The organism is Streptomyces solicavernae (assembly GCF_029968095.1).
Taxonomy (GTDB): Bacteria; Actinomycetota; Actinomycetes; order Streptomycetales; family Streptomycetaceae; genus Streptomyces; species Streptomyces solicavernae.
On record NZ_JASCIR010000005.1, the window covers coordinates 1 to 57,671 of the forward strand.

The 57,671-nt window shown below is 72.0% G+C and carries 42 protein-coding genes (1 of these 42 running past the window's edge); 19 read left to right on the plus strand and 23 right to left on the minus strand.

All coding sequences use genetic code 11. The features are described 5' to 3' along the window. The first annotated feature begins 296 nt into the window (after nucleotides 1–296). Nucleotides 297–4,220: a GH92 family glycosyl hydrolase gene (locus QIS99_RS08245; RefSeq protein WP_282512005.1), complete on the plus strand. Its 3,924-nt coding sequence runs from the start codon at nucleotides 297–299 to the stop codon at nucleotides 4,218–4,220. Between the two features lie 225 nt (nucleotides 4,221–4,445). After that, on the plus strand, nucleotides 4,446–5,024 hold the full coding sequence (locus QIS99_RS08250) for a hypothetical protein (RefSeq protein WP_282512007.1): 579 nt from the start codon (nucleotides 4,446–4,448) through the stop codon (nucleotides 5,022–5,024). A gap of 217 nt (nucleotides 5,025–5,241) precedes the next feature. Here the strand turns inward: QIS99_RS08250 and acnA are convergent, their stop codons facing one another. Then, nucleotides 5,242–7,959, minus strand: a complete 2,718-nt coding sequence (acnA, locus tag QIS99_RS08255) for an aconitate hydratase AcnA (protein ID WP_282512009.1) — start codon at nucleotides 7,957–7,959, stop codon at nucleotides 5,242–5,244. Between the two features lie 344 nt (nucleotides 7,960–8,303). Here acnA and QIS99_RS08260 point away from each other — a divergent pair, with 344 nt between their 5' ends. Further along, nucleotides 8,304–9,143 (plus strand): YqeB family protein, encoded by an 840-nt coding sequence (locus tag QIS99_RS08260; protein WP_282512011.1) that lies wholly within the window; start codon nucleotides 8,304–8,306, stop codon nucleotides 9,141–9,143. 105 nt (nucleotides 9,144–9,248) lie between these two features. Here QIS99_RS08260 and QIS99_RS08265 read toward each other — a convergent pair whose 3' ends face one another. Beyond that, a complete protein-coding gene (locus QIS99_RS08265; RefSeq protein ID WP_282512013.1) occupies nucleotides 9,249–9,773 on the minus strand; it encodes a DinB family protein in 525 nt (174 codons plus the stop codon). Between the two features lie 306 nt (nucleotides 9,774–10,079). Here QIS99_RS08265 and QIS99_RS08270 point away from each other — a divergent pair, with 306 nt between their 5' ends. Beyond that, nucleotides 10,080–11,606 carry a helix-turn-helix domain-containing protein gene (locus QIS99_RS08270; RefSeq protein WP_282512015.1) on the plus strand — a complete coding sequence of 509 codons (1,527 nt, stop codon included), beginning with the start codon at nucleotides 10,080–10,082 and terminating at the stop codon, nucleotides 11,604–11,606. A 124-nt stretch (nucleotides 11,607–11,730) separates the two neighbouring features. Here QIS99_RS08270 and QIS99_RS08275 read toward each other — a convergent pair whose 3' ends face one another. Next, nucleotides 11,731–12,174 carry an SUKH-3 domain-containing protein gene (locus tag QIS99_RS08275; protein WP_282512017.1) on the minus strand — a complete coding sequence of 148 codons (444 nt, stop codon included), beginning with the start codon at nucleotides 12,172–12,174 and terminating at the stop codon, nucleotides 11,731–11,733. 1 nt (nucleotide 12,175) lies between these two features. Next, nucleotides 12,176–16,798 (minus strand): DUF6531 domain-containing protein, encoded by a 4,623-nt coding sequence (locus tag QIS99_RS08280; RefSeq protein ID WP_282512019.1) that lies wholly within the window; start codon nucleotides 16,796–16,798, stop codon nucleotides 12,176–12,178. 928 nt (nucleotides 16,799–17,726) lie between these two features. Here QIS99_RS08280 and QIS99_RS08285 point away from each other — a divergent pair. Beyond that, nucleotides 17,727–18,707 (plus strand): LysR family transcriptional regulator, encoded by a 981-nt coding sequence (locus QIS99_RS08285; protein WP_282512021.1) that lies wholly within the window; start codon nucleotides 17,727–17,729, stop codon nucleotides 18,705–18,707. 134 nt (nucleotides 18,708–18,841) lie between these two features. Continuing rightward, nucleotides 18,842–20,197 (plus strand): alpha-lytic protease prodomain-containing protein, encoded by a 1,356-nt coding sequence (locus QIS99_RS08290; protein WP_282512321.1) that lies wholly within the window; start codon nucleotides 18,842–18,844, stop codon nucleotides 20,195–20,197. A gap of 132 nt (nucleotides 20,198–20,329) precedes the next feature. Here QIS99_RS08290 and QIS99_RS08295 read toward each other — a convergent pair whose 3' ends face one another. Together QIS99_RS08295 and QIS99_RS08300 are read right to left on the minus strand one after the other, a co-directional pair. Beyond that, on the minus strand, nucleotides 20,330–20,728 hold the full coding sequence (locus QIS99_RS08295) for a RidA family protein (protein ID WP_282512022.1): 399 nt from the start codon (nucleotides 20,726–20,728) through the stop codon (nucleotides 20,330–20,332). After that, a complete protein-coding gene (locus tag QIS99_RS08300) occupies nucleotides 20,725–21,945 on the minus strand; it encodes an acyl-CoA dehydrogenase family protein (RefSeq protein WP_282512023.1) in 1,221 nt (406 codons plus the stop codon). The genes QIS99_RS08295 and QIS99_RS08300 overlap by 4 nt, the downstream gene beginning before the upstream one ends. A gap of 111 nt (nucleotides 21,946–22,056) precedes the next feature. Here QIS99_RS08300 and QIS99_RS08305 point away from each other — a divergent pair, with 111 nt between their 5' ends. The 4 genes from QIS99_RS08305 to QIS99_RS08320 all read left to right on the plus strand — a co-directional run bounded on the left by QIS99_RS08305 (nucleotide 22,057) and on the right by QIS99_RS08320 (nucleotide 26,685). After that, nucleotides 22,057–23,667 carry an AMP-binding protein gene (locus tag QIS99_RS08305; protein WP_282512323.1) on the plus strand — a complete coding sequence of 537 codons (1,611 nt, stop codon included), beginning with the start codon at nucleotides 22,057–22,059 and terminating at the stop codon, nucleotides 23,665–23,667. Between the two features lie 34 nt (nucleotides 23,668–23,701). After that, entirely contained in the window at nucleotides 23,702–24,517 is an 816-nt protein-coding gene (locus tag QIS99_RS08310) for a PaaX family transcriptional regulator (protein ID WP_282512024.1), read from the plus strand. Between the two features lie 245 nt (nucleotides 24,518–24,762). Continuing rightward, on the plus strand, nucleotides 24,763–25,335 hold the full coding sequence (locus tag QIS99_RS08315; RefSeq protein ID WP_282512025.1) for a TetR/AcrR family transcriptional regulator: 573 nt from the start codon (nucleotides 24,763–24,765) through the stop codon (nucleotides 25,333–25,335). Between the two features lie 129 nt (nucleotides 25,336–25,464). Further along, a complete protein-coding gene (locus QIS99_RS08320) occupies nucleotides 25,465–26,685 on the plus strand; it encodes an FAD-dependent monooxygenase (protein WP_282512026.1) in 1,221 nt (406 codons plus the stop codon). Nucleotides 26,686–26,753: 68 nt separating this feature from the next. On the opposite strand, the gene QIS99_RS08325 is transcribed toward QIS99_RS08320, so the two are convergent. Continuing rightward, nucleotides 26,754–29,048 carry a bifunctional salicylyl-CoA 5-hydroxylase/oxidoreductase gene (locus QIS99_RS08325; RefSeq protein ID WP_282512027.1) on the minus strand — a complete coding sequence of 765 codons (2,295 nt, stop codon included), beginning with the start codon at nucleotides 29,046–29,048 and terminating at the stop codon, nucleotides 26,754–26,756. Between the two features lies 1 nt (nucleotide 29,049). Further along, nucleotides 29,050–29,880, minus strand: a complete 831-nt coding sequence (locus QIS99_RS08330; protein ID WP_282512028.1) for an enoyl-CoA hydratase family protein — start codon at nucleotides 29,878–29,880, stop codon at nucleotides 29,050–29,052. A gap of 288 nt (nucleotides 29,881–30,168) precedes the next feature. Here QIS99_RS08330 and QIS99_RS08335 point away from each other — a divergent pair, with 288 nt between their 5' ends. Continuing rightward, nucleotides 30,169–30,597 (plus strand): ATP-binding protein, encoded by a 429-nt coding sequence (locus tag QIS99_RS08335; RefSeq protein ID WP_282512029.1) that lies wholly within the window; start codon nucleotides 30,169–30,171, stop codon nucleotides 30,595–30,597. A gap of 26 nt (nucleotides 30,598–30,623) precedes the next feature. Here the strand turns inward: QIS99_RS08335 and argF are convergent, their stop codons facing one another. From argF to QIS99_RS08375, 8 genes are all read right to left on the minus strand, one after another. Beyond that, the gene (gene argF, locus QIS99_RS08340; RefSeq protein ID WP_282512030.1) at nucleotides 30,624–31,622 is read right to left on the minus strand and encodes an ornithine carbamoyltransferase; all 999 of its coding nucleotides are present in this window, start codon (nucleotides 31,620–31,622) and stop codon (nucleotides 30,624–30,626) included. An 88-nt stretch (nucleotides 31,623–31,710) separates the two neighbouring features. Further along, complete coding sequence (locus tag QIS99_RS08345; RefSeq protein WP_282512031.1) at nucleotides 31,711–32,943, minus strand: arginine deiminase; 1,233 nt, start codon at nucleotides 32,941–32,943, stop codon at nucleotides 31,711–31,713. A gap of 191 nt (nucleotides 32,944–33,134) precedes the next feature. Beyond that, nucleotides 33,135–33,485, minus strand: a complete 351-nt coding sequence (locus QIS99_RS08350; protein ID WP_282512032.1) for a hypothetical protein — start codon at nucleotides 33,483–33,485, stop codon at nucleotides 33,135–33,137. A gap of 118 nt (nucleotides 33,486–33,603) precedes the next feature. Further along, the gene (secD, locus tag QIS99_RS08355) at nucleotides 33,604–35,946 is read right to left on the minus strand and encodes a protein translocase subunit SecD (RefSeq protein WP_282512033.1); all 2,343 of its coding nucleotides are present in this window, start codon (nucleotides 35,944–35,946) and stop codon (nucleotides 33,604–33,606) included. 90 nt (nucleotides 35,947–36,036) lie between these two features. Then, a complete protein-coding gene (locus QIS99_RS08360; RefSeq protein ID WP_282512034.1) occupies nucleotides 36,037–36,489 on the minus strand; it encodes a hypothetical protein in 453 nt (150 codons plus the stop codon). 177 nt (nucleotides 36,490–36,666) lie between these two features. After that, a complete protein-coding gene (locus QIS99_RS08365) occupies nucleotides 36,667–39,219 on the minus strand; it encodes a polynucleotide kinase-phosphatase (RefSeq protein WP_408909507.1) in 2,553 nt (850 codons plus the stop codon). Beyond that, nucleotides 39,216–40,772: a 3' terminal RNA ribose 2'-O-methyltransferase Hen1 gene (locus QIS99_RS08370; RefSeq protein WP_282512035.1), complete on the minus strand. Its 1,557-nt coding sequence runs from the start codon at nucleotides 40,770–40,772 to the stop codon at nucleotides 39,216–39,218. Before QIS99_RS08370 ends, QIS99_RS08365 begins: the two co-directional genes overlap by 4 nt. Before the next feature lie 134 nt (nucleotides 40,773–40,906). Next, complete coding sequence (locus QIS99_RS08375) at nucleotides 40,907–41,524, minus strand: TetR/AcrR family transcriptional regulator (RefSeq protein WP_282512036.1); 618 nt, start codon at nucleotides 41,522–41,524, stop codon at nucleotides 40,907–40,909. 233 nt (nucleotides 41,525–41,757) lie between these two features. Between QIS99_RS08375 and QIS99_RS08380 the strand changes: the two genes are divergently transcribed. The 7 genes from QIS99_RS08380 (at nucleotide 41,758) to QIS99_RS08410 (ending at nucleotide 51,775) form a co-directional block, all read left to right on the plus strand. Further along, nucleotides 41,758–43,254 (plus strand): APC family permease, encoded by a 1,497-nt coding sequence (locus QIS99_RS08380; protein WP_282512037.1) that lies wholly within the window; start codon nucleotides 41,758–41,760, stop codon nucleotides 43,252–43,254. Nucleotides 43,255–43,339: 85 nt separating this feature from the next. Further along, complete coding sequence (locus QIS99_RS08385) at nucleotides 43,340–44,953, plus strand: amidohydrolase (RefSeq protein ID WP_282512327.1); 1,614 nt, start codon at nucleotides 43,340–43,342, stop codon at nucleotides 44,951–44,953. Nucleotides 44,954–45,041: 88 nt separating this feature from the next. Further along, nucleotides 45,042–45,695 carry a TetR/AcrR family transcriptional regulator gene (locus tag QIS99_RS08390; RefSeq protein WP_282512038.1) on the plus strand — a complete coding sequence of 218 codons (654 nt, stop codon included), beginning with the start codon at nucleotides 45,042–45,044 and terminating at the stop codon, nucleotides 45,693–45,695. A gap of 189 nt (nucleotides 45,696–45,884) precedes the next feature. Next, nucleotides 45,885–47,204: an MFS transporter gene (locus tag QIS99_RS08395; protein WP_282512039.1), complete on the plus strand. Its 1,320-nt coding sequence runs from the start codon at nucleotides 45,885–45,887 to the stop codon at nucleotides 47,202–47,204. A 27-nt stretch (nucleotides 47,205–47,231) separates the two neighbouring features. Next, entirely contained in the window at nucleotides 47,232–49,313 is a 2,082-nt protein-coding gene (locus QIS99_RS08400) for an acetate--CoA ligase family protein (RefSeq protein ID WP_282512040.1), read from the plus strand. Nucleotides 49,314–49,352: 39 nt separating this feature from the next. Further along, nucleotides 49,353–50,708 carry a DUF1254 domain-containing protein gene (locus tag QIS99_RS08405; RefSeq protein ID WP_282512041.1) on the plus strand — a complete coding sequence of 452 codons (1,356 nt, stop codon included), beginning with the start codon at nucleotides 49,353–49,355 and terminating at the stop codon, nucleotides 50,706–50,708. Between the two features lie 38 nt (nucleotides 50,709–50,746). Next, on the plus strand, nucleotides 50,747–51,775 hold the full coding sequence (locus QIS99_RS08410) for an alkyl sulfatase dimerization domain-containing protein (RefSeq protein WP_282512042.1): 1,029 nt from the start codon (nucleotides 50,747–50,749) through the stop codon (nucleotides 51,773–51,775). Here the strand turns inward: QIS99_RS08410 and QIS99_RS08415 are convergent. From QIS99_RS08415 to QIS99_RS08425, 3 genes are all read right to left on the minus strand, one after another. Next, nucleotides 51,726–54,020 (minus strand): DEAD/DEAH box helicase, encoded by a 2,295-nt coding sequence (locus tag QIS99_RS08415; protein ID WP_282512043.1) that lies wholly within the window; start codon nucleotides 54,018–54,020, stop codon nucleotides 51,726–51,728. The genes QIS99_RS08410 and QIS99_RS08415 overlap by 50 nt on opposite strands. A gap of 229 nt (nucleotides 54,021–54,249) precedes the next feature. Continuing rightward, nucleotides 54,250–54,786 (minus strand): DoxX family protein, encoded by a 537-nt coding sequence (locus tag QIS99_RS08420; protein WP_282512044.1) that lies wholly within the window; start codon nucleotides 54,784–54,786, stop codon nucleotides 54,250–54,252. A gap of 70 nt (nucleotides 54,787–54,856) precedes the next feature. Continuing rightward, nucleotides 54,857–55,270 carry a nuclear transport factor 2 family protein gene (locus tag QIS99_RS08425; protein WP_282512045.1) on the minus strand — a complete coding sequence of 138 codons (414 nt, stop codon included), beginning with the start codon at nucleotides 55,268–55,270 and terminating at the stop codon, nucleotides 54,857–54,859. Between the two features lie 27 nt (nucleotides 55,271–55,297). Here QIS99_RS08425 and QIS99_RS08430 point away from each other — a divergent pair, with 27 nt between their 5' ends. Continuing rightward, nucleotides 55,298–55,849 carry a PadR family transcriptional regulator gene (locus QIS99_RS08430; RefSeq protein ID WP_282512046.1) on the plus strand — a complete coding sequence of 184 codons (552 nt, stop codon included), beginning with the start codon at nucleotides 55,298–55,300 and terminating at the stop codon, nucleotides 55,847–55,849. A gap of 130 nt (nucleotides 55,850–55,979) precedes the next feature. On the opposite strand, the gene QIS99_RS08435 is transcribed toward QIS99_RS08430, so the two are convergent. The 4 genes from QIS99_RS08435 to QIS99_RS08450 all read right to left on the minus strand — a co-directional run. Further along, nucleotides 55,980–56,219, minus strand: coding sequence for a hypothetical protein (locus tag QIS99_RS08435; protein WP_282512047.1), 240 nt, complete (start codon nucleotides 56,217–56,219; stop codon nucleotides 55,980–55,982). A gap of 54 nt (nucleotides 56,220–56,273) precedes the next feature. Further along, nucleotides 56,274–56,441: a hypothetical protein gene (locus tag QIS99_RS08440; protein WP_282512048.1), complete on the minus strand. Its 168-nt coding sequence runs from the start codon at nucleotides 56,439–56,441 to the stop codon at nucleotides 56,274–56,276. Between the two features lie 69 nt (nucleotides 56,442–56,510). After that, entirely contained in the window at nucleotides 56,511–57,434 is a 924-nt protein-coding gene (locus tag QIS99_RS08445; protein ID WP_282512049.1) for an LLM class F420-dependent oxidoreductase, read from the minus strand. A 121-nt stretch (nucleotides 57,435–57,555) separates the two neighbouring features. After that, a protein-coding gene (locus tag QIS99_RS08450; protein ID WP_282512050.1) for a ribokinase crosses the window boundary here: on the minus strand, nucleotides 57,556–57,671 show its 3' end. 784 nt of this gene lie beyond the right edge of the window; the window shows 116 of its 900 coding nt (coding positions 785–900); its start codon lies off the right edge, out of view — the gene reads right to left on this strand; its stop codon occupies nucleotides 57,556–57,558.

The window sequence follows — 57,671 nt, forward strand, 5'->3', positions numbered from 1 at the left end:
GTATTTGGGTGATTCGGGCGTGCGGCGAGTGGGGGCACCCCCGGCCGGAGGCTGGGGGAGCGTGCCTGGGGGCACCCCCAGCGGTAGCTGGGGGAGCGTCGTGGACCCGCGAAGATCCGGCGGACAGGCCCTGGTGGCCTCAAGATCCCGTGCGTGGCAGCGGCGACGGACAAGGGGGCAGGCAAGTACCCCCGAAGCATCCCCAACACCCTTGACACCACCCCCCACTTGACGCCCTACTGGACCCTGCGCAGCGATCTGACAACGTTGTCCCCAGGCCGCCTGGAGGCCCCCGCATGCAGAGTCCCCGCCCCCTGCTGTCGCGCCGCAGAACGCGCGGCAGCGGCCCATGGCGCACCGGCCCATGGCGCAGCAGTCCCCGGCGCCGCAGCCCCTGGCGCAGCCCCCTCGCCACCGTCCCCGCAGCCGCGCTGCTCCTCGTCACCGCCGTCCAGGGTGCCGCGACCGCCGCTCCCCAACCGGCCCCGAAGGAAGCGGAGTTCAGCTCCTCCTTCGAAGAGGGCCAGCCCCGCCCCGACTGGACCAGCACCGTCGAGACCACCCCCGACGGCGAGAAGAAGGCCGCCGGGGTCAACGGCGCGTTCGGCAGCGGCATCCCGGGCAATGTCACCGACCGGGTCAGCGAGGTGCGCGCGAGCGACGAGAACGCCGGCTCGGGCGAGGTGAAGGAGAACCTCATCGACGGCGTGGCCGGCACCAAGTGGCTGGCGTTCGCCGCGAAGGCGTGGGTGGAGTACGACCTGGCGGAGCCCGTCAAGGTCCGCAAGTACGCCCTGACTTCGGCCAACGACCACGCCGAGCGCGACCCCAGGGACTGGACCCTCAAGGGCTCGGCCGACGGCAAGGAGTGGAAGACCCTCGACTCCCGCTCCGGGGAAACCTTCGGCAAGCGCTTCGAGACGAAGACGTACGACTTCGCCAACGACACGGCGTACGCGCACTATCGGCTCGACATCACCGCCAACAACGGCGCCGAGGACGCGACGCAGCTGGCCGGTCTGCAGATCTCCGACGGCAGTACGGGCGGGCCCGCGCCCGAGGACATGGTCTCCGCCGTGCACCGGGGGCCGAGCGGTTCGCCGACCGCGAAGGCCGGCGCCGGGTTCACCGGCAAGCGGGCGCTGCGCTACGCCGGTACGCACCAGGCGGACGGGCACGCGTACTCGTACAACAAGGTCTTCGACGTGGACGTGCCGATCGCCCGGCACACCGAGCTGTCCTACCGGGTCTTCCCCGCCATGCCCGAGCCCGCGCCCGATCTGAGCTACGCGGCGACGCACGTCTCGGTGGATCTGGCGTTCACGGACGGGACCTATCTGAGTGAGCTCAAGGCCACGGACCAGCACGGCGGGCTGCTCACCCCGCAAGGGCAGGCGGCGGCGAAGCGGTTGTACGTGAACCAGTGGAACCATGTGGCCGCCGGCCTCGGCCGGGTCGCCGCGGGCAAGACCGTCGACCGGATCCTGGTGGCGTACGACTCCCCGAAGGGCCCGTCGGAGTTCCAGGGCTGGGTCGACGACGTGGCGCTGAAGAGCGCCCCGCCGGCGAAGCCGAAGGCGCACCCCTCCGACTACGCCTCGACCGTCCGCGGCACCAACTCCAGCGGCGCCTTCTCGCGCGGCAACACCTTCCCGGCGACGGCCGTCCCGCACGGCTTCAACTTCTGGACGCCGGTGACCAACGCGGGCTCCCTGAGCTGGCTGTACGACTACGCGCGCGGCAACAACGCCGACAACCTGCCGACGCTGCAGGCGTTCAGCGCGAGCCATGAGCCGAGCCCGTGGATGGGTGAGCGGCAGACGTTCCAGGTGCTGCCTTCGGCCGCCGAGGGCACCCCTGACCTGGACCGCAAGAAGCGGGCGCTCGCCTTCCGGCACGAGAACGAGACGGCCCGGCCGCACTACTACGGCGTCGAGTTCGAGAACGGCATCGAGGCCGAGATGACGCCGACGGACCACGCGGCGATGATGCGCTTCACCTACCCCGGCGACAACACGAGCGTCCTGTTCGACAACGTATCCGACAAGGCGGGCCTGAGCCTCGACCAGGACAAGGGGATCGTCACCGGCTACTCGGACGTCAAGAGCGGCCTGTCGACGGGCGCGACGCGGATGTTCGTGTACGGGACCTTCGACAAGCCGGTCACCGAGGGCGCCGCAGAGGGCGTCGAGGGGCACCTGCGCTTCGACGCGGGCGAGGACCGCATCGTCACCCTGCGCCTCGCCACCTCCCTCATCTCCGTCGACCAGGCGAAGGCCAACCTGGACCGGGAGATCCCGGCGGGCACGCCCTTCGAGCGGGTGAAGTCCAAGGCGCAGGCGCAGTGGGACGCGCTGCTCGGCAAGGTGGAGGTCGAGGGCGCCACGGAGGACCAGCTGACGACGCTCTACTCCGGGCTCTACCGGCTGTACCTGTACCCCAACTCGGGCTTCGAGCGGGTGCGTACGGACAAGGGCGTCAAGTACCGGTACGCGTCCCCGTTCTCGAAGCAGACGGGGCCCGACACCCCGACGCACACCGGGGCGAAGATCGTCGACGGCAAGATGTACGTCAACAACGGCTTCTGGGACACGTACCGCACGACCTGGCCCGCCTACTCCCTCCTCACGCCGAAGAAGGCGGGCGAGCTGGTCGACGGGTTCGTGCAGCAGTACAAGGACGGCGGCTGGATCTCCCGCTGGTCCTCGCCGGGGTACGCCGACCTGATGACCGGCACCTCCTCCGACGTGGCCTTCGCCGACGCGTACGTGAAGGGCGTGGACTTCGACGCGAAGTCCGCGTACGACGCCGCCCTGAAGAACGCGACGGTGGTGCCGCCGAGTTCGGGCGTGGGCCGCAAGGGCATGGACACCTCGCCGTTCCTCGGCTATGCGTCCACGGAGACGCACGAGGGCCTGTCCTGGTCCCTTGAGGGCTACCTCAACGACTACGGCATCGCGCAGATGGGCCGGGCGCTGTACGAGAAGACGGGTGAGAAGCGGTACAAGGAGGAGTCGGACTACTTCCTCAACCGGGCCCGCAACTATGTGGAGCTGTTCGACCCCGAGGCGGGCTCGAAGCAGGGGAGTCCGGGGTTCTTCCAGGGCCGGGACCTGAAGGGCGACTGGCGCGTCGAGTCCTCGGAGTACGACCCGCGCGTGTGGGGTTACGACTACACGGAGACCAACGGCTGGGGCTACGCCTTCACCGCCCCGCAGGACTCGCGGGGCCTGGCGAACCTGTACGGCGGCCGGGCGGGCCTGGCCGAGAAGCTGGACACGTACTTCGCCACCCCGGAGACGGCGTCCCCCGAGTTCGCGGGCTCGTACGGCGGGGTCATCCACGAGATGACGGAGGCCCGTGACGTGCGGATGGGCATGTACGGGCACAGCAACCAGGTCGCGCACCACGCCACGTACATGTACAACGCGGCCGGGCAGCCGTGGAAGACGCAGGAGAAGGTCCGCGAGGTCCTGTCCCGGCTCTATACCGGCAGCGAGATCGGCCAGGGCTACCACGGCGACGAGGACAACGGCGAGCAGAGCGCCTGGTATCTGTTCTCCGCGCTCGGCTTCTACCCGCTGGTGATGGGCAGTGGGGAGTACACGATCGGCTCGCCGCTGTTCACCAAGGCGACGGTGCATCTGGGCGGCGGTCGCGAGCTGGTGGTCGAGGCGCCGAAGAACAGTGCGGAGAACATCTACGTCCAGGGCCTGCGGGTCAACGGCAAGAAGTGGACGTCGACGGCACTCCCCCACGAGGAGATCGCGCGCGGCGGCACGCTGGAGTTCGACATGGGCCCGGAGCCGTCCAAGTGGGGCACGGGGGAGGACGCGGCGCCGGTCTCGATCACGCAGGACGACGAGGTGCCCTCGCCCCGCAAGGACGCGACGAAGGGCGAGGGGCCGCTGTTCGACAACACGTCGAAGACGACCGCCGAGGTGGCCTCGGTGAACCTGCCGCTGGCCGGCTCCGGTGCGACGCGGGCCGTGCAGTACACGCTCACGTCGGCGGACCGCGCGAAGGCCCCGGACGGCTGGGTGTTGGAGGGCTCGGCGGACGGCGACACATGGAAGGTCCTGGACCGCAGGGACAAGCAGTCCTTCCGGTGGGACCACCAGACACGGGTGTTCTCGATCGCCGATCCCGGTACGTACCGCCACTATCGGCTCGTTCCGCAGGGAGCTGCGACACTTGCGGAGGTGGAGTTGATCTCGTGAGCGTGCGCTGACCGCTCAGGCGGGCTCTTCTCCCCGTGCCGGGTCCCGTGCGTGTCGGGCCCGGCACGGCCGTTCGGCGCGAACGGCGCGAACGGCGCCGACAGGAAGGGCAGTTGGAGAGCGATGAGCAGCAGTCCCGGGTCAGGATCAAAGGGCCCCGGGGGCGCGCCCCCGACCCTCATAGCCCCGCCGCGGCCGGCCCCTCCCCCGCCGCCGCGGCTGCCCGTGATCACGCGCACCGGGCGCGCGCTGCGCCGCGGCTGCGGGGCCGTGCTGCGCGCCGGCGAGTGGCTGCTCGGCCTGCGCGGCCGGCCGCTCGCCGGGGTCGTACTCCTCGCCGCCTGCGGGCAGATGGTGCTGATGGCGCTGCTGACCCGGGAGGTGCCGGAGGTCGCGGCGTCCTACCCGGACCTGCGCATCCCCGGCCTGTGGCTGCTGCTCACCACGCTGGTGCTGCTCCTCGGGCATCTGCTGCTCGGCGTGACGACGGTGGTCCTCGCCCGCGCGCTCGGCGGCCGCGGCGGCCTGCACCGCACCCCCTCCGTCCTTGCCGTACTGGCGCCGCTCTCCTCTCTGCCCCTGCTGCTCGGCGCGTTCGTGGCGCGGCCCGACAGCACGCTGGTACTGGTCCTGCAGATCGGCGGCCTGCTGGTCCTCGCCACGCAGCTCACCCGGCACGTCGCGCTGACGCAGAACATGCTGTGGGGCCGCGCTCTGCTGTCCGTGAGCCTGGCCCTCCTCGGCGAGTGGCAACTGGCGCATGCGTCGGTGGTGCAGGCGGGGGTGCGTGCGGGGATGCTGTGAGGCCTCACCGGACGGGCCCCGAGGCCCGTACCGCGCGTCCGCCTTACCCGCGGATCAGCTTCAGTACCGAAGCCGTACGCACCCGAGCCTAGTTGATGTCGATCCCCATCAACTAAGGCCTGTCCGGCGGATCTTCGCGGGTCCATGACGCCAGGAACGCGCGAGGACCGCACCCGCCACGCCGGGGGTGCGGTCCTCAACTGCCTGGTGCCGGGGCCTACTTGCGGATCAGGCTGCGCAGCACGTACTGCATGATGCCGCCGTTGCGGTAGTAGTCCGCCTCGCCGGGGGTGTCGATGCGGACGACCGCGTCGAACTCCAAGCCGGTGTCGGTGGTGACCTTGACCGTGGTGGGGATCGAGCCGTTGTTGAGCTCGGTCACGCCGGCGAAGGAGAAGGTCTCCTCACCGGTGAGGCCGAGGCCCTCCGCGGACTGGCCCTCCGGGAACTGCAGCGGCAGGACGCCCATGCCGATGAGGTTCGAGCGGTGGATGCGCTCGTACGACTCGGCGATGACGGCCTTGACGCCGAGGAGCGCGGTGCCCTTGGCGGCCCAGTCGCGGGACGAGCCGGAGCCGTACTCCTTGCCCGCGAGGACGACCAGCGGGATGCCCTGGTCGATGTAGTTGCGCGAGGCGTCGTAGATGAAGGAGACGGGGGCGTCGCCCTTCGTGAAGTCGCGGGTGAAGCCGCCCTCCGTGCCCGGCGCGATCTGGTTGCGCAGGCGGATGTTGGCGAACGTGCCGCGGATCATGACCTCGTGGTTGCCTCGGCGCGAGCCGTAGGAGTTGAAGTCACGACGCTCCACACCGTGCTCGGTGAGGTACTTGCCGGCCGGGGTGTCGGCCTTGATGGCACCGGCCGGGGAGATGTGGTCGGTGGTGACCGAGTCGCCCAGCTTGGCGAGCACACGCGCGCCGGTGATGTCCTCGACCGGGGCGGGCTCCATGCCCATGCCCTCGAAGTACGGGGGCTTGCGGACGTAGGTGGACTCGGTGTCCCACTCGAAGGTGTTGCCGGTCGGGACCGGCAGAGCCTGCCACTGGGCGTCGCCCGCGAAGACGTCGGAGTAGGACTTGTTGAACATGTCCTCGCCGATGGCGTTCGCGACCACGTCGTTGACCTCGGCCTCGGTCGGCCAGATGTCCGCGAGGTAGACCGGCTTGCCGTCCTGGTCGGTGCCCAGGGCGTCCTTGGTGATGTTCACCTTCATCGAACCGGCGAGGGCGTACGCGACGACCAGCGGCGGCGACGCCAGGTAGTTCATCTTGACGTCGGGGTTGATGCGGCCCTCGAAGTTCCGGTTGCCGGAGAGGACCGAGGTGACCGCGAGGTCGTGGTCGTTGACGGCCTTGGAGACCTCCTCCGGCAGCGGGCCGGAGTTGCCGATGCAGGTGGTGCAGCCGTAGCCGACGAGGTTGAAGCCGACCTTGTCGAGGTACGGGGTGAGGCCCGCCTTGTCGAAGTAGTCGGTGACGACCTTCGAACCCGGGGCGAGGGTGGTCTTGACCCACGGCTTGCGGGTCAGGCCCTTCTCGACGGCCTTCTTCGCGACGAGCGCCGCGGCGACCATCACGTACGGGTTCGAGGTGTTGGTGCAGGAGGTGATGGCCGCGACCGTCACCGCACCGTGGTCGATCTCGTACGTCGAGCCGTCGGGGGCGGTCACGGTGACCGGCTTCGACGGGCCGCCGTTGGGGTGGTTCACCGGGGCGTCGGAGGCCGGGAAGGACTCGATGCCGGCCTCGTCGGCGGTGTCGACGTAGTTCAGGACGTCCGCCTTGAACTGCTCGGCGGCGCCTGCGAGGACGATGCGGTCCTGCGGACGCTTCGGGCCGGCGATCGACGGGACGACCGTGGAGAGGTCGAGCTCCAGCTTCTCGGAGAAGTCGGGCTCGGCGGCCGGGTCCAGCCAGAGGCCCTGCTCCTTGGCGTACGCCTCGACGAGCGCGACCTGCTGCTCACTGCGGCCGGTCAGCTTGAGGTAGTTCAGCGTCTCTCCGTCGATCGGGAAGATCGCGGCGGTGGAGCCGAACTCCGGCGACATGTTGCCGATGGTGGCGCGGTTGGCGAGGCTCGTGGCCGCCACGCCCTCGCCGTAGAACTCGACGAACTTGCCGACGACGCCGTGCTTGCGCAGCATCTCGGTGATCGTGAGGACCAGGTCCGTGGCGGTGGTGCCCGGCTTCAGCTCGCCGGTCAGCTTGAAGCCGACGACGCGCGGGATGAGCATCGAGACCGGCTGGCCGAGCATCGCGGCCTCGGCCTCGATACCGCCGACGCCCCAGCCGAGAACGCCGAGGCCGTTGACCATCGTGGTGTGCGAGTCGGTGCCGACCAGGGTGTCGGGGTACGCCTGGCCGCCCCGGACCATGACCGTACGGGCCAGGTGCTCGATGTTGACCTGGTGGACGATGCCGGTGCCGGGCGGGACGACCTTGAACTCGTCGAACGCCGTCTGGCCCCAGCGCAGGAACTGGTAGCGCTCCTTGTTGCGGCCGTACTCCAGCTCGACGTTCTGGCCGAAGGCGTCCTTCGTGCCGAACTTGTCGGCGATGACGGAGTGGTCGATGACCAGCTCGGCGGGGGCGAGGGGGTTGATCTTCGCCGGGTCGCCGCCGAGCTCCTTCACGGCCTCACGCATCGTCGCGAGGTCCACGACACAGGGCACGCCCGTGAAGTCCTGCATGATCACGCGGGCCGGCGTGAACTGGATCTCCTGGGAGGGCTGGGCCTGCGAGTCCCAGGTGCCGAGGGCACGGATGTGGTCGGCGGTGATGTTCGCACCGTCCTCCGTGCGGAGCAGGTTCTCCAGAAGAACCTTGAGGCTGTAGGGAAGGCGAGCAGAGCCCTCGACCTTGTCCAGCCTGAAGATCTCGTACGACTCGTCGCCCACGCGCAGCGTGCTGCGGGCGTCGAAGCTGTTCGCCGACACGACAGTCTCCTTCATATATGTGCGCGTACCACCGCATCCTGCCGCCACGCCCCTGGACCGATCCGCTAAGGTAGGGCTAAGTTAGGTGACCCTTACCGGGGTGGGCGGCTGCGGTGCGCCTCGGCAGATATCTCGATGTCGAGATAACTCTAGTACATGCCGCGCCGTCGGTCATGCCCTGCCCCGGCCGACGGCGCCAACAGTCGGCGAAGCACACGTGAACTCCCCCGCACGCGCCACCGACTTTCGGCGGACTGGCCTGCGACTTTCGTCGCACCCGGCAGCGCCTGGCCGCTCCCGATGGCCGATGCGACTGCACGTACCCGTTTTCTACGGTGAATCCCATGACTCGCACGACGGGGAACGAGACACGCGTCACGCGAGCCGCCCGGCTCCGCAGACGCGACACGACGACCGACCTGCCCGGCGGGCGCGGCACGACAGCCGACCTGCCCGGCGGGCGCGGCACGACGACCGACCGGCTTCGCAAGCACGGCACGGCCACCGGGGACGTGACGCGGTTGCGGCAGCCGGGCTGGCTGCCGTTCGCCTTCGCCGCGTTCGGCACCGGTGCCGGGTTCGCCGCGACGCTGCTGGCGCGGTGGCTGGTGTCGCTGCCCCGCGCCCCCTTCAAGGGTCCGGCAGAACTGCTGACTTCGCTCCCCGAGCCGTGGCCGACGCTCGGCCCGCTCGTCGGCGGCGCCGTGCTCGGACTGCTCGCCGGTCTGGTCGTCCTGCACGACGAGCTGTCCGTGCGGGTCGACGCCGCGGAGGTCACACTCACCCGCGCCGGTGAGCCGAGCACGTTCGCGCGCGCACAGCTCGCCGCGGCCTTCCGGGACGGCAAGGACCTGGTGCTGCTCGCCCCGGACGGCGCCGAACTCGCGCGCGAGCGCTGCGACTTTCCCGAACGCCGGCTCGGTACGGCGTTCGCGCGGCACGGCCACCGCTGGACGGACCACGACCCGCACGCTGCCGACTTCCGCCTCTGGGTGCCGGACACCCCGGGCCTGCCGGCCGGTGCCGACGCCCTGCTCAAGGCCCGCGCGAAGGCCCTCACCCGCAGCGACTCGACCGCCGCCGAGGACCGCCGCGAACTCCGCGCGGAACTGGCCCGCCTGGGTGTGTACGTACGGGACGAGAAGCGGCGTCAGTACTGGCGCGGCCGGGCGGGCAGCGAGTGAGGGCGGGCCTCGGGTGAGGCCGGGCAGGCAGCGAGTGAGGGCGGGCCTCGGGTGAGGCCGGGCAGGCAGCGGATGCGGGCGGGCAGCGGGTGAGGGCGGGTCGCCTCAGCCCATGCTCTTCGCGCCGTCCAGGGACTCCCGGATGATGTCGGCGTGCCCGGCGTGCTGCGCGGTCTCGGCGCAGATGTGCATCAGGACCCGCCGCGCCGTCCAGCGCCCGCCCGGCTCGAACCACGGGGCCTTCGGCAGCGGACAGGAGGCGTCGAGGTCGGGCAGGGTCGCGACCAGCTCGTCGGTGCGGGCGGCGACCTTCTCGTACTCGGCGAGGATCCCTGCCAGGGTCTCGCCGGGGAGCATCCGGAAGCCCTGGGCAAACTCCTCCAGCTGGGCCTCGGTCGGCGCCTCGAAGTCCCCGACGGCGGACGGGCCGTTCAGGACGAAGCCCGTCCAATTGCGCTCGACCTCGGTGACGTGCTTGACCAGTCCGGCCAGGCACAGCTCGCTGGCCGTGGTGCGCTGCGCGGCCTGCTCGTCGGTCAGATCGCGGGTCGTGAAGCGCAGGAAGTGGCGGTGGTGGGCGAGCAGGTCCAGCCAATCGGCACGCTCGCCGGTGAGCTTGTTCTCGGTCATGGTCTTCACCTTCCGCTGATGCCGTCCCCTGTCGGCCGGTCAGGAGTGACAGTAGGAGCCATCGAGGCCGGATCGCGTCCTAATTGCGCGCGAACCTGCGGGAAACGCGATGCACCCCGGGAACTGCAGTGCACCCCGACAACTGCGATGCACCCCGGCAACTGCCGCTTTACCAGCCGCTACGTCCGGTCGCCCACGATCTCTGACCGGCCGTCAACGTCCCGGCTCCCGAGCCCGACACGCAACGTCACCCGGACGGACGCATTCCGTTTCTCTTTTATCTCACATCAGATATACGGTCACGCCATGGCAGACGACTACCTCGTACGCATCGGCAAGCTCATCCGTGACGCCCGTCAACACCGGGGCTGGACACAGTCCCAGCTCGCCGAAGCACTCGGTACCAGCCAGAGCGCTGTGAACCGCATCGAACGCGGCAATCAAAACATCAGTCTTGAGATGATCGCTCGAATCGGTGAAGCACTCGACAGCGAAATCGTCTCCCTGGGTTACGCCGGTCCGATGCATCTGCGCGTCGTCGGCGGCCGCCGGCTCTCCGGCTCCATCGACGTCAAGACGAGCAAGAACGCCTGCGTCGCACTGCTCTGCGCCTCGCTGCTCAACAAGGGCCGTACGGTGCTGCGCCGCGTCGCCCGGATCGAGGAGGTCTTCCGGATCCTCGAAGTCCTCGGCTCCATCGGCGTGCGCACCCGGTGGATCAACGACGGCGTCGACCTGGAGATCGTGCCGCCCGCCACGCTCGACCTCGACTCGATCGACGCGGATGCGGCCCGCCGTACCCGCTCGATCATCATGTTCCTCGGCCCGCTCCTGCACCGCATGGACCACTTCAGGCTGCCGTACGCGGGCGGTTGCGACCTCGGCACCCGGACCGTCGAGCCGCACATGATCGCGCTGCGCCGCTTCGGCCTCGAAGTCACCGCGACCGAAGGCGTGTACCACGCGGAGGTTCAGCGCACCTCGCCGTCCCGCCCGATCGTGCTGACCGAGCGCGGCGACACCGTGACGGAGAACGCCCTGCTCGCTGCGGCCCGCCACGACGGCGTCACCGTCATCCGCAACGCCTCCTCCAACTACATGGTCCAGGACCTGTGCTTCTTCCTGGAGGCGCTCGGCGTACGGGTCGAGGGCATCGGCACCACGACACTGACCGTGCACGGCGTGCCGACCATCGACGCCGACGTGGACTACTCGCCCTCCGAGGACCCGGTCGAGGCGATGAGCCTGCTCGCCGCTGCCGTCGTCACCGAGTCCGAACTCACCATCCGGCGCGTGCCGGTCGAGTTCATGGAGATCGAGCTGGCGGTCCTGGAGGAGATGGGCCTCGACACCGACCGCTCCGCGGAGTACGCCGCCGACAACGGCCGCACCCGCCTGGTCGACCTGACGGTGCGCCCCTCCAAGCTGGAGGCGCCGATCGACAAGATCCACCCGATGCCCTTCCCGGGCCTGAACATCGACAACGTCCCGTTCTTCGCGGCGATCGCGGCGGTGGCCCAGGGCAAGACCCTCATTCACGACTGGGTCTACGACAACCGCGCGATCTATCTCACCGACCTCAACCGCCTCGGCGGCCGCCTCCAACTCCTGGACCCGCACCGGGTGTTGGTCGAGGGCCCGACCCGCTGGCGCGCCTCCGAGATGATGTGCCCACCGGCCCTGCGCCCGGCGGTTGTCGTCCTCCTCGCGATGATGGCCGCCGAGGGCACCTCCGTACTCCGCAACGTGTACGTCATCAACCGCGGCTACGAGGAACTGGCGGAGCGGCTCAACTCGGTGGGGGCGCAGATCGAGACGTTCCGGGACATTTGATGAACGTATCTTTCCCTCCGTGACGTCTCTGCGGCGCAAGGTCAAGCAGCATGCACGCCGCAACGTGGGACAGCCGCGTCCTCCCGGGGTTCTGCGCGACAAGCATCGCGCCTTGGCAAATGGGTCAGGTGGAGATTTCTTCCGGCGCCACACCCCGGACCAGTGCGTCGATGGCCTCGGGCCATGGGCCGAAACGAGCGATCCAGTCGGCCACCAGGTACACCGCCCCTCGTTCATCCATTCCGAGGAAGAAACGACCCTCGTCCAGTTCCCCGATCGGGAACAATTGAACTCCCAGCTCTTCGCCCCATTCAGAGAACCTATCTTCCTCTCCCAGGCAGAGAAGCGGGTCGAGTTCGAATGGTTCGCGTGCGCAGTTAATCCCTGGGCCCGAGACCTTAATATTGAGACCGCCGAACTGGGTGAGAAAGTTTGTCACCTCCTGATGGGCAGGGATTCCGTTCTCCTCGAAGGGGCTCGTCCAGGGTGTTGGATCCACCGACCTCTCAGGGGACCAGCCAAATGCACTGAGCACATCAGCGACGTCCGGCGAGAATTGCGCCTTCATCTTAGTCTCCGGTGATGAAATCGATTCCGTAATGCCTGACCAGGACCTTGCAGCTGTCGCAAGGACCGACGGGCATTGCGTGCTTGGGATGGTCAACGTTACTGCGCACCGTGACCGCAGCGCCCAAGGCCCCGTTTGGATCCCGGCCCTCGTTGAGTGCCTGGGAGATCGCGTTGGGCAGACCGCACTGGCCATGCCCTCTGCCTCGCTCATCGGCGGGGATGCCATCAAGGACACCCTGTACATCGGGGTGGAGGGTTGGAGCGTTGCCCCGATGGCTGGATGCGGTGAAGGTGCTGCCGTCCTGGAGGGCGATTCCTTCGGATACGGCGGGCCGCATCCGTCCTGGCGTCACCTTGGATGCAGCGTCTGCCTCCTTGCCAACGGCGTCAAGCAGGGCGTCTTTGCAAGGGGAGAGCCCAAGAGGGTCGGCCCAGGAAAGGGGATTGTCGACGTAGGCGGACGGGTTGGGCGCGGGCGCCAGGCCGAGGGGGTCGGGGGTGAGGTATCGGGCGGTTTCGGGGTCGTAGTGGCGGAAGTAGTTGTAGTGGAGGCCGGTTTCAGGGTCGAAGTACTGACCGGGGAAGCGCAGGGGGGTGTAGGCGGAGGCCGTGCGGTTCCAGACAGTGGTGCCCCAAAGGGTGGTGCGGGTGCGCCAGGCGATGTCGCCGTGTTCGTCGACGAGTTCGGTTGGCGTGCCGATCAGGTCGGTGATGATGGCGAAGAAGCGTTCGTCGACCTCCTGGTCGGTAAGGTGCTTGCGTTCCGTCTGAGTGAGGGGGCGCAGGCCGTCGTGGTCCCAGGTGAGGGTGACCGTCCCCATTGTCTGCTCGGCGAGGGTGGCGCCGTCCCAGGTGAAGAGGGTTTCCTCGGCGACGGTTTCGCGGTCTGGAGCCAGGCGTTGTTTGGCTGTGCGGCGGCCCAGGGGGTCGTAGGCGTAGCGCCAGGTGGTGCCGTCGGGGGTAGCGACGGAGGTGAGGCGGTCTTCAGCGTCCCAGGTGTAGCGCCAGGTGGTGTGTTTGCCGGAGAGGGTCGTCTTGCGCCGGACAGTGATGCGGCCGGCTTCGTCGTGTTCGTAACGGACGTGACCTGCCGCGAGGATTCGGGTGCCGTTGTATGTGCGGTCGCCAGCGGCTTCGGCCCCCGGCATGCTCGTGGGCCAGGTCGCCTGGGTCTGGTTGCCGGCCTCGTCATAGGCATAGGACTCGGTCCAGTCTGCGGCGTGGACGGCGGTGACGCGGCTGGCCGGGTCGAGGTCGAAGCGGCGAGCGCTACCCGACTGGTCGTCGATCCCGATGAGGCTTCCGTCTGCGCGGTAGGTGTAGCCACGGTGCTGCACGTGGCCCGCGGGGCCAGTGAGTTGCTGCTGCGCGAGGCGGCCTGCGGGGTCGAAGGTGCTGGCAAGTGTGGAGGCTTCGCCGATGTGGCGTGCTACCTCACGGCCTGCGGCGTCGTGGACGAAGTCCAGGACGCGGCCTGAGGCGGTAAGCGACGTGCGGTTGCCTGCTCCGTCGTAGGTCGACGTGCTGGTCGCCCCGGTCGGTGTGGTGCGCGAGGTTCGACGGCCCAAGGCGTCGTACGTGTAGGTCACCGTGCGGCCGTCGACCGTTTCGGAGCACATCCGTCCTGCCGCATCGTGCTCGCGGACCAGGCTTGCGTCCGGACCTGTGGCCGATATGAGACGGCCCGCTGCGTCGTAGGCGTAGGACGTCACCGCTCCGGCGGCGTCCTTGCGGACGGTTCGGTTCAGTACGTCTCGTTCGAAACGGATGGCTTCGCCAGTGGGAGCGAAACGGGCGGCGAGTTGACCCGCAGCGTCATGCTCATAGGTGACTCGCCGCTGGTCAAAGTCGATCTCCGCGACGAGGCGGCCGGCGGGGTCGTATTCGTAACTCCAATTGAACCCCAGTGGGTTGGTAACCCGGGCCAGCCGCAACTCTCGGTCGTATTCGAACTCGTAACGCGCTCCGTCCGGTCCGGTGGAAGCCGCCAACCGGTCGAAGTGCGTGTACTCAAAACGCGAAACCCCACCTACTGCGTCGGTGTGGCTCGTGCAATTCCCTTCACCGTCATACGTCCACGACTCCGTGGCACCATCCGGAGCAGTACGGGCCGCCAGCCTGCCTTCGACCGTCCACTGCAGGCGGGTGGCTGCCCCCAGCGGGTCGGTGACCACGATCGCGCGACCGGCGCTGTCCCGCTCATAGCGGGTGGACGCCCCGAGGGGATCGGTGATCTCAATCGGCAGACCCGCTGCGTCGCAGCGCACGTGTGTGGTCTCGTCGAGGGCATTGGTGACAGAGGTCAGGTTGCCGGCCCCGTCGTAGGCATAGCGGGTAGTCGCACCGGTGGCGTCGGTCACTGCCGTGCAGTTACCGACGCTGTCGAATTCCTGCACCACTCGAGTGCCATCGGAGTGAACGACTTCGACCGGGAGGTTCAACTCGTTGTAGCAAACTCTGAGTTGAGTGCTATCGGGCCTGGTAAGTGTGAGGGGATTGCCCCATACATCGTACGTATATCGGGTGGTGCGTCCCAGGGGGTCGGTGCGTGCGATCAGATGGTCACGCGCGTCGAACTCCGCGTGCGCGACGTGGCCCAGCGGGTTCAACTCCGCAATGATCTGGCGGCGTTCGTTCAACCGGAACTCGGTAACCGCTCCAAGAGCGTCGGTCCAGCGAGTTGTCCGGCCCTGGACGTCGTAGGCGAAGGTGCCGGACTGGAAGCCGTCCGGTCCCACAGTCTGTACGACGCGACCAGCTGTGTCGTACATGTAACGGTAGGTGGAGTCGTTCCGGTCGGTCCATGAGGTGATGCGGCTCTGCTCGTCGTAGGTGAAGCGCAGGGGCGATCCGGAGGAGTTGGTGACTTCGGCGAGGTCGCCCTGGCCGTCGTAGCCGAATGCGAGGACGGGAACGGCGGCCTCGGCACCGTCCCCGGTCCGTAGGGCGAGAGCGGTCACTCGTCCGCGGTCGAGGTCGCCGGCGACCTCGACGTCGTAGCCCCCGCTGTGGCCAACGGCGAGCGGGCGTCCCGTGCCGTCGCGGTGGATGTCGATCTGGTTGCCGTTGCGGTCTTCTATCGTCGTCAGCCACAGCTGCCAGCCCTCGCCGCGTGGGCGGGAGAAGTACTTCGTCCAGCCGGTACGCGGGTCGGTAGTAGCGAACTCCATAGCGTGGGCGCCGAAGTCACTGGTCCGCCGCAGCGGGATGCGCGGTCCCTCAACCGGCAGGATCTCGGGCTGCTGCGGGCTGGGCAGCCGGTCATAGACCAGCAGGGTGCCATCCTCACGGGCCCAGACAGCCTTGTTACGAACGTCGACCTCGATGCGCTCATCCAAGGTGGATGCCCAGGACCGGCCGAACCAGGTGCCATAGGTGTAGTCCGAGAGGTGGGTCCGCTTGAGAACCAGAGGCAGGACGCCAGGGAGGCTGAGGTCGGTCTGCTCCAGCAGCATCTGGCCACTGGCGACGTCGATCGGGTCTTCCTTGCAGGTCCGATTCGGCGGCTCAACGCTGTGGTGCCGTGGATCGTTAAGTGCCTTGTTGAGGAGGTCTGGTTTGGTGCCGACCGTGCCGCCATTGCCTCCCGGCCCCTTCGACGGCGGTGTCGGATCCTTGCCATCGCGGCCGCCCATGATCTTGCGGAGAGCGTCCTCGTTCGCTTTCTCGTTCTCCTTGTGCCTCTTGGAGGTGTCGCGCATGTTCTTCGGCACAAGCTCGCCGTTGTGCCGAATGACCGCGACCACGGTCTTCCTCATTCCCTTCATTCCGCCATCGACGAGGCTGTCGATGCCTTGGGTGAAGGGGTCCTTCCCCTTCGTGCGACTGTTGGCGCCGTCCGCGCGGCCCAGGGAACCGTTGAGACGGGTCAGGGAAGTCTCGCTGATGCGTCCCAGGTCGCCGGCGGCCTTTTCGTACTCGACGTGGTCGATACGCATCCGGCCCGCATTGCCCCCGCCACCAGGTCCCCCTCCTCCGGGCCCGTTGGCGGAGTTGAGGTTCATCCCTGAAGCGCCCTTGCCGTCACTGCCATCGCCGGTGCCGGGGCTGAAAGCCTCTGTCGCCAGCTCCAGAACAGCGTCGGCGACCATGTCCTCCAGCTTCGCGGCGACCGGCTCGGTCACCATCGCGATGACCTGCTCGACAATCTGCTCCGCGGCCTCCTTGATGATCCGGCGCACCGCCTCGCGCATCGCGGTGATCTGAGCGGCACCCAGCAGCGCGGACAGGCCACCGGTAGCAACGATCAGGCTGATCGCGACACCCGCGGACGCCGCCATGGCAGCAAGTTCGAGCTCGGCTTTGATCTTCATGCCGTAGATCAGGTCGGCGACGACGTCCATCGCGTCCGCGAACATCCGGGCGACTTCCGGCAGTTGCTCCAGGTGCGAGGACTTCACCTTGCCCCAGTGTTCCTGCATGGAGTCCACCGCCCAGCCCTCGCTGGACGACAGCAGGCGGCTCACCGCACCGTGCGCCTCGCCGGCGTGGTCGTCGAAGGCGTCCGCGAGCTCACGCATCGCGTCGGCCATCTCGCGGTAGTCATCCTCGTCCACGTTCGGCCAGTTGATCCCGACGAAGTCGAGAACCGTGTCGATCCATTCGGGCAGAACGTAGCCCATCCCCCGTCAACCTCCCCCGTTACGGTGCCTACACACGCTCCCCTGCGATCAATTTCGATCACCGTGCGCGAATCAGCACCGTAACTGACGGGACTGACCGCAACCCAAGAGGGCTGGGGGCATTTGGCCAGAACGCTCCCTCCCAGGACATCGCGGCAGACCTGAGTCATCGGCACCTTGGCCCGCAAGGCTGGCCAGGCACCGTTGGGACGGCGAGGGCCTGCTCCCCCTGGATGACGACACCGCCGGATCCGTTGCAGGCCGTGCTGTTTCGCGTAGTTGACGACGCGAAACGGGAGCACTCCGCGACTTCGTCGCCATCAGGATCGTGATCCTGACGCGGCCCTCGGCGACGAGCCGCTCGATCAGCTCCTGCGCCTTCGCCCGCCCGGCACGTGCGACGGGCCGCTCGCCGTATGCGGTCCGAGCGTTCGCGGGCAGCGCCGACTCACTGCAGTCGGCAAGCGCAGCGTCGTGGTCGATCATCAGGGCCCGACGATCCCGCAAGGCATCGGCCGAGCGCCAGTCACTCGACATCCAAGTTCCGGCACCCTCGCTGAAAATAGGGCGTTCGGCGAGCCTGTACCGCCATATAGAGCCGAAAGGCGCCCCTCAGCAGTGGGAGTCCCCTGGGACTTTTCCGGGACTTCCGACCCGATCAACCGGCACGAGCATGCAAGAACAGAGAGACCATTCCCGCAGGTCAGAGGCCACCAGGCAACCATCACGGCAGGTCACGAGGCTCTCGGGTCTCTTCCGGGACATCTGATACGCCTCGCGGTGTGCGCCCGGTGGAACGGCCGCTCGGTCACCGGCCGGCCGGCCTCCTTCGCCCGCACCGGAGGTGACTCGGCCCGCATCGAGTGACCGCGCCACTGGTCTGGACCAGCCCCTTGCCCCTTGCGCCCGTACCCCTCAAGCTCCCCTCATGGAGCTTGAGTTGCGTCACCTCAAGACGATCCGGGCCATCGCCGAAGCCGGCAGCCTCACGCGGGCGGCCACCGCGCTCGGGCTGGCCCAGCCCGCGCTCAGTACGCAGTTGAAACGCATCGAACGGGCCCTGGGCGGGCCGCTGTTCGAGCGGGGGCGGCAGGGGGTGCGGGCGACGGCGCTCGGGGAGCTGGTGCTCGCGCGGGCGCGGATCGTGCTGCCCGCGGTGAGCGAACTGCAGCAGGAGGCCGTACGGTTCGCGCGGACCTGGGACCGGCAGGACGAGCTGACCGTCGGCGGTACGCACGGACCGCTGCTCGGCGGCCTCGTGGACCGGCTCGCCGGCTCGGCGCCGGGGCTGCGGGTGTCCACGCGTACGTCCTGGTCGGAGCGGGAGATCGCCGAGTACGTGGTGGCCGGACGGCTCGACTTCGCGCTGATCGGCGCCTGCGGGGTAGCGCCGCCGCCCGGCGGGGGCACGCTGGCGTGGCGGGAGGTGGCCGTCGACCCGGTATTTGTGATGCTCGCCGACGGCCACCCGCTGGCCGCCCGCGCCGAGGTCCGGCTCGCCGATCTGGCCGGGGAGTTCTGGACGGACGTGCCGGGCGACGGCTGCTTCGCCGACTGTTTCGCCGCCGCCTGCGCCCGCGCCGGGTTCACCCCCGCCGGGGTGTACGAGACGGACACCGCGTCCTGCGTACATCTGGTGCAGGTCGGGCGGGCGGTCGGGCTGTGCCGGGCGACGTTCCCGACCACGCCGGGCATGGTCACACGGCCGCTCACCGACTCGCCGCTGACCTGGCGGCATCTGCTCGGCTGGCATCCGGCGGCGCAGCCCGCGCAGCTCGCCTCGTCCGTGTTCACGCAGGCCTGCGCCGCGCACGCGACGGCCGCGGCGCGCAGCGACAGTTACACGGCCTGGCTCACGCGTCCACGCGGCCCCGCGTGGGGCCATAACACCGGGCAGAGGGTCAACTGACAGCTCCCGCTGGGCTGTTGGTGCCCGTACGTTTTCGGCGGCACCAGCCAACCCGAGCGATCCCCCACGGATTTCCCCCGACCTGAGGAGTGTGCCCCGTGCACGTCCCCAAGCACATCCGCATGCCCGTCCGCATGCCTCGCAGACACGCCCTGGCCGCGTGTGCCGCGCTCGCCACCGTAGGCGCGCTCGCCCTCGCCGGTCCGGCCTCCGCTCAGCCCGACCCGGTGTCCGCAGCGCCCTCCGCCGCCGACACGCTGCAGGTCGACCGCACCTCCCCCGCCGTCCTCGACGCGATGAGCCGTGACCTGGGCCTGACCCGCGCCCAGGCCGCGGACCGGCTGGTCAACGAGGCCGAGGCTGGGGCGACTTCGGGCCGCCTGCGGGCCGCGCTCGGCGGTGACTTCGCGGGCGCCTGGGTGTCCGGCGCAGACTCCGGCCGCCTGACCGTGGCAACCACCGACCCCGCCGACGTACGGACGATCACCGCGCAGGGCGCGCAGGCCGAGGTCGTGCGGCACACGCTGTCCGGCCTGGACGCCGCGAAGGCGAGCCTCGACAAGGCGGCCCGTACGACCGACACGCGGGACGCGCCCGTGTGGTACGTGGACGTGCGGTCCAACTCCGTCGTCGTAGAGGCCCTTTCGGAGCAGGCCGGCGAGAAGCTGCTGGCGGCCGCGGGCGTGGACACGGCGATGGCGCGGGTCGACGCGACCACGCAGCGGCCGCGGGCGCTGTACGACCTGCGGGGCGGCGACGCGTACTACATGAACGGCAGCGGGCGCTGCTCCGTCGGCTTCCCGATCACCAGGAACGGGCAGCAGGGCTTCGCCACGGCCGGGCACTGCGGCCGGCCCGGGACGACGACCAGCGGCTACAACCGGGTCGCGCAGGGCACCTTCCAGGCCTCGACGTTCCCCGGCCGGGACATGGCGTGGGTGGCGGCCAACTCGCAGTGGACCTCGACGCCTTACGTGAAGGGGCGGGGCGGCGTGAACGTGCAGGTGACGGGGTCGACGCAGCAGCCGGTGGGCGCGTCCATCTGCCGCTCGGGCTCGACCACGGGCTGGCACTGCGGCACGATCCAGCAGCACAACACCAGCGTCACGTACCCCGAGGGCACCATCAGCGGCGTCACGCGCACCTCGGTGTGCGCCGAGCCGGGCGACTCCGGCGGCTCGTACATCTCCGGCAGCCAGGCGCAGGGCGTGACATCGGGCGGCTCGGGCAACTGCAGCTCGGGCGGCACGACGTTCCACCAGCCGATCAACCCGCTCCTGCAGACGTACGGCCTCACGCTGAAGACCTCCACGGGCGGCACGGACCCCGGTGAGCCGGGTGAGCCGGGCGGTACGTGGGCGGCCGGCGGTGTCTACGAGGCGGGCGCCACGGTGACGTACGGCGGTACGACCTACCGCTGCCTGCAGGCACACCAGGCGCAGGCGGGCTGGGAGCCGCCGAACGCGCCGTCGTTGTGGCAGCGGGTGTGAGGGCTGCTGCGGCAAGGGTGCGCTGAGGCGGGGTCGAGGGGCAGCTTCCCCTCGACCCCGCTCGTCGCTCGTCGCTCCTCGCTGCCGGGGACTGCGCCCCCGGGCCCTCAGGGTGAGGAACACCCGCGCCCCCTACTCCAGCACCGCCACCCCCTCCAGCTCCACCACACACTCCTCGTCCCACAACCTGACCGCCCCGATGACCGCCATCGCCGGGTACTCGCGGCCCGCCAGCCTCCGCCAGATGCGGCCGAGTTCGGGCGCGTGCGCGCGGTAGTCCGCGACGTCCGTGGCGTACACCGTGACCTTGGCGAGGTCGGACGGCGCGCCGCCTGCTGCGCGGAGGGCGGCCAGCAGATGGGTGAGGGCGCGCTCGAACTGCTCGGGCAGCGTGCCCGGGACCGGCTTGCCGTCGGGGTCGAGGGCGGTCTGCCCGGCGAGGAAGACGGTGCGGGAGCCGGTGGCGGTGACGGCGTGGGAGAAGCCGGTGGGCGGGGGCAGTTCGGCGGGGTTGACGCGTTCCAGGCTCACTCCGTGCCCTCCTCGGCGAGCTGCGCGTACTGCCCCTCGGCGAGCTCCGCGTACAGCTCCTTGGCGATGATGGTGCGCTGGACCTCGGTGGCGCCCTCGTAGATGCGGGGCGCGCGGACCTCGCGGTAGAGGTGTTCGAGCAGGTGGCCGCGTTGCAGGGCGCGGGCGCCGTGGAGTTGGACGGCCGCGTCGACGACCTGCTGCGCGGTCTCGGTGGCGAGGAGTTTCGCCATGGCGGCGCGGCGCGGGACGTCGGGTTCGCCCCGGTCGTACGCCGCGGCGGCCGCGTACACGAGGAGGCGGGCGGCCTCGGTGCGGGTGGCGAGTTCGGCGAGCTGGTGGGCGACGGACTGGAGGTCCTTCAGCCGGCCGCCGAAGGCGCGGCGTTCGGCGGTGTGCGCGAGGGTCGCGTCGAGCGCCGCCTGCGCCATCCCCACCGCGAACGCGCCGACGCTCGGCCGGAACAGGTTCAGCGTGCCCATCGCGACGCGGAAGCCGCGGTCGACCTCGCCGATCAGGTCGTCCCGGCGCACCGGCACGCCGTCGAAGGCGAGGGCGCCGATGGGGTGCGGGGAGATCATGTCGAGCCGCGTGCCGGTGAGGCCCGGGCGGTCGGCGGGGACGAGGAAGGCCGAGACGCCTCGGGCGCCCGCACCGGGGGTGGTGCGGGCGAAGACGGTGTAGAAGTCGGCCTCGGGGGCGTTGGAGATCCAGCACTTCTCGCCGGTGAGCCGCCAGCCGTCCCCGGCCCCAGCCCCGGCCCCCTCTCCGTCCCGGTCCCCGACCCCGGCCCCGCGCCCGACCCCGGGGTCCCGCTCCGCCGCCAGCGCGAGCGCCGCCGCGTCGGAGCCCGCGTCCGGCTCGCTCAGCGCGAAGGCCGCAACCGCGCTGCCCTCTCTGACCTGCGGCAACCAGCGGGCGCGCTGCGCGGGAGTGCCGTGCGCGTACACCGGGTGGGCGCCCAGCCCTTGCAGCGCGAGCGCGGTCTCGGCCTCCGTGCAGCCGTACGCGAGGGATTCGCGCATCAGGCACAGTTCGAGCGATCCGGAGGTGAACAGCCGTTCCAGGAGCCCGAGTTCGCCGAGGACGCGGACCAGCGGGCGGTTGATCCGGCCCGGCTCCGCCTCCTCGGCGAGGGGTTGCAGGCGCTCGGCGGCCAGGGCGCGCAGCTCCGCACACCACTGGAGTTCCTTCGGATCGAGCGCGAATTCTGACACCGGCACGCCTCCTTGCAGCGGAGTTATCGCGATGCGTTGACTGTCGTCACCAACACGATACGCTCGATGGGCGACGCCACCACCGTCCTCGGCACTTCTGAGGGGCGCACGATGGAGCTGACAACCTCGGCCCACGCCGACACCTTCCCCCGCGACCACCTTCCTCCGCACGACCAGTGGCCGCACCTGGACTTCGGACTGCCCGAGCTGCAGTACCCGGAGCGACTGAACAGCGCGACCGAACTCCTGGACGGCACCGTGGACCGTCTCGGCCCGGACCGCCCCGCCTTCCGCACGCCGGCCGGCGAGGTCTGGTCGTACGGCGGACTGCAGGACCGGGTCGACCGGATCGCGCGGGTGCTCACCGACGAGCTCGGTGTGGTGCCCGGCAACCGCGTGCTGCTTCGCGGCCCGACCACGCCCTGGCTTGCGGCCTGCTGGCTGGCGGTCCTGAAGGCGGGTGCGGTCGCCGTGACCGTGCTCGCGCAGCAGCGGGCCGCCGAGCTGGCCACGGTCTGCGAGATCGCCCGGGTCCAGCACGCGCTGTGCGACGCCCGGCACGTCGAGGACCTGGTCAGGGCCGAGGTGCCCGGGTTGCGGATCACGCCGTTCGGTGGTGCGGGGCCCGACGACCTCGTGGCGCGGGCGGAGCGGCAGGAGGGCGGCTTCACGGCCGTGGACACGGCCGCGGACGACGTGGCGCTGATCGCGTTCACGAGCGGTACGACCGGACGGCCCAAGGGCTGTATGCACTTCCACCGGGACGTCCTCGCGATCGCCGACACCTTCTCGCACCACGTGCTCCGCCCCACCCCGGACGACGTGTTCGCGGGCAGCCCGCCGCTCGGCTTCACCTTCGGGCTCGGCGGCCTGGTGGTCTTCCCGCTGCGGGCCGGCGCCTCCGCGCTGCTGCTCGAACAGGCGGGCCCCAAGCAGCTGTTGCCCGCGATCGCCGAGCACCGGGTGTCGGTCGTGTTCACCGCGCCGACCGCGTACCGCGCGATGCTCGACGAGGTCGCCACTTACGACATCACCTCGCTCCGGCGCTGCGTCTCGGCCGGCGAGAACCTGCCGGAGGGGACCTGGGAGGCCTGGCAGGAACGGACCGGCCTGCGCATCATCAACGGCATCGGCGCCACGGAACTCCTGCACATCTTCATCTCCGCCGCCGACGACGCGATCCGCCCCGGCCGCACCGGCCTGCCCGTGCCGGGCTGGCAGGCGCGGATCGTGGACGATTCCGGGAAGCCCGTGCCGGACGGCGAGCCCGGTCTGCTCGCGGTGCGCGGCCCGGTCGGCTGCCGCTATCTCGCCGACCCGCGCCAGCAGGAGTACGTACGGGACGGCTGGAACCTCACCGGGGACACATACGTCCGCGAACCGGAGGGCTACTTCCGGTACGTGGCCCGCGCAGACGACATGATCATCTCGGCCGGGTACAACATCGCGGGCCCCGAGGTCGAGGACGCGCTGCTCCGGCACCCGGACGTGGTGGAGGCCGCCGTGGTGGGGCGGCCGGACGAGCTGCGCGGGCAGAGCGTCGTCGCGCATGTGGTGCTGCGGGACGGGGTGCCGCGCACGGAGGCGACGGTGGCGCTGCTCCGGGACTTCGTGAAGGCCGAGCTGGTGCCGTACAAGTGCCCGCGCGAGATCGTCTTCCCGGACGCGCTGCCGCGCACGCCCACGGGGAAGCTGCAGCGCTTCCGGCTGCGGGCACCCTGACAACGCCCCGAGCAGCGGGTTCTAGAGTGATCACGTGGCAGAGCTGCACACTCCACGGTCCCTGATCGTCACGTACTACGGCGCGTACGGCCGTCGTACGCCGGGTCCCGTGCCCGTGGCCGAACTCATCCGGCTGCTCGGCGCGGTCGGCGTCGACGCGCCGTCCGTGCGCTCCGCCGTGTCCCGGCTGAAGCGGCGCGGGCTGCTCGTGCCGCAGCGCACGGCGGACGGCTCCGCCGGGTACGCCCTGTCCGCGGACGCCCGCCAGCTCCTGGACGACGGTGACCGGCGGATCTACGCGCACGGGCGGTCGCGGGACGAGGCGGGCTGGGTGCTCGCGGTGTTCTCGGTGCCGGAGTCCGAGCGGCAGAAGCGGCACGTGCTGCGCTCCCGCCTCACCGGCCTCGGCTTCGGCACGGCCGCGCCCGGCGTGTGGATCGCCCCGGCCCGGCTCTACGAGGAGACCCGGCACACCCTGGAACGGCTCCAACTCGCCGCGTACGTCGACCTGTTCCGCGGCGAGCACCTCGGGTTCGCCGCGACGGCCGAGGCGGTGGCGCGCTGGTGGGACCTCGCTGCGCTGGCCGAGCAGCACGAGGCGTTCCTCGCGGCGCACGAGCCGGTGCTGCGCGCCTGGCAGGCGCGGTCCGAGACCCCGCCGGAGGCGGCGTACCGGGACTATCTGCTCGCCCTGGACAGCTGGCGGCACCTGCCGTACGTCGACCCCGGCCTGCCCTCGGGGCTGCTGCCGCGCGACTGGCCGGGCGAACGGTCGGCCCAGGTCTTCGCCGCCCTGGACTCGCGGCTGCGGGAGGCGGGGGCGGGGTTCTGCGGGGCGGCGGGGGGCTGAACTCGGGGCCGGTCTCGGGGCCGGTCTCGGGCCCCGAAAGGGGCGCGGGGAACTGCGCGCCCAGCCACGACGGCGCAGCACCCGAAAGACAATCGCCGTCCGCAGGACTCTCGGGAAGGGGCGGGTCAGGGGAGAGAAAAAGCGAGTATGCTCAACTTGGGCGACTGACCAATGCGACTGACCAATGCGACTGACCAATGCGACTGACCAATGCGGCCGCCCAAGCGAGTGACCCGGAGAACCCCATGCCCCCACCACCCCCCACCGCCGCCGAACGCGGCATCGAGGTCCGGCAGCGGCTGCTGCGGGCCGCCGTCGAGCTGATCGGCGAGGTCGGCACGCAGAGCGTCAGCACCCGGCTGCTCGCCGAGCGGGCCGGCGTGCGGCCGGGGCTCGTCCACTACCACTTCGCGTCCCTGCCCGCCCTGCTGCGCCAGGCCGCGATGGGCGCGATGCGGCCGCTGCTCACCGAGGGGACCGCGGCCTTCACCGCCGCCGACTCCCCCGCCGAGGGCGCCGAGCTGCTGCTCCGCCAGCTGGACGGCTACACCGGGCGCGACCCGCAGTCGCTCCTGGCCGTCGAGGTGTACCTGAGCTCCGCGCGCGACCCGGAGCTGCGCGCCGCCCTGTCGGGGCTGGTGGCGGAGTTCCGGGAGGCCATCGCCGCCGCGCTCGACTCCGCGGGCCACCCCGACCCGGCCGGGGCGGCGGCCACGCTGGCGGCTCTGCTCGACGGATTCGTGCTCCACAAGGGCCTGTCCCCGGAGCTGACCGCGGACGACGTCATCCCGACGGTGCGCCACCTGATGCAGCCCTGAGATCAACCGGGACCAGCCGGGACCAGCCGGGACCAGCCGAAAGCAGCCGAAAGCAGCCGAAAGCAGCTGAAAAGCAACCGAGAGCAACCGAAAGCAACCGAAAGCAACCAAGCTCAAGGGGGAACCACCGTGAAAGCACTGATCTGCGGAGCCGGCATCGCCGGCCTGGCCCTGGCCGAGCGGCTGTCCGCGTACGGCTGGGAGGTGCTGCTCGTCGAGCGGGCCGCCGGTCCGCGGCCCGAGGGCTACATGATGGACTTCTTCGGGCCCGGATTCGAGGCGGTCACCGCCATGGGCCTGGAGCCCCGGCTGCGTGAACTCGCCCAGGAGACGGACGAGTTCACCTATGTCGACCCTGCCGGGAAGCCGCTCGCGGCCGTGTCGTACGCGCGCTTCGAGCGGGCCGCGGGCAGCCGCCTCGTCAGCATCATGCGCCCGGCCCTGGAGCAACTGCTCCGCGAGGCCGTCACCGGCAGGCCCGGCGTGCAGGTCCGGTTCGGCGCCACCGTGGACGCCGCCGAGGACCTGCCGGACGGGCGGGTGCGGGCCGGCCTCTCCGACGGGACCGCCGCCGAGGTGGACCTCCTGGTCGGCGCGGACGGCGTCCACTCCCGGGTGCGCGCCCTGCGCTTCGGCCCCGAACGGGACCACCTGCTCCACCTGGGCCTGCACACCGCGGCCTTCACCTTCACCGACCCCGAACTGTTCGCACTGGTACGCAACCGCTTCGCGCTCACCGACACCCTGGACCGCCAGCTCGGCCTGTACGGGCTGCGCGACCGGACGGACGGGGAGCCGTCGGCGGGCGGACGTGTGGCGGCGTTCACGGTCCACCGCGCCGGGACCGAACTCCCCGCCGACCCGCGGGCGGTGCTGCTCTCGGCGTTCACCGGCGCCGGGCCCGTGGCCGACCGGACCTTCGCCCGGCTCCCGGACGGGGCGGGGCTCTACTACGACCAGGTCGCGCAGATCCGCGCCCCCCGCTGGTCGGCCGGGAGCACAGTGCTGCTCGGGGACGCCGCCCACGCGGTCTCGCTGATCGCCGGGCAGGGCGCCTCCCTCGGCATCGCGGGCGCCTACCTGCTCGCGGAGCGCCTGCGCACCGCCACCGGCCCGGAGTCGATCCGCGCCGGGCTTGCCGCGTACGAGTCCCGCTGGCGGCCCGTGGTGACCTCCGTGCAGGACAGCGCCCGCAACCGTGTCACCGGCCTGTTCCTGCCCCGCACGCCGGGCCAGCTGCGCCTGCGCCGCTGGGGGTTCCGCGCCATGAACCTGCCCGGGATGGACCGCGTCCTGGCCCGCTCCTTCCTGCCCAAGGATCACACCCCGGTCACCCGGCTCGCGGCCTGAGCGGACCGGGGCACCGGGGCACCCGGGCACCCAGGCACCCAGGCATCCGGGCACCCGGGCATCCGGGTTCAGTCGAGCCGCAGCCGCGGCTTCGGGCCGTCCGTGCGGCCGGTCTGGGGGCGGCGGCTGCCCGCGCGGTACTGTGCCGGCCACACCACGCCAGGGCCCGTGTAGCCCTGTTCGGCGGCCGCGTGCAGGGTCCAGTGCGGGTCGTAGAGGTGCGGGCGGGCGAGCGCGCACAGGTCCGTACGGCCCGCCAGAATCAAGGAGTTGACGTCGTCCCAGGACGAGATCGCGCCGACCGCGATCACCGGGATGCCGGTCTCGCCGCGGATCCGGTCCGCGTACGGGGTCTGGTACGAGCGGCCGTACGCGGGCTGCTCACCGGCGACGACCTGGCCGGTCGAGACGTCCACCGCGTCGGCCCCGTGCGCGGCGAAGGCGCGGGCGATCGCCACGGCGTCCTCGGCGGTGGTGCCGCCCTCGGCCCAGTCGGTGGCGGAGATGCGGACGGTCATCGGGCGTCCGTCCGGCCACACCTCCCGTACCGCGTCGAAGACTTCGAGGGGGAAGCGGAGCCGGTTCGCCAGGGAGCCGCCGTACGCGTCGGTGCGGTGGTTGGTGAGCGGGGAGAGGAAGCTCGACAGCAGGTAGCCGTGGGCGCAGTGGAGTTCGAGGAGGTCGAAGCCCGCGTCCGCCGCGCGCCGGGCTGCCCCCGTGAACTGATCCCGCAGCACGGGGAGTTCGGCGGCGTCCAGCGCACGCGGGACCTGGCTGACGCCGGGCCGGTACGGGAGCGGGGACGGGGCGACCACCGGCCAGTTGCCCTCGTCGAGCGGGTCGTCGATGCCCTCCCACATCAGCTTGGTGGAGCCCTTGCGGCCGCTGTGCCCGAGCTGGAGGCCGATCGCCGTGCCGGGGGCCCGGTCGTGCACGAAGTCGGTGATGCGGCGCCAGGACTCGGCCTGTTCGGTGGTCCAGAGGCCCGCGCAGCCCGGTGTGATGCGGCCCCGCTCGCTGACGCACACCATCTCGGTCATGACGAGCCCGGCGCCGCCGAGCGCGCGGGCGCCCAGGTGGACGAGGTGGAAGTCGCCGGGCACACCGTCGACCGCGGAGTACATGTCCATCGGGGAGACGACGACGCGGTTGCGCAGTTCGAGGTCGCGCAGCCGCAGCGGCGTGAACATGGGCGGCGTGCCGGGCGGGCAGCCGAACTCGTCCTCGACCTTGCGCGTGAACTCCGGGTCGCGAAGGCGCAGGTTGTCGTGGGTGACCCGGCGGCTGCGGGTGAGCAGGTTGAAGGCGAACCGGCGCGGCGACTGGTCGACGTACCGGGCTAGCTCCTCGAACCACTGCAGGCTGGCGCGGGCGGCGCGCTGCGTGGAGGCGACCACGGGGCGCCGCTCGGCCTCGTACGCGGCGAGGGCATCGGGCAGCGTGGGCTGCTCCTCGACGCAGGCGGCGAGCGCGAGGGCGTCCTCGACGGCGAGTTTGGTGCCGGAGCCGATGGAGAAGTGCGCGGTGTGCGCGGCGTCCCCGAGCAGCACGCAATGGTCGTACGACCAGCGCTCGTTGACGACGGTACGGAAGGTGGTCCAGGTGGAGTTGTTGGAGCGCAGGGGGCGGCCGTCGAGGGCGTCGGCGAAGAACTTCGCGCACCGCTCGACGGACTCCGCCTCGCCGAGCCCGTCGAACCCGGCGGCCCGCCAGACCTCTTCGCGCATCTCGACGATGACGGTGGAGGAGCCGGGCCAGGTGGCGGACCCGGCCTCATACGGGTAGCCGTGCAGCTGCATCACGCCGTGCTCGGTCTCGGCGATCTCGAAGCGGAAGGCGTCGAAGGCGAAGTCGGCGGCCAGCCAGATGTAGCGGCAGCGGTGTTCCTCGATCCGCGGGCGGAACACGTCGGCGTGCGCGGCGCGGGTCGCGCTGTGCACGCCGTCGGCGGCGATGACCAGGTCGTACGTGCTCTTCAGGGTTTCCGCGGGCGGTGCCTCGGTGGAGAAGCGGAGGTCGACGCCGAGCTCGCGGCAGCGGGCGTGCAGGAGTTGCAGGAGCCGGCGTCGGCCGAGGGCGGCGAAGCCGTGGCCGCCGGAGGTGTGGTGGCGGCCGCGGTGCACGATGTCGATGTCGTCCCAGCGGACGAACTCGGCCTGCAGCGCGGCGTACACGGCGGGGTCGGCGTGCTCGATGCCGCCGAGGGTCTCGTCGGAGAGGACGACGCCGAAGCCGAAGGTGTCGTCGGGGGCGTTGCGTTCCCACAGGGTGATCTCGCGGGCCGGGTCGAGGCGTTTGAGCAACGCGGCCGCGTAGAGCCCGCCGGGTCCGCCGCCGATGACGGCGACACGCAGAGCCGTCATGTCAGCGCCCCTGCCACTTGGGGGCGCGCTTCGCGGTGAACGCGGCGTGGAACTCGGCGTAGTCCGCGCCGTTCATCAGGTGCGCCTGGGTGGCCGCGTCCATCTCGACGGCGGCGGCGAGCGGCATGTCCAGCTCGGCGGTGAGCAGAGCCTTGGTCTGCGCGTAGGCGAGGGCGGGGCCTTCGGCGAGGCGGTGGGCGAGTTCCTGGGCGCGGGCGTCGACGCCGCCCTCGTCGGTCAACTCGCTGATCAGGCCGATGCGTTCGGCCTCGGCGGCGCGCACCGTGTCGCCGAGCATGAGCAGCCGGGTGGCGTGGCCGAGGCCGACGACGCGGGGCAGCAGATACGCGGCGCCCATGTCTCCGCCGGAGAGGCCGACGCGGGTGAAGAGGAACGCGAAGCGGGCGGTGGGGTCGGCGATCCGGAAGTCGGAGGCGAGGGCGAGGACGGCACCGGCCCCGGCGGCGACGCCGTGCAGCGCGGCGATCACCGGGAAGGGGCACTCGCGCAGGGCGCGTACGACCTGGCCGGTCATGCGGTTGAAGTCGAGGAGCTGGGCGGTGTCCATGGCGAGGGTGGCGCCGATGATCTCGTCGACGTCGCCGCCGGAGCAGAAGCCGCGCCCCTCCCCGGCGAGCACGAGGGCGCGCACGGACTTCTCGCGGGACAGCTCGGCGAGGAGGTCGCGCAGGTCGGCGTAGGCGCCGAAGGTGAGCGCGTTGAGCTTGTCGGGTCGGGCCAGGGTGACGGTGGCGACGCCGCTGTCGTCCGTGTCGAGGCGGATGTGCTGCCACTTCGGGGTGCGTGCTGCGGATCCGGTGAAGGGACTCATCGTGCGCGGCCTCCTTCGGCCGTCGTCGGTCGGGAGCCTTGCCGGCCTGCCTGCCTGCCTTGCCAGCCTGCCTCGAAGTTATCACTCGTACGTGACTGTCGTCACGGGTGCGCGATAAGGCGCCGCAGCCGGACCGCTGCACGCGCCTGCCGAAGGTCCTAAGGTCCCGTGCCTCGGAGGACGCAGGCCCCGCGGAGCCCCGTACAACGCCTCTACGGCGGTCCGCTTACCATTCGTACGGTTGAAAGCAGGACGACCCGCCCTGCCTGCAGCTCGAACGGAACCGCCTTGCACGACTCCCTCGCCCCGCCCGCGCCCTCCTGGCGGATCTCGCTTCCGCACACCACGGCTGCCGTGCCGGTGGCCCGCGCCCTGGTCCGTACCGTGCTGCACGAGCTGGACCGGCCGGCGGACTGCGACACCGCGGAGCTGCTCACCGCCGAGCTGGTCGCGAACGCCGTCGAGCACACGGCGGGCCTGCGCCCGATCGAGCTGGTCGTGGAGGTGCTGCCGGCCGGCTGCCAGGTCGAGGTGCACGACGCGGACCCGCGCCCGCCCGGCGACCTGGACCGCGCCGCGCAGCCGGACGAGCCGGACCCCTGGCAGGAGCACGGCCGGGGCCTCCTCCTGATCCGCGCCCTGAGCCGGTCCTGCGGCCACCGCAGGACGGACTCGGGGAAGGCGGTGTGGTTCACGCTGGGGGCAGGCCCGCTCTGAGCGCTGCGGGTCAGCCGGGGCGCCGCTCAGGACAGCGTGGCCACCATGACCGCCTTGATGGTGTGCAGCCGGTTCTCCGCCTCGTCGAAGACGACCGAGTGCTCCGACTCGAAGACCTCGTCGGTCACTTCGAGCGCGGTCAGGCCGTGGCTCGCGTACAGGTCCTGGCCGACCTTCGTGCCCAGGTCGTGGAAGGCGGGCAGGCAGTGCAGGAACTTCACGTCCGCGTTGCCGGTGGCGTGCAGCACGTCCATCGTGACCGCGTACGGGCCGAGGGCCTTGATCCGCTCGTCCCAGACGCCCTTGGGCTCGCCCATGGAGACCCAGACGTCGGTGGCGACGAAGTCCGCGCCGCGCACGCCCTCCGCGACATCCTCGGTGAGCGTGATCGTGGCGCCGCTGCCCTCGGCGAGGCGCTTCGCCTGCGCGACGACCTCCGCGGCGGGCCAGTACGCCTCCGGCGCGACGATCCGTACGTCCATGCCGAGCAGCGCGCCCGTGATCAGGTACGAGTTGCCCATGTTGAAGCGGGCGTCGCCGAGGTAGGCGAAGACCAGCCGGTCGAGCGGCTTGCTGCTGTGCTCGGTCATCGTCAGGGCGTCGGCCAGCATCTGCGTGGGGTGCCATTCGTCGGTGAGTCCGTTCCAGACGGGGACTCCCGCGAACTGGGCGAGCTCCTCGACGGCGGACTGGGCGTCCCCGCGGTACTCGATGCCGTCGAACATCCGGCCCAGGACGCGCGCGGTGTCCTTCACCGACTCCTTGTGCCCGATCTGCGAGCCGGACGGGTCGAGGTACGTGGTGGACGCGCCCTGGTCGGCGGCGGCCACCTCGAACGCGCAGCGCGTACGGGTGGAGGTCTTCTCGAAGATCAGCGCGATGTTCTTGCCCTTGAGCCGCTGCTCCTCGGTCCCGGCCTTCTTGGCCGCCTTCAGCTCCGCCGCGAGATCGATCAGGCCGCGGAACTCCTCGGCGGTGAAGTCCAGCTCCTTGAGGAAGGGGCGGCCGGTGAGTACGGGGGCCATGGGGGCTCCTGACGGGACGGGGACGGTGTACGGACGACGTACGGGACTCTGGAAGTCTATACGAGCATCAACATTTTTATACGGCCGACTACACCGCCTCCCGCTCCACCGGGCAGCTCATGCAGCGCGGGCCGCCCCGGCCCCGGCCCAGCTCGCTGCCGCGGATCTCGATGACCTCGATGCCCTCCTTGCGCAGATGCGTGTTGGTCGTCGCGTTCCGCTCGTACGCCACCACCACGCCCGGCTCGACCGCGAGCACATTGCAGCCGTCGTCCCACTGCTCCCGCTCGGCCGCGTGCACGTCCTGCACGGCCGTGAGGACCCGGATGCCGTCCAGGCCGAGGGCGGCCGCGATGGCGTGGTGCATGTACTCCGGCGGGTGGTCGGTGACCTTCAACTCCCGGTCCCCGTGGCCGCGTTCGATGGTGTACGAGCGGAGCATGCCGAGCCCGGCGTACTGCGTGAACGTGTCCCCGTCGACCATCGTCATCACCGTGTCCAGGTGCATGAACGCCCGCCGCTTCGGCATGTCCAGGGCCACGATCGTGGTGGCGCTGCCCGCCGCGAACAGCTTGTGCGCCAGCATCTCCACGGCCTGCGGGGTGGTCCGCTCACTCATCCCGATCAGCACCGCGCCCCGGCCGATGACCAGGACGTCCCCGCCCTCGATCGTCGACGGATAGTCGCTCTGCCCCTCCGACCAGTGGTGGAACGCGCCGGCCTCGCGGCTCGCGAACAGCGGGTGGTGCCGGTAGATCGCCTCGAAGTGCACGGTCTCGCGCTGCCGCGCCGGCCAGCGCATCGCGTTGATCGACACCCCGTCGTAGATCCACGCGGAGGTGTCGCGGGTGAAGAGGTGATTGGGCAGCGGCTTCAGGAGGAAGTCGTCCAGGTCCATGGCGTGGAACCGCACCGAGGTCGGCTCCGGGTTGCGCTCCAGGAACTCCCGCTTCGTCATCCCGCCGATCAGCGCCTCCTCCAGATCGGGAAGCGGCATCGTCTCGAAGGCCTCCCGCAGCGGGTCGGTGGCCAGGGGCCCGTACTCCTTCTCCGCGAACACCCGGTCCAGTACGAGGGACTTGGCGGCCGGCAGCTCCAGGGTCTCGCGCAGCAGGTCGCCGAAGAGGTGCACTTCGACGCCGCGTTCGCGCAGCACGTCCGCGAAGCCGTCGTGCTCCTGCCGGGCCCGGCGCACCCACAGCACGTCGTCGAAGAGCAGGGCGTCCTTGTTGCTCGGGGTGAGGCGCTTCAGCTCCAGATCGGGCCGGTGCAGGATGACGCGGCGCAGCCGCCCGGTCTCGGAGTCGACATGGAATCCCATGCGCCTATCCTGGCCCGCGACCGTCCCCTTCACCCGCCGAACCCGACGGTTCGGGCCGGGCCGGACGCCCGGTCCCGCCCGGTCCCGCCCGGTCCCCCGCCTCCTTGTCCAGGACCCGCACCCACGCGCGCAGTTACGCCTCGGCCGTGCCGGGCTGTTACCGCGTGCGGGGAGTTGAGGCGGCGGTCTGCTCAGTCCATCCAGCCGTCACCGTCTTCGGCGGGCGCGAAGTCATCGGCAGCCCCGTCACCGTCGAAGGCGGGTGCGAGGTAGTCCGTCGTCCCGTCCCCGTCGGTGTCCGCCGCCGGGGCGACGCCCCAGTCGTGCTCGCCCCTGGCCGCGCGGCGGTCGCCGTCACCGTCGGAGTCGTACTGCGGGGCGACGCCCCAGTCACTGTCGCCCGTCGGCGCGACGCCCCAGTCACTGTCGCCCATCGGCGCGACATTCCAGTCCGTGTCCGCCGTCGCCGCGCCCGTGCCCGCCGCGAGGGCGCCCGTCGCCAGCAGTGCGACCGCCGCCGCGCGTGCCACTGCGTGCCTCATGATTTCCCCCTTCTCGTCACTGGCTGAGGTACAGAGAATGCCCGCCGGGCCCCGGGCCGCCCAGCTGCTTCGGTCCTCCCCGAAACAGCGGGGCGCGCCCGGCGCCGCCGTACCGGCCTCAGACCACCGCCCCCGAGTCGTCGGGGCGCGCACCCAGCCGTCCGCCCTCGCGTCGCCGGCCGGAGCCGGGGCGGGTCGGGTGCTTCGGGTCGGCGGGCCAGCGCTGTTCCAGCGTCACCGCGAGCGGCACCGCCGTACCGACCGTCGACGCCATGCCCACGACGACGCCCGCGATCAGCGCGACCGAGAAGTCCGCGAGCGAGTCACCGCCGAGCACGGCGAGCGCGGCGAGCACGAACAGGGCGCCCATGCCGGTGTTCACGGTGCGCGGCAGGGTCTGCACGACGGCCGTGTTGGCGACGTCGACCAGGGTCGTGCGCGGATCCCGGCGGCGGCCCTCGCGCACCCGGTCGAAGACCACCACGGTGTCGTTGACGGAGTAGCCGATCACGGTGAGCAGGGCCGCGAGGAACACGCTGTCCACGGGCTTGCCGAGCCAGGCGAACAGGCCCACGACGAGCAGCACGTCATGCACCATCGCCGCGACCGCGGCCGCCGCGAACGTCCACCTGAACCGCACGCTGAGGTAGAGGAGCTGGGCCGCGACGGCCACGCCCAGGGCGATCAGGGCCTTCTGCCGCAGCTCGTCGCCGAGGCTCGGGCCGATCAACTCGTCCCGTTCCACGGTGACTTCGCCGCCGGGCCGCTCCAACGCCTCCTTGATGGCGAACTGCTCGTCGTTGCTGAGGCGTTCCGTGCGCACCGAGATGTCGCCCTCGCCCGACTCCTGGACCACGGCGCGCGGGAATCCGGCGTCCGCGACGGCCTCCCGGGCGGCGTCCACGGCCACGGGTCTGCTGGTGCTGTACTCGACGAGGCGGCCGCCCGTGAACTCCACGCCGAAGTCGAGGCCGCGCAGCGCGATCCCGCCGATCGCGACGGCGACGAGCAGGGCACTGGCGCCGAGCCAGCGCCGCCGGTGGTGCACCAGGCGCGGGTCCCGCCTGGCCAGCCAGGACCTCACCCGGCCCGTGGACGTGATCCCGGTGAGGGCGGGCCGCTTGCGGACGAAGCCACGGGAGACCGCGAAGTCGGCCAGGACGCGGGTGATGACGAGCGCGGAGATCATCGACGCGAGGACACCGATGGAGAGGGTGACGCCGAAGCCCTTGACCGGGCCGACGGCGAAGAAGAACAGCAGCCCGGCGGCGAGCAGCGTCGTCACGTTGGAGTCGACGACCGCGCTCCACGCCTTGGCGAACCCGTTGGTCAGCGGCCTGTCCAGGCGGCCGACCGCACTCTTCGCACGCGCCCCCAGATATTCCTCGCGGGCCCGCTCGAACACCAGGACGTTGGCGTCCACGGCCATGCCGACGGCGAGCACGAACCCGGCGAGTCCGGGCAGCGTCAGCGTCGCGCCGAGGGCGACGAGCGCCGCGTACGAGATGAGGCCGTACAGGGCGAGGGCGAGGGTGGCGAGGAAGCCGAGGAGGCGGTAGACGACCACGATGAACAGGCCGGTCAGGGCGAGGCCGATGAGCGCGGCCTGGGCGCTCGCGGCGATGGCGTCGGCGCCGAGCGTGGGGCCGACGGTGCGCTGCTCGACGACCTCCACGGGCACGGGCAGGGCGCCGCCCTTGACGAGGGCGGCCAGCTCCTCGGCCTCGGGCTGCTGGAAGTTGCCGGTGATCTGGGTGCTGCCGCCGGTGATGCCGACGCGGCAGGCGACGTCCGGGTTCACGCTGGGCGCCGAGATGATGCGGCCGTCGAGCACGATGGCGACGCGGCGCTGCGGATCGCCCTGCGGCGCGCAGGCCGCCTGGCCGGTGACGCGGGCCCAGTCCTCTCCGGCGGCCTTGCGGAACTCCAGGTTCACCACCCAGCCGGCCATGTTCTGCTGGTCGAGGACGGCCTCCGCGTCCCGGACGCCGTCACCGGTCAGGGCGGCCTTGCCGAGCTTCAGGTACGCGCCCTTCTGGTCGGGGTCGGGCAGGGTGCGGGGTTCACCGGCGGGCGCGGTGGGACTCTGCGGCTGCGGCTTCTTGTCGGTGACTCCCGTCACCGGGTGCACGGTCAGCTGCGCGGTGCGGCCGATGACCTCGGCGGCCTCGCGGGGGTCCTGGACGCCGGGCAGTTCGACGATGATGCGGTCGTCGCCGGAGCGGGTCAGGCTCGGCTCGGACACGCCGAGGGCGTCGACGCGCTGGCGCAGCACTTCCAGGGCGCGCTGGGTCGACTCGGCGTCGGCGCGGGTCGTGGGCGAGTCCTCGGTCTGCAGGACGATCTGGGTGCCGCCGCGCAGGTCGAGGCCCAGGCGGGCGGACTGGGTGAGGGCGAAGAAGAGTGAGGCGGCGATCACGCAGAGCGCGACGACCGCCCGCCACAGGGGCGCGCGAGACATGGTTCTCCCGAGAAGGGGTGCTCGATGGGCGGGGACGGGCAGCCGGAACCCGGCGCCCGGACCCGCACCCCGCCTCGGCGGGGGCAGCGGTCAGGCGTCGACCGGCAGGTGACGTATCTCCGGCCCGCTCGGCGGCCCGCGCGGCCGCGGCACGGCATGGTCGTGGCCGGCCCCCGGGCCATGCCGCCCGATGCGCGCGTCGGGCCCGCCGTGCGCACGCCGCCCCGCCGCGTCCCCCGCGCCGGGCGCGAGGAACGGGGGCGGCGGTGTCGTCTCGGGGTGTGCACCGATGTGTCCGTACGAAAGGTGGGTGCCCAGGTGTCCGTGGGAACGGTGCGGGCCGCCCTTGCCGCCGTGGCCGAACTGCACCCCGGCCGAGCCGTGCGTGAACTGGGCGCCGCCCGGGCGTGGAGCCTGGGCCCGGACCTCGGCCGCCGCCGTGGACGACGGCAGGAGCAGGACCGCGACGGCCGCGAGGAGAGCGGAGAGCGCGGCTGCGAGCGGGCGGCGCTGTGCCGCCCCTCGGAAGTACTGCCGACCCATGTCTGCCCCCTCCCCCGTCACGGATCCAGTCGATCTGCCCTCACAACGCCCGCCGTGCCCGGACGGGTTCCCACCTCCCCCGGGCACACACGAACGAGTGAACGAATCCGCTCGGAGCGACCGCGACACCCGCGGATTCACCCACACCCACGGATTCACCCACACCCACGGATCCACCTACAACCGCGGATCCACCGGCTCCGACTCCAGCGCGAGGACCGCGAACACCGCCTCGTGCACGCGCCACAGCGGCTCACCCTGCGCCAGCCGGTCCAGGGCCTCCAGGCCGAGCCCGTACTCGCGGATCGCGAGGGACCGCTTGTGGCCGAGGGAGCGGTTGCGGAGCCGCTGCAGGTTGTCCGGCCGGGTGTACTCCGGGCCGTAGATGATCCGCAGGTACTCGCGGCCGCGGCACTTGACGCCGGGCTGGACGAGGTGGCCCTTGCCGTCGCGGGCGAGGGCGCGGACCGGCTTGACGACCATGCCCTCGCCGCCGCGCCCGGTCATCTCCAGCCACCAGTCGACACCCGCCCGCACGGACGCCGGGTCGCCGGTCTCCACGTACAGGCGCCGGGTGGTCTGCAGCAGGCCGGAGCCGTCGTGCTCCACCATCCTGTCGAGGAGCGCCAGCTGCTCGTCGTGGCCGAGGCCCGCGAGGCTGCGGCCCTGCACGGCGAGGATCTGGAACGGGGCGAGCCGCACCCCGTCCAGGCCCTGAGTCGACCAGCAGTAGCGGCGGTAGGCCTCGGTGAACGCCTCGGCGTCGGCGGCCCGTTCGCGTTGCCGTGCCACCAGGTCGCCGGTGTCGACGCCGCGTGCCGCGGCCGCTTCGAGCGCGGCGAGCGCGGCCGGGAACACGGCCCCGGACGCGGCGCCCACCGCGGCGTACTGGCTGCGCAGGAGCCCGCCCGCCTTGAGCGACCAGGGCAGCAGCTCGGCGTCCAACACCAGCCAGTCCGTGTCGAGTTCGGCCCACAGGCCGGCCGCGTCGACGGCAGCGCGGACCCGGCGCAGGACCTCCTCGGTGACCGCCCGGTCGCCGAAGAACGGCCGCCCGGTACGGGTGTAGAGGGACCCGGTGACGCCGTCCGCGCCGAAGCGCTCCCGCGCGACCTCCTCGTCCCGGCAGACCAGGGCCACGGCCCGCGAGCCCATGTGCTTCTCCTCGCACACCACGCGCCCCACGCCGTCCGCCGCGTACTGCGCGAACGCCTCCGCCGGGTGCTCCAAGTAGCCTTCGACCTGCGAGGTCGCCGTGGGCGCCATGGTCGGCGGCAGGTACGGAAGGAGCCGCGGGTCGACCGCGAAGCGGCTCATGACCTCCAGGGCGGCGGCCGCGTTCTCCTCGCGCACCGTGACCCGGCCGACGGTCGAAGTCTCCACGCTGCGGCGGCCGTGCACGTCGGCGAGGTCGAGCGGGCGCCCCTCGTGCCCGCCGGGTGCCTCCGTGGCGAGCGGCCTGGCCGGTTCGTACCAGACCTGCTCGGCCGGTACGTCGACGAGTTCCCGCTCCGGCCAGCGCAGGGCGGTCATCTTGCCGCCGAAGACCGCGCCGGTGTCCAGGCAGATGGTGTTGTTGAGCCAGGTCGCGTTGGGCACCGGGGTGTGGCCGTACACCACTGCCGCGCGGCCGCGGTACTCCTCGGCCCACGGGTAGCGCACGGGCAGGCCGAACTCGTCGGTCTCGCCGGTGGTGTCGCCGTACAGGGCGTGCGAGCGGACGCGTCCTGACGTGCGGCCGTGGTACTTCTCGGGCAGGCCCGCGTGGCAGACGACGAGCTTGCCCTCGTCGAGGACGTAGTGGCTGACGAGCCCGTCGATGAACTCCCGTACCTCTTCCCGGAATTCCTCGCTCTCGCCGTCCATCTGCGCGATGGTCTCGGCGAGGCCGTGGGTGTGCTGGACGTTACGGCCCTTGAGGAATCGGCCGAACTTGTTCTCGTGATTGCCGGGCACGCACAGCGCGTTGCCGGACTTCACCATCGCCATGACGCGGCGCAGCACGCCCGGGCTGTCCGGCCCGCGGTCCACGAGGTCGCCGACGAACACGGCCGTACGGCCCTCGGGGTGTGTGCCGTCCACATAGCCGAGCTTGCCGAGCAGGGTGTCGAGCTCGGAGCGGCAGCCGTGGATGTCGCCGATGATGTCGAAGGGGCCGGTGAGGTGGGTGAGGTCGTTGTACCGCTTCTCCAGGCGGATCACGGACCGCTCGACCTCGTCGACGCCGCGCAGGACGTGCACCTTGCGGAAGCCCTCGCGCTCCAGGTGCCGCAGGGAGCGGCGGAGTTCGCGGGTGTGGCGCTGGACGACGCGGCGCGGCATGTCGGCCCGGTCGGCGCGCGCGGCGTTGCGCCGGGCGCACACCTCCTCGGGGACGTCGAGGACGATCGCGATGGGCAGGACGTCGTGCTGCCGGGCCAGCTGGACCAGCTGCTTGCGGCTGTCCTGCTGCACGTTGGTGGCGTCGACGACGGTCAGCCGCCCGGCGGCGAGCCGCTTGCCCGCGATGTAGTGCAGGACGTCGAAGGCGTCGCGGCTGGCGCTCTGGTCGTTCTCGTCGTCGGAGACCAGGCCGCGGCAGAAGTCGCTGGAGATCACCTCGGTGGGCCTGAAGTGCTTCCGCGCGAAGGAGGACTTGCCGGACCCGGAGGCGCCGACGAGGACGACCAAGGCCAGGTCGGTGACGGGCAGCTCACGGGGTGCGGCGGCGGAGTCGGACATCGTGGTCATGCGGCCTTCGCTCCCTTCGGGTCGGTCTTGGTGCCGGTGGCGGCGCGCAGCGTGAACACGGCCATCTGGGTGGGCGGTCCGACCTCCGGGTCGTCCGGTCCGACGGGCGTGAACTCCACGTCGTAGCCGTGCCGTTCGGCGACGGAACGCGCCCACGCGCGGAACTCCTCGCGGTTCCACTCGAAGCGGTGGTCGCCGTGCCGGGTGTGCCCGGCGGGCAGCGACTCCCAGCGGACGTTGTACTCGACGTTCGGCGTGGTCACCAGGACGGTGCCGGGCCGCGCGGAGCCGAACACGGCGTACTCAAGCGCGGGCAGCCTCGGCAGGTCGACGTGCTCGATCACCTCGCTGAGCACGGCGGCGTCGTACCCCTTGAGCCGTTTGTCGGTGTACGCGAGCGAGCCCTGCAGCAGCGTGACGCGCTCGGTCTGCCGCTCGCCCATGCGCTCCAGCCTGAGCCGACGGGACGCGACGGTGAGCGCCCGCATGGACACGTCGACGCCGACGACCTCGGTGAACGTCAGGTCCTTGAGCAGGGCCTGCACCAACTGGCCCTGGCCGCAGCCGAGGTCGAGCACGCGGTGCGCCCCGGCCGCGCGCAGGGCGGCGAGGATCGCCTCGCGCCGCTGGACCGCCAGAGGCACGGGCCTCTCCTCGGTGCCGACGTCCTCGGTGCCGCCGCCATCGGTGCCGCCGTCCTCGGTGCCGCCGTCCTCGGTGCTGCCGTCCTCGGCACCGGCGTCCTCGTCCACGGCGTTGTCCAGCTCCTCGACCCGCACGTCGTCCGCGTCGGCGAGCCGCACCAGTTCGAGCCGTTCACGGGCCTCGCGGGTGAGTGAGCGGCGGCCCGCGAGGTAGCGGTCGACGATGAGCCGCTGCTCGGGGTGGTCCGCCAGCCAGCCCTCGCCGACGCGCAGGAGCTTGTCGACCTCGTCGGGCGCGACCCAGTAGTGCTTGGTGTCGTCGAGGACCGGCAGAAGGACGTACAACTGCCGCAGGGCCTCGGCGAGTTGGGTCTCCCCTTCCAGTACGAGCCGTACGTACCGCGAGTCGCCCCACTCCGGGAACTGTGCGTCGAGGGCTACGGGTTCGGCGGTGACGGTCCAGCCGAGCGGGCCGAAGACCTTCTTCACGAGTGCGGCACCACCGCGCGCGGGCAGCACCGGCACTTCGACGCGCAGCGGCAGCAGCCGTTCGACGAGGTCGGGCCGGGCCGCGCAGGACCCGTTGAGGGCGCTCTTGAAGACGGCGCTCAGGGCGACGGCGAGCAGCGAGGAGGCGGCGTACGGCCGGTCGTTGACGTACTGCGCGAGGGCCGTGTCCGGCGCGCCGCCCCGCCCCTTGCCCTTGGCGCGCCGCACCAGCGCCACCGGGTCCACCTCCAGGAGCAGCGCCGCCGTGCAGCGCTCCGCGCTCGCCTCCGGGTAGAAGACGTGCGCGCGCCCGTGCGAGGTGGAGAACGCCTGCGCGTTCTCGGGATGCTTGTGCAGCAGGAACCCGAGGTCGGTCGCGGGGCGGTCGTGGGTGCCTGTGGTGCTGATCGTCAGGAACACGGTGGGTACGCCTCAAGACAGGGTCTGAGCTGGGAACGCCCTCAAGGTACCCGGAAGATCGGCCCCACCGGCAGGGGTTTTCGGGGGCCGGTCACTGCGTTCCGGAGGCCGGTCGCGGGGTTTCCGGGGCCCGGTCACAGGGCTCCGCCCGCCTGCCGCACCTCCCGGCAGTACGCCAGGAACCCGGCGAGCGTCAGGTCGAAGGCGCGGTCGGCGCGGGCCGGCCCGGTGGCGCGCTGCGCGGCGGCCAGGCGAGGGGCCGCCGACTCGTCCTCGACGATCCACATCACCTCGGGCGCCGACAGGTCGAGGGCCGAGCCGAGGACGAGGTTGTCCAGGCCGGTGATGACCGGCATGACCGCGTCCTCGGCGAAGCCCGCGTCCACGAGCAGCCCGGCGACCCGCTCGTACTGCCCGATGACCCGCGGCACGCGCACCGGGGAGGTCATCAGGAGGGAGATCGCGCGCGGGTGGGCGGCGAAGGCGGCCCGGTAGGTGCGGGCCCAGGCCTCCAGGGCGGCGTCCCAGGGGCGGAGGTCCAGGGTGGACGGGTCGAGCCTGTCGACCACGCGGTCGCGGATCAGCTCGACGACTCCGGCCCGGCCGTCCACATGGTGATACACCGACGCGGTCTGCACGCCGAGCCTGCGGGCGACCTCCGGGACGGTGAAGTCGCCCTTCTCGTCGATGAGCTGGAGGGCGGTCGCGCCGATGCGCGTCCGGTCGAGCAGGGCCTTCCGCGGCCGCCCCATGTCACTTCTCCCGTCGATCAGTCCGCCCCAGGTCTTCCCGAATCGTACGGCCGCCCTCTACATTGCCTAAACCGAAACGGTTTAGGTTTCGGCGGTTCCTCCGGCGTCCCACCCCTCCGCACGCTCCGGGCCCGCCGCACGCTCCCCGAATCCCGAGTTCCGAACCCGAATTCCGAACCCCGGTTCCAGAACCCGACTCCCGACTCCCGACTCCCGACGAAGGGCCGCGCGTCATGGACGTAGAGTCCGCACCCCGCAAGGGGGCACCCGCAGCCGTCGCGCCGCAGCGCACCGCCGCATCCGCACCGCAGCAGCACTCCCCCGGCCTGCGCCGGGCCCGCCTCGGCGTCGCCGACATCGCGTTCTTCGTCGTCTCGGCCGCCGCCCCGCTGACCGTGATGGCCGGGGTCGCCCCGCTCGCCATCGCCGTCGGCGGCCTCGGCGCCCCCGTCGGCTACCTCCTCGCGGGCGCCACGCTCGCCCTCTTCGCCGTGGGCTTCACGGCGATGACCCGGCACGTCCGGCACGGCGGCGGCTTCTACGCCTTCATCACCCGCGGCCTCGGCCGCCCGGCCGGTTTCGGCGCGGCCACGCTCGCGCTGCTCGCGTACAACGGCATGCAGATCGGTGTGTACGGGCTGCTGGCCACCGGCACCCAGGACGCGCTGCAGGCGCTGGGGGGCGTGGACGTGCCGTGGCCGGTGATCGCCTTCGCGGGCGTCGGCGTGATCTGGTTCCTCGGCTACCGCAGCATCGAGTTCGGCGCCAAGGTGCTCGGCGTGCTGCTGCTCGCGGAGACCGGCATCCTCGTCCTGCTCGCGGGCGGGGTGCTCCTGGACGGCGGCGCGGAGGGCCTGGCCCTGGACTCCTTCGCCCCGTCCAACGTCCTGGTGCCCGGCACCGGCGCCGTACTGGCCTTCGCCTTCGCCGCGTTCACCGGCTTCGAGTCGACCGCCATCTACCGGCGCGAGGCCCGCGACCCCGGCCGCACCATCCCGCGCGCCACCTACTTCGCCGTCGGCTTCCTCGGCCTGTTCTACGCGTTCAGCGTGTGGATCGTCATCCAGGCCTTCGGCAGCTCCCGTGTCCTGCAGGCCGTCGCCGACGACCCGCTCGGCCTGTTCTTCACGGCCACCTCGCACTACGTCGGCGACTGGGCCGCCGCGCTCATGCACGTCTTCATCGTGACCAGCATCATCGCCTCGCAACTCGCCTTCCACAACGCGATCAACCGGTACTCGCTCTCCCTCGCCCAGGAGGGCGTGCTGCCGCCCGCGCTCGGCCGGGTCCACCCCAAGCACCGCTCCCCGTACGTCGCCGGGCTCGCGCAGAGCGTGCTCGCGCTGGTGATCGTCGCAGGGTTCGTGCTCGCCGGCGCCGACCCGTACCAGCAGCTCCTGCTGTGGATGAACACCCCGGGAATGATCGGCCTGTTGGCACTCCAGGCCGTCACCGCCGTCGCCGTGTTCTGCTTCTTCCGCCGGGTCCGGCACGAGGAGGGACGCCTGCGCACCACGGTGGTGCCGGTCGCCGCGACCGTGCTCATGACGGGGGCGCTGTGGCTGGTGATCAGCAAGATCGGCCTGATGACCGCGGCCCCGAGCCTCACCAACGCCCTGCTCGTCCTCACCGTCCCGGCCGCCTTCGGCCTCGGCGTCGCCCTCGCCCTGCGGATCCGCCGCACCCGCCCCGAGGTGTACGCGCGCTTCGCCGCCGAGCCGGAGGACTGACGGGGCCGCATCCCGTACGACCCGAACCATCTGCCCCCTCACCACGCAAGGAACCGCCCCCGTGTCCCACCCGACCCCGCGCCCGCTGTCCGCCGCAGACACCGTCCTGACCGGCGCCCGCGTCCGCACCCTCGACCCCGCCCGCCCCTCGGCCACCGCCGTCGCGCTCAAGGACGGCCGGATCGCGGCCGTGGGCGACGCCGCGGACGTGCGGGACTGGCGCGGCGCGCACACCGAGGTCGTCGACCTGGGCGGCGCCACGCTCACCCCCGGACTCGTCGACGGGCACAGCCACCCCGTCCTCGGCCTGGAGATGGCGACCGGCCTCGACCTGTCGGGCTGCCGCGACCTGGACGCCCTGCGCGCCACGCTCGCCGACGCCGCCCGCACCGCCGCCCCCGGCGCGTGGGTCCTCGGTTACGGCCTCGACCACAACACCTTCGGCGGCCGCCCCGTCCACCACGCCCTGATCGACCCGGCGCTCGGCGGCGTACCGGCGTTCCTGCGGCTGTACGACGGCCACTCGGCGCTCGCCAGCGGTCCGGCGCTTGACGCCGCCGGGATCGACGGGCCGCGGGAGTTCACGCAACGCGCGCAGGTGGTGTGCGACGCGGACGGGCGGCCGACCGGGCATCTGGTCGAGCCCGCCGCGATGGACCTGATGCAGCCGGTCCTTCCGGCCGAGGACGCCTCCGTACGCCGGTCCCGGCTCCTGAAGCTGCTGCGCGACATGGCCGCGACCGGCCTGACCGGCGCGCACGTCATGGACCTGGAGGGCGTCGGCGTGCTCGGCCTGCTCGCGGGCTGCGAGGAGGAGGCCGGCGCCCTGCCGGTGCGGCTGCGGATCGCCCCGTGGTGCATGCCGGGCACGGACAAGGGGGGCCTGGACCACCTCGTCGAGCTGCAGCGCGAGCGGGGCCGGCACTGGCGGGTCGGCGGCGTGAAGTTCTTCATGGACGGCACCGTCGAGGGCGGCACGGCCTGGCTGGAGCACGCCGACTGCCACGGCCAGGGCACGGAGGCGTTCTGGCCCGACCCGGCCGCGTACACCGCCGCCGTGCACCACCTCGCACACGCCGGGGTGCGCACCGCGACGCACGCCATCGGGGACGCCGCGGTACGCCATGTCCTGGACACCGTCGAACAGTTGACGGACCCGCAGGCCCGCGCGCTGCACCGGATCGAGCACATCGAGACCGTGCCCACCGGCCAGCTCGGGCGCTTCGCACAGCTCGGCGTGACGGCCTCCATGCAGCCCACGCACACCGCGTACACCCGCGCCGACCACACCGACGAGTGGTCGAAGCGGGTGGGCGAGGAACGTGCCGGGCGGGCCTGGCGCTGCCGTGACCTGCGGGACGCCGGGGCGACCCTGACCCTCGGCTCGGACTGGCCGATCGCGCACTACGACCCGCGCGAAGTCCTCGCCACGGCCCGCCTGCGCCGCCTCCCGGGCCGCCCGGAGGTGCCCCCGGTCCTGGCCGGACAGGCGCTGACGGGCCTGATGGCCCTGGAGGGCTACACCTCGCACGCCGCGCGCGCCGCCGGCGAGCAGGACATCTCCGGCCGGATCGCGCCGGGACACCGGGCGGACCTGACGGCGTTCACCGTCGACCCGGTGGCCGCGCCCGCCGACGAGCTGGCGGAGGCCCCGATCGCGCTGACGGTGACGGGCGGGGAGATCGTGCACCGCGCCTGATCACCTCCGCGGCCGGAACCTACGATGCGCCGGGACGTACGATGGGCCGGAACCTACGATGGGCCGGTCAGGATGTGCCGAGGCGTGGGTGGGTGAGGATGTGGGCAAGAACGGGGCGGCCCCCGGTCCGTCGATGGACAGCGAGCTCACCGCGCAGACCATCGAGCGCGCCGCCATCGAACTGCTCGAACGGGACGGCGTCCTCGGCGGGTTGAACCTGCGCGAGGTCGCCGACCACGCCGGCGTCAACCGGGGCCTGGTCTACCACTACTTCGGCTCGCGCCGTGAGCTGCTGCGGTCCGCGCTGCGCCGCAACGTACGCGAACGCGTCCTCGCCATCCGCCTCCAGGACGGCCCGGCCCTCTTCGGCGAGCGGGTCCGGCACGTCCTCAAGGGCAGCATCCGGTACGCGTCCGCGGTGCGCCTCCGGGTCCTGCTGCTGCTCGACCAGGACAAGGAGCTGCGGCTGATGCCCGACCGGCCGCGCACCCAGGAACTCCTGGGCAAGGATCAGGAGTCGGGCCTGATCGACGCCGACGTGGACCTGGTCGCCCTGCACGCCACGCTGCAGTCCCTCACGGTCGGGTACGTGCTGGCCCGCACCCGTCTGGCCAAGGAGTTCGGCGTCGGTGTGCGCGAGCTGGACGAGCGGGTGGCCGCGCTGGCCGAACGGCTCGCGGGGGCGGTGGACGGACCGAAGGCGGACGAGCAGGTCGGAAGAAAACCTGCGTCGGACGGCTGACCCCGAGCACGTTCCCGCAGCTCAGCACCCCAACAACCACCCAGCACAGGGCCCTCCATATTTAGCACTACGCTAAAAACCTCACGCCGCGACCGTTGACGGAACGCTAAAACAGCCGGTTTCATCGAGGGCGCTGGCCATACCGCCTGGTATGTGCGGCTCCCTTCCCGTTCCAGGAGGCGAGAGGCAATGGCGGCTCCACACGTCGTCGGTCCGGCCGACGCGCACGACACCGGCACGAACCCACCCCGTACCGCACGGGCCTGGGCGGTCACCGCCATGGTGGTGGCCCTGATGGTGATCAACTTCGCGGACAAGGCGGTGCTCGGCCTCGCCGCCGCCCCGATCAGGAAGGAGTTCGGTCTCAGCGCGAGCGAGTACGGGGCGATCGCCAGCAGCTTCTATCTGCTGTTCAGCCTGTCCGCGGTGGTCGTGGGCTTCCTCTCCAACCGGGTGCGGACGACGTGGATCCTGGCGGGACTCGCCGTCCTCTGGTCACTGACCGCGCTGCCGGTGCTGCTCGCCGCGAGCGTGCCCGCGCTGTACGCCAGCCGGATCGCGCTCGGCGCGGCCGAGGGGCCGACCGCGCCGATGGCGGTGCACGCGGTGCACAAGTGGTTCCCGGAACACGCCCGTTCGGTGCCGACCGCACTGGTCAACATGGGCGGCGCGGTCGGCCTGGCCGTCGCCACCCCCACCCTCGTCTACTTCATCACCCACCACGGCTGGCGCTCCGCCTTCGTCGTCCTGGCCGCCGCCGGGCTCGTCTGGTTCGCGGCCTGGGCGTTCATCGGCCGCGAGGGCCCGCTCGACACGTACGGCGCGGGGCTGCGCGGCACGGCCCACGGCGAGGCCCGTGCGGAGCCGCACGTCTCCTACCGCCGGCTGTTCCTCAACGGCACCTGGCTCGGCACGCTCGCCGTGGGCATCGGCGCGTACTGGGCGCTCGCGCTCTCCGTGGCGTGGCTCCCGACGTACCTGGAGGGTGCGCTCGGCTACAGCGCGGCAGAGGCCGGGAACCTGCTGATCGTGCCGCACGTCGTCAGCGCGGCCGTGCTGCTCGCTGTGCCGTGGCTGTCCGGGCGCTGGATGCGGCGGGGCGCGAGCGGGCGGCTCGCGCGGGGCGTCGCGGGCGGCGCCGTGGCCATCGCCGCCGGGCTCTGCATGCTCGCCCTGCCGCACGCCGACGGCGGCCTCGCGGTGCTCCTGATGACGCTGGCCTTCGGCCTGCCCAGTGCGGTGTTCCCGCTCAACTTCCTGCTCGGCGCCCAGGTGTTGCCCGTACGCCGCCGGGGTTCGGTCCTCGCGACCAGTACCGCCCTCGTAACGCTCGCCGGGATCGCCGCGCCTGCCGTGACCGGCCTGATCCTCGACGCCGCCGGCTCCCCGGACGCCGGTTTCCAGGGTGCGTTCGGGGTGTGCGCGGCGCTGCTCCTCGCGGGCGGGGCGCTCGCCGCCCTGACCGTCGACCCGGAGCGCGAGGCCCGCCGCTTCGGCCTCACGTCCTGACCCGCCCGCCTTTTCCGGAGGTACGCGATGTCCGACCCGCTCGACGCCCTGTTCTTCCCGCGCCGGATCGGTGTGATCGGCCTGTCCGCGCGGCCCGGCACCTGGGGCCGGCGTGTCGTGGAGCTGCTCCGCTCCGGTGGCTACCCGGGCGAGGTGTTCGCCGTCGAGCCGCGCGAACCCGACCCCGAACTCCCTTCCCTGGACGACCTGTTGGCGGACGGCGGGCTGCTCGACCTGCTCGTCGTGGCGGTGCCCGCCGAGGCCGCCGTCGGCGTGGTGGAGCGGGCGCGGCGCGCCGGTGTGGGTGCGGTCGTGCTGTTCTCGGCCGGGTTCGCGGAGGCCGGTGCGGAGGGCCGGCTGCTGCAGAAGCGGCTGGTGGCCGCCGCGGGCGACCTGCCGGTCCTCGGCCCGAACTGCCTCGGCCTGGTCAGCCGCCCCGCCGCGACGACCGTCACCGCGAGCGCGTACGTGGAGCGCGCCGCGCCCGCGCCGGGACCGGTGGCGATCGTCACGCAGAGCGGCGCGATGGGCTTCGTCCTCGCCGCACTACTCGACCAGCGCGGCACCTCGTACGCGTATTACGCGAGCGTCGGCAACGAGGCGTGCCTGCCGCTCACGGCCGTCGGCTCGTATCTGCTTGAGCGGCCCGACGTGCAGGTGCTCGGCCTGTACGTGGAGCAGATCCGGGACCCGCAGGCGCTGGCCCGGCTCGGCCGTCGCGCCCGGGAGCTGGGCAAGCGGGTCGTCGTCCTGAAGGCCGGGGCGAGCGAGGCGGGCGGCCGGGCCACGCTGTCGCACACCGCGGCCGTGGCGGGCGACCCGCTGCTGTTCGGGGCGCTGTGCCGGGACGCGGGCATCGTGACGGCCGCGGACGACGAGTCGTTCGCCGACCTGGTGACCGCGCTGCAGCGCCCTGTGTCGCTGCCGCCCGCACCCCGGTTCGCGGTGCTTTCGATGTCCGGCGGCGCGGGCGCGGTGATCGCCGACCGGCTGACCGCCCTCGGCGCCCGCGTGCCCGAGCTGACGCCCGGCACGCGCGCCGCCGTGGCCGCGCTCGACCTGCCGGGCGCGGCCGCCCTGGACAACCCGATCGACCTGGGCGGGCAGTTCTACCGAGGCGCCGACTCGTTCGGCGCACTGCTCGCGGCCCTCGACCGGGACCCGGCGGTCGACGGCATCGTCTGCTGCTTCACGTTCGGCGACCAGTTCGTCGATCTCTACCGCCAACTGGCGGGATGCATAGGCGAGTTGACGACTCCCGGCTGGCTGGTCTGGGCGTGTCCGCCGGACGGCGCGCCGGTCGGCGCGCCGTCCGGGGTCGTGCACCCCACGATCGCGAGCCTGATGCGCGCGCTGCCCGCTGTCGTACGAGAGCCGGAGCCCGAACTCACCGACCAGCGCGCCCCGTTGGACGCCAAGGCCGCGGCGGCCCGGGTCGCGGCCCGGCTGCCGCGTGGGCCCGGAGTGGTGACGGAGGCGTGCGCCGGCCCGCTGCTGCGGGAGCTCGGCGTGCCGTACGTGGAGCGTGTGGGGGATGCCGGGACGGCGCAGCCCCGTGACGGCGACACGCCCAGCCTCTCGTATGCCGTGAAGCTCGACTCGCCCGACGCGCCGCACCGCGCCCGGCTCGGCCTGGTCCGGCTCGGCGTCCCGGCCGCGGAGACCGCCCTGGTGGCCGCCGAACTCCTGGACCGGGCAGCGGAGTTGAGGCTCAGGGACGCCCAGGTCGTCGTACAGCCGCGGCTCACCCACACCGCGGAGCTGTCCGTCGGCGCCGTGCGCGATCCGCAGTACGGGCCCGCCCTCGTGGTGGGCCCGGGCGGCGCGCGGGCGGAGGAGGCGGGCGCGGAGCGGCAGGTCGTACGGCTGCCCGCGGCGCCCGGGGCGGTGGAGCGTGCCGCCGAGTCCGTCGCGGCAGGGCACCCGGCGCTGCACGCGTCCGCAGTGGCCCAAGTCCTCATCCGGGTCGCCGAGTTGGTGACACAGGCGCCGAGCCTGGCCGAGCTCGACATCAACCCGCTGCTCGTCCGCCCCGACGGCTCCCTGGTGGCCGTCGACTCGCTGCTCGTGCTTTCGGCGGACGACACGCCCGTTCCCGTACGCCCCTGACCACCACCAGCACCCGGCACGCCGACTCGAAGGAGCCTCATGTCGAACGACACGCCCAGGATCACCCAGCGCGCCACGGACACCTTCACGACCGCCGTCGAGGCGTACGTGTGGGGCTATCCGCTGGTCCTGATGGACCGCACCCGCCGGCTGCTCACCCACCGCGACCACCGGGGCAGCGCCCCCGTCAACACGCTGCGCCACCGCTCCCGGCTCGCCACGCCGCGCGACCGCGAGATCGTCAAGCCGAACAACGACACGCTGTACTCGATCGCCTGGCTCGACCTGGCGCGCGGACCGCAGCTCCTGGAGGTCCCGGACGTCGAAGGGCGCTACTACTCCTTCCAGTTCCTGGACGCCTACACCAACACCTGGGCGTACGTGGGCAGCCGGACGACGGGCGCGCGGGCGGGCCGGCACCTGGTCGTCGGGCCCGGCTCGGATGCCGAGGCCCCGGACGGGGCGGCCGTGCTGCGGTCGCCGACGAACACGGTGTGGCTGCTCGGGCGCACCCTCGTCGACGGGGAGGCGGACGTCGCGGCCGCGACCGACGTCATGGAGCGGTACCGGCTCACGCCGCTGCGCCCCGGGGACCGCGCCGACGAGAGGGCCGGGTGGTCGACGGGCGCCGTCGCGTCCCCGCACACCATCGGCGCCGCCGGCCTCGCGTTCTTCGACGAGCTGGGCCGCGCGCTGCAGGCCGACCCGCCGCCCGCCGCCGACGCCGCCCTGCTGGAGCGTTTCGCCGCCGTCGGCATCGGCCCCGGCCGCAGCCCCTCCCAGGACGCCCCCGACGGCGTGACCCGGATCGCCCTGGAGCAGGCCGTGACGTTCGGCGCGGCACTGCTTGAGGCCCGGGACTCCGTACGGGGCAGGGAGAGGTCCGACCGCACCGGGAGCGGAACCGGGACCGGGACCGGGACCGGCTGGTCGTACGACCTCGACATCGGTGCGTACGGGCGGAACCATCTGCTGCGCGCGATCATCGCCCGGCACGGCCTCGGCGCCCTCACCGCCGAGGAGGCCGTGTACGCCACCACCCGGCGGGACGCGGCCGCCCGCCCGCTCACCGGCGAGCACGCCTACCGCCTGCACTTCCCCGCCGACCGGCTCCCGCCCGTCTCCGCGTTCTGGTCCCTGACCGCCTACGACGAGGAGAACTTCCTGGTCGACAACAAGCTCGACCGGTACGCGATCGGCGACCGCACCCCCGGCCTCCGGTACGGGCCGGACGGCTCGCTCGACCTGTACGTCCAGCACGAGGCACCGGAGGACGGAGTCTCGAACTGGCTGCCCGTGCCGCCCGGCCCCTTCGAGCTGACGCTGCGCTTCTACGAGCCGCGGACGCAGATGCTGCGCGGGGAGTACGTGCTGCCGCCCGTGCAACGCCGCTGAGCCGCACTCGACTACCGCACTCTGCAAGGAGGTTCACCATGCTCGCCACCAACGCCGAGTCCAGTCCGCTGCTCGGCTCCCGGGCCGTGGAGTCCGTCGCGCCCGGCGTGCACACCGTCGGCCTTCAGGGCAACAGCCTGGCCGTGGAGACCGACGAGGGGCTGCTGATCGTCGACTCCGGCCCGTCCCCGCAGCTGGTCCGGCCCGTGCTCGACGAGCTGCGGGAGCGGACCGGGAAGAGCGTGCGCTGGATCGTCTACAGCCACGGGCACCTCGGATACAACTACGGCGTGTCCGGTTTCCTCGACGTCGCCGCCGAACGCGGCGAACCCCGGCCGACGGTGATCGCGCACGCCAACGTCGTACGCCGCCAACGCCGTTACCTGGAGACCGCGGGCCTGCAGAACCGCATCAACGCCCGCCAGTTCCGCCGCCCCCTCGCGGATTTCCCGGCGGCCCCGCCGCTGACCTTCCCCGACCAGACGTACACCGACTCCCTCACCCTGGGCTCCACGGGCCGGACGGTCCGGCTGCTGTGGGCGCCGTCCGAGACGGACGACGTGACGGCGGTCTGGCTGCCGGGGGAGCGGATCCTGTACGCGAGCGCCGCGGTGATCAGCGGCATCCCCAACGTGGGCACGCCGATGCGCACGTTGCGCGACCCGGCCCGTTGGGCCGACACCCTGGACCGGCTCGCCGCGCTCGGCCCCGAGACCGTGATCCCGGAGTTCGGGCCGGTGCTCCGCGAGGGCGGCGCGGCCCAGCTCACCGCGACCGCGGCGGCGTTGCGCTGGCTGCGGCGGGCGGTCGTGGACCGGCTCAACGCGGGCCGGGGCGTGGACGACATCGTGCACGACCTCGACTACCCGGCCGAGCTGTTCGACGTGCCGTGGATGCGGGAGAACTACGGCCACCGCGAGTACATCGTGCGCGACATCGTCCGTTCCGAGACCGGCTGGTGGGACGGCAACCCCACCCACCTGCACCCCGCCCGCCCGGCCAGGCGGAGGCTGCGGGTTAGGCGCAGCCGGCGTCGGGCGGGTCCGGTACGGGCTCGGGCTTGGTGAGGTCCACTGAGTCCCGTACGGGCTCCGGCTCAGGCTCTGACTCTGGCTCTGGCTCTGACTTGGTGAGGCTGACGCCGAGGCGGGCCTGCTCCTCCTCGACGATCCGGCGGGCCAGCTCCGCGTCCGAGACGTCGATCGCGTCCGGCGTGGATTCCGCGACGGCGCTGCGGCGGGCGTACGCGTCGAAGAGGCGGGTCTTGTCGGCCAGCATCTGCACCATGCGCTCGTCGACGCCGCCGGTCGCCAGGAGCCGGTGGACGTGGACCGGCCGGGCCTGGCCCATGCGGTGCGCGCGGGCCACGGCCTGGTGCTCGATGGTCGGCTTGATCTGGGGTTCGCAGAGCACGACGACCGACGCGGCCTGCATGTTGAGTCCGACGCCCGCCGCCTGGATCTGCGCGAGCAGCACGGCGGGGCCCTGGACGGCCGTGAACGCGTCGACGACCGCCTGCCGCCGCCCGGCCGGGATGCTGCCGGTGAGCGGCCCGAACACGGGAGCGTCGCCGTCGGCATCGGAATCGGAATCTGCATCCGCGTCCGCCCGGAGCGCTTCGTGGACCACGGTCAGGACGTCCCTGAAGTACGAGAAGACCACCGTCTTCTGCCCGTTCTCATCGGCCTCCCGGACGATCTCCCGGAGCCGGTCGAGCTTGGCCGACTTCTCGGGGTGTGTGTACGCGGATCTGCGCATCGCCATGAAGTTGCCGTCGATCACGGCCTCGCGGTACGCGTCCTCGTCGGCGGCGCTGGGCGTCTCCCACTCGTCGGTCTGTTGCAGGCTGGGCAGTTCCGTCAGCACGTCGTCCTGGTTGCGCCGCAGGTAGACCGGGGCGACGGCCTTGCGGAAGGCGACCGAGCCGATGAGGGCGTCCCGTTCGCCGAGGGAGTCCGCGACGTCGCCGTCGAGCATCCGGACCAGGTTGCGGAACTCGGCGGGCCGGTTCTCCATCGGCGTACCGGTCATGAAGAGCGCGCGCTCGCAGCGCTCCGTCCAGCGGGCGACCGCCTGGGAGCGCAGGGCCTTCGGGTTCTTCACGGTGTGCGCCTCGTCGACGACGAGCAGGTCGGCCTCGCCGCCGGCCGGTTCGGGGAAGCCGCGCAGCGCGTCGAAGGTGGTCACGGCGACCCCGCCGCGGCCCTGCCAGTCGTCAAAGGCCGCGTGCCGGTCGGGGCCGTGCAGGACCGTGGGGCGCAGGGTGGAGCGGGCCTCGATCTCGCGGGTCCAGTTGACGAGGACGCCGGCCGGGCAGACGACCAGGAACCGGTTCCGTCCCTCGGCGGCGAGGTGGGCGACGGCGGCGATGGCCTGGATGGTCTTGCCGAGTCCCATCTCGTCCCCGAGCATCACCTTGCGGCGGGCGAGGGCGAAGCGGGCGCCGAAGGCCTGGTAGCCGCGGAGGGAGACCCTGCGGTGGGTGTCGTCGAGGCCCTGGGCGCGGACGTGCTCGGCGATCTCGTCCGGCAGGAACCCCTCGGCGGCGGCTGCGTCCGGGACGCGTCCGGTGATCTCGGCGAGCAGGCTGTAGTACTCGGCGGAGCGCAGCTCGAAGTCGACCCAGGCGGCGATGTCCGAGTCCGGTGCGCGCAGCAGGTCCACGGAGGCCTGCGCCAACTGGCCGGGCACGCCTGCCTGTTGGGCCTGAGCGACCAGGGTCCGCAGGGCGTCGGCCGCCGCGAGGGCGCGGGACTTCTTCGCCCGCCCGGCGAACAGCATCCGCAGCCGTCCGGAGGCGGGCCGGGCTTCGGCGAGCAGCGGTTCCAGGCGGGCGGCGAGCCCGGTGGCGGTGTCGACGGCCCGCCGCGCCTCGGGCCCCGCCTCGACCAGGACGTGCAGAGCGGTGACGAGTGCGGTGGTACGGGGCTCGGGGTGGTCGACGTCGATGTGCACGGCGACGGTGTCGTGCGCGGCCTCGGTGAGGCGGCGGGTGGCGGCGAAGATCTGGTCGACGGTGCGCTGGCCCACGCCGGGCAGCTGGCGCAGGCGGTACGGTCCGGCCTCGACGATCTGGCCGACCGTACGAAACCCGCCGTTCTCGACACTGGCGAGGCGCAGCCGGCCCTCGGTGAGCTCCTGGAGGCGGGCTATGGGGATGCCGTCGAGCTCGCGCGCCACCTCGGCGTCGTGGATCGGCCCGACCGCGGCGCGCACGGCGTCGACGGCTCGCGCATGGTCCGCGATCAGCGCCCTCGCCGCGTCCGACAGCCGCACCCCTTCCGCGACCACCTCCCGCTCGTCCCGCCCCACGTGCACACCCCTTCTCGGCCAGGAGGCGGCTCCCGCCCGCCAGGCCGGGCAGTTCGCCCCCATCTCCGGTCCCGTCCGGACACCGCCGACCTGCCCCCAACCTACGCGCCCCCACTGACACTCGCTCCCGCCACCGCCTGAGCGGACTCGGCCACCGTGTCCGGCTCGGACGCACCGGGGCGGCACACCTGGCGGTACACCTTCCGGCCACCCTGCGCCGCCGCTGCTGCTACTCCTCCCCCTCCCCCTCCTCCGCCCGCTCCGCCACCACCCGCTCCCTCCGTCCCACCACGACGCCCGCCGCGACCGCGCTTGCCGCGAAGGCGAGGAGGAGGGTGGCGGGGCGGTCGAGGCGGTGGCCGGTGATGTGGTCGACGGAGTAGCGGCCGGGGCCGGCGAGGCCGAGGCCCGCGGCGACGAAGCCGAGGTAGGCCGGGTACTCGTAGCCGCCCTGCATGGCGAAGAAGCCGGACGGGCTGTGCACCGCGACCGCGCCCGCCATCGCCCCGGCGGCCGCCGCGCCCGCCGCGGGCGTGGCCGCGCCGAGGGCGAGCAGCGCGCCGCCGCCCGCCTCGCCCAGGCCCGCGGCGAGGGCGCTCGGCCTGCCGGGGCGGAAGCCCATGGCCTCCATTGCCTGCGCCGTGGCGTCGAGCCCGCCGCCGCCGAACCAGCCGAAGAGCTTCTGCGCCCCGTGCGCGACGAGCACGCCGCCCGTGCCGAGGCGGATGGCCAGCAGGCCCAGGTCCTTGCGGTTGAGGCAGCCCATGTCGTGGTCCTTACGTCCGGTCGTCCGTGCGCCGCCTCTCAGTTTTCGCCGGGGCGGGGCCGCCCGCCACTCAGGCCAGGCCGTCCGCCTTCAGGCCCGCCAACACCGCCTCGCCGAGCGCCTGCACGGCGGACTGCGGCCGCACCATCACCGTGAACTCCTTGATGCGGCCCTCGGGGTCGAAGTGCAGCAGGTCGATGCCGTGGATCTCGCGGCCGCCGACGACCGCCCGGAACAGCAGGACGGTCGACGGGCACACCGTGCCGTCCACACCGGTCTCGGCCGTGCCCGCGTACCGGCCGACGTACCGGAACTCCTCGAAGGTGCGCAGCAGGACCCCGAAGAGGCCGAGCACCATCGGCTTGCCCTCGAAGGGCGTGAACTTCACGGGGCTGTACAGGCGGATGTCGTCGGTGAACAGCTCGCCCAGCGCGCCGAGTTCGCGCCGGTCGACGGCCTCCTGGAAGCGGTCGGTGGTCGTCATGTCCTGCGCCCTGCTGAAGGAGCCCCCATGGCCCTGCGTCACGCCGTCCTCGCGGCGCTGCTCGACGAGGAGCGGAGCGGGTACCAGCTGGCCAAGGCCTTCGACCTGGGCGTGGCCAACTTCTGGTACGCGAAGCCGCAGCAGCTCTACGCCGAGCTGGCCCGGCTCGAACAGGGCGGCCTGATCGCCGGGCGCGAGGTCGTCCAGGAGGGCCGCCCCAACAAGCGGCTGTTCACGGTCACCGGCGCGGGCCTCGCCGAGCTGGAGGCGTTCACGGCCGCCGCCGCCAAGCCGTCCGTCCTGCGCGACGACCTGATGGTCAAGGTCCAGGCCGCCGACCGCGTCGAGACCGACCACCTGATCGCCCGGCTCACCGAGCGCATCGGCTTCGCGCAGGACAAGGTCGACCTGTTCGAGCGGCTTCTGCACACCATGCGCAGCGACCGCGACGAGGAGGACTTCCTGCTGCACGGCCGGCCGATCGGCCCGTACCTGACCTGCCTGCGCGGCCTCGCCTTCGAGCGGGGCAACCGCGACTGGTGCGAGCGCGCCATCACCGTCCTGCGGGCCCGCCGATGAGCGGCCCGGACGCCCCGCGCCCCCCGTCTACGCGGTTGGGCCCACCGCCTGGCCGGGAAACTGGCCTTCCGCAGAGCGGAGTTGACGTACGCGAACCGATGCGTACGCGTACCGAAGAAGCGTGAGCCGGTTACTCCGCCGGGTCCTCGTCGGCCCGGCGGGCCGCCTTCTGCACGTCCCCCTCGACGGCCTCCCGGCTCCGGCCCGTCGCCTCCGCGTGCCGGGCGATCGCGGACCGCACGTTCTCCGAGGCCCGGCGCCATCGCTCGCGCTGCGCCTCGTACGCCTCGCCGGTGAGGCCCGCGAGCTTCGCCCGCTCCTCCTCCGCGCAGCGTTCCAGCCTGATCAGTTCATCGGAGATCTCAGCCACACTCGAATCCTAAGGACCCGGAACGCGACGCGCGATCGTACGGAGAGGTGCGGCTCAGGGCGCGAGCAACCCCAGGATGCCCGGCGCGAGTTGGCCCACGCAGGCCGCGCTCAGGCCGAGGAGCAGGCCGAGGAGCAGGCCGAGGAGCAGGCCGAGGAGCAGGCCGAGGAGCAGGCGGTGAGGTGCGCATGGCGGCGGCGCAAGGGGTCGCGGAGGCCGCACACCGCGTGGTGAGCCCGGCACCGCGCCGGGCCCGCACGACGGCTACGACAACTGCGACAGCTACGACAGCTACGACAACTGCGACTGCACCTGCGAGGAGATCAGCTCCAGGTGCTCCAGGTCGTCCAGGTCGAGAATCTGCAGGTAGACGCGGCGCGAGCCGATCTCCGCGTACCGGCCGAGCTTGTCGACGACCTCGTCCGGCGATCCGGCCAGGCCGTTGGCGCGCAGCTCGGCCACGTCCCGGCCGATGGCCTGTGCCCGGCGGGCCACCTCGGCCTCGTCCTTGCCGACGCAGGCGACCAGGGCGTTGGAGTACACCAGCTCGTCGGGCACCCGGCCGAACTCCTCGGCGGCCGCGCGGACCCGGCCGAACTGGCGCTCGCTGTCCTCGACCGAGGCGAACGGAATGTTGAACTCGTCCGCGTACCGGGCGGCGAGACGCGGCGTGCGGACCGCGCCGTGACCGCCGATCAGCACCGGAACCTTCGCCTGCGCGGGCTTGGGCAGCGCGGGCGAACCGGCCAGGCGGTAGTGCGTGCCGTCGAAGTCGAAGGTACGGCCGATCTCCGTGCCCCAGAGCCCGGTGACGATCGCCAGCTGCTCCTCCAGGCGGGCGAACTTCTCCTTCGGGAACGGAATGCCGTACGCGGTGTGCTCCTCCTCGAACCAGCCCGCGCCCAGGCCGAGTTCGACGCGGCCGCCGGACATCTGGTCGACCTGCGCGACCTGGATGGCGAGCACGCCGGGCAGCCGGAACGTGCCGGCCGTCATCAGCGTGCCCAGCCGGATCCGGCTCGTCTCACGGGCGAGTCCGGCCAGCGTGATCCAGGCGTCGGTGGGGCCCGGCAGGCCGTCGCTCGCGCCCATGCGGAGGTAGTGGTCGGAGCGGAAGAACGCGTCAAAGCCCAGCTCCTCGGTGGCCTTGGCGACGGTGAGCAGAGTGTCGTAGGTGGCCCCCTGCTGGGGCTCGGTGAAGATGCGCAGATCCATGGGGTCCATCCTGCATCCTGCGCCCGCCCCACCGAGCCGCCCCGGCCCCGCGTCCGCCCGCCTCAGCCCACCCGGCCCGCGTCAGCCCGCCCCGGCCCCGCGTCCGCCACCTCGGCCCGCGTCAGCCCTGGGTGGCCAGGAACTCCTCCACCTCGTCGCGCGACGGCGCGGACGGCTGTGCGCCCGTGCGCGTCGTACTGATCGCGGCCGCCGCGCACGCCCAGCGTGCCGCCTGCT

What these genes read in the sequence shown, in the direction of transcription:
- QIS99_RS08245 (WP_282512005.1), top strand. Translation starts at nt 297, where the DNA reads ATGCAGAGTCCCCGCCCCCTGCTGTCGCGCCGCAGAACGCGCGGCAGC.
- QIS99_RS08260 (WP_282512011.1), top strand. Translation starts at nt 8,304, where the DNA reads ATGACTCGCACGACGGGGAACGAGACACGCGTCACGCGAGCCGCCCGG.
- QIS99_RS08265 (WP_282512013.1), bottom strand. Translation starts at nt 9,773, where the DNA reads ATGACCGAGAACAAGCTCACCGGCGAGCGTGCCGATTGGCTGGACCTG.
- QIS99_RS08270 (WP_282512015.1), top strand. Translation starts at nt 10,080, where the DNA reads ATGGCAGACGACTACCTCGTACGCATCGGCAAGCTCATCCGTGACGCC.
- QIS99_RS08275 (WP_282512017.1), bottom strand. Translation starts at nt 12,174, where the DNA reads ATGAAGGCGCAATTCTCGCCGGACGTCGCTGATGTGCTCAGTGCATTT.
- QIS99_RS08280 (WP_282512019.1), bottom strand. Translation starts at nt 16,798, where the DNA reads ATGGGCTACGTTCTGCCCGAATGGATCGACACGGTTCTCGACTTCGTC.
- QIS99_RS08285 (WP_282512021.1), top strand. Translation starts at nt 17,727, where the DNA reads ATGGAGCTTGAGTTGCGTCACCTCAAGACGATCCGGGCCATCGCCGAA.
- QIS99_RS08290 (WP_282512321.1), top strand. Translation starts at nt 18,842, where the DNA reads ATGCCTCGCAGACACGCCCTGGCCGCGTGTGCCGCGCTCGCCACCGTA.
- QIS99_RS08305 (WP_282512323.1), top strand. Translation starts at nt 22,057, where the DNA reads ATGGAGCTGACAACCTCGGCCCACGCCGACACCTTCCCCCGCGACCAC.
- QIS99_RS08315 (WP_282512025.1), top strand. Translation starts at nt 24,763, where the DNA reads ATGCCCCCACCACCCCCCACCGCCGCCGAACGCGGCATCGAGGTCCGG.
- QIS99_RS08325 (WP_282512027.1), bottom strand. Translation starts at nt 29,048, where the DNA reads ATGACGGCTCTGCGTGTCGCCGTCATCGGCGGCGGACCCGGCGGGCTC.
- QIS99_RS08330 (WP_282512028.1), bottom strand. Translation starts at nt 29,880, where the DNA reads ATGAGTCCCTTCACCGGATCCGCAGCACGCACCCCGAAGTGGCAGCAC.
- argF (WP_282512030.1), bottom strand. Translation starts at nt 31,622, where the DNA reads ATGGCCCCCGTACTCACCGGCCGCCCCTTCCTCAAGGAGCTGGACTTC.
- QIS99_RS08345 (WP_282512031.1), bottom strand. Translation starts at nt 32,943, where the DNA reads ATGGGATTCCATGTCGACTCCGAGACCGGGCGGCTGCGCCGCGTCATC.
- QIS99_RS08350 (WP_282512032.1), bottom strand. Translation starts at nt 33,485, where the DNA reads ATGAGGCACGCAGTGGCACGCGCGGCGGCGGTCGCACTGCTGGCGACG.
- secD (WP_282512033.1), bottom strand. Translation starts at nt 35,946, where the DNA reads ATGTCTCGCGCGCCCCTGTGGCGGGCGGTCGTCGCGCTCTGCGTGATC.
- QIS99_RS08360 (WP_282512034.1), bottom strand. Translation starts at nt 36,489, where the DNA reads ATGGGTCGGCAGTACTTCCGAGGGGCGGCACAGCGCCGCCCGCTCGCA.
- QIS99_RS08365 (WP_408909507.1), bottom strand. Translation starts at nt 39,219, where the DNA reads ATGACCACGATGTCCGACTCCGCCGCCGCACCCCGTGAGCTGCCCGTC.
- QIS99_RS08375 (WP_282512036.1), bottom strand. Translation starts at nt 41,524, where the DNA reads ATGGGGCGGCCGCGGAAGGCCCTGCTCGACCGGACGCGCATCGGCGCG.
- QIS99_RS08380 (WP_282512037.1), top strand. Translation starts at nt 41,758, where the DNA reads ATGGACGTAGAGTCCGCACCCCGCAAGGGGGCACCCGCAGCCGTCGCG.
- QIS99_RS08395 (WP_282512039.1), top strand. Translation starts at nt 45,885, where the DNA reads ATGGCGGCTCCACACGTCGTCGGTCCGGCCGACGCGCACGACACCGGC.
- QIS99_RS08400 (WP_282512040.1), top strand. Translation starts at nt 47,232, where the DNA reads ATGTCCGACCCGCTCGACGCCCTGTTCTTCCCGCGCCGGATCGGTGTG.
- QIS99_RS08405 (WP_282512041.1), top strand. Translation starts at nt 49,353, where the DNA reads ATGTCGAACGACACGCCCAGGATCACCCAGCGCGCCACGGACACCTTC.
- QIS99_RS08410 (WP_282512042.1), top strand. Translation starts at nt 50,747, where the DNA reads ATGCTCGCCACCAACGCCGAGTCCAGTCCGCTGCTCGGCTCCCGGGCC.
- QIS99_RS08420 (WP_282512044.1), bottom strand. Translation starts at nt 54,786, where the DNA reads ATGGGCTGCCTCAACCGCAAGGACCTGGGCCTGCTGGCCATCCGCCTC.
- QIS99_RS08425 (WP_282512045.1), bottom strand. Translation starts at nt 55,270, where the DNA reads ATGACGACCACCGACCGCTTCCAGGAGGCCGTCGACCGGCGCGAACTC.
- QIS99_RS08430 (WP_282512046.1), top strand. Translation starts at nt 55,298, where the DNA reads ATGGCCCTGCGTCACGCCGTCCTCGCGGCGCTGCTCGACGAGGAGCGG.
- QIS99_RS08445 (WP_282512049.1), bottom strand. Translation starts at nt 57,434, where the DNA reads ATGGATCTGCGCATCTTCACCGAGCCCCAGCAGGGGGCCACCTACGAC.